This window comes from Paenibacillus sp. PastM-3 (assembly GCF_029893965.1).
Classification (GTDB): domain Bacteria; phylum Bacillota; class Bacilli; order Paenibacillales; family Paenibacillaceae; genus Paenibacillus_AQ.
In genome coordinates this window covers 1-57,671 of the sequence record NZ_JARXXP010000002.1, presented here as the reverse complement: position 1 = coordinate 57,671, position 57,671 = coordinate 1, and the positions used below count along the sequence as shown (strand labels likewise).

Below are 57,671 nucleotides of genomic sequence, written 5' to 3'. Positions count from 1 at the left end.
ATGCTGGAGCCGGTGCTGCAGCCGCAGTCACAGGAGGATCTCAAGCAGATTACGGTGATGACCTCCGGAGGGCCGCAGCTGCTCTCGGCTGTAGCTTCGCTTGAGGTAACGGAGCAGCCTGCGATGCTCTACCATAAGGACGGCAAGCCTTATGTGCGGATTACCGCAGAGGTGGATGCGAAGAAGGTATCGGCAATCGGGGCAGAGATCAAGAAGCAGACGGATGGTATAGCCCTGCCGGAAGGCGTAACCCTGTTTGCCGGGGGAGCCTCTGCTGATCAAGCCGGCGACTTCGGCGACCTTGGGATAACAGCTCTGATCTCGATCGGTCTGGTGTACCTGATCATGGTGCTGACCTTCAAGACACTGCGTGCCCCGCTTGCGATCATGTTCTCGCTGCCGCTGGCGGCAATCGGAGCCATTGTGGCCTTAATCATCTCGGGCATAACGCCTGACTTTACCGCATTGTTTGGTGCCTTGATGCTGATCGGTATTGTAGTCACTAATGCGGTTGTGCTGATAGACCGGATCAAGCAGAATGAAGAGCATATGACCATCCGTGCAGCCATTCTTGAAGCGGCGGGCACACGGATGCGCCCGATTCTGATGACGGCGATTGCCACCGTCTGCGCCATGCTGCCGCTGCTGTTCGGACATTCCGAGCAGGGCAGCATCGTCTCACAGAGCCTGGCGATTGTCGTAATCGGCGGCCTGACCGCAGCAACCGTTCTGACGCTGCTGGTTGTACCGGCGGTATATGAGCTGCTGTATTTCCGCAGATCGGCCAAGGAGCGGAAGGAGGCCGTGAAAGTAACGGTATCATAATAAAACTTTAACTAAATCAATATACGGAAATTATACTAAGCCAAGACTGTTGCGGTCTTGGTTTTTTCTTTCAAATACAGGTTGATGATAACGTCAGTATCTGCTCTTTCCCTATGTACCATATCCTTCGGTCAACAATATGACACCAATCACGGGTGTCTATGTTTCAGACCTTGTAGGTGATACCGTTTATATGAGAGGCGCTACATCAGGAAGTTTAAATTCAGGAATATTAACGACTTTGGGAAATGCCAATATCGCAGCAGGAACCTATTCAGTGTATTCTCCGATATGGACAGTATACAACGATCTTAATTTAAGCGGACTGTATCTTGTTCAGTAGCTAAACTTTTCATGATTTTCTTATAATTTCTTTAATGTCAAGAAGGAGATACCCTTTGACTATAAGTGAAGGATATCTTCTTCTTTTTAGACTTATTAGAGTTCTATTGTGGTATTAGCAGTCAATTCTTCTGAAGTTATTAATGTTTTTTCTGAAACATCATAAAGAATGAATTTAACTTGAATATAATAAATTGCATCTTGACTATTTTTATAATCCCACGTCTCATTGAAATAAATATTATCGCTGTTCTTAAATTCACGTTCAACCAGTTCTTGGGTATGGATTTTGTTCTCAGAGAAATTTTTAACCACTTTGTTATTTGCATCTGTGATCACTATCTCATATTTATGCGAACTTTGGCCGATCCACAAATCCTTTCCAGATACATTCTGTAAGCCAATTTGAATATGGACAAGGCCCCTTTCTTTTTTTAGTAATATGAATGACTTGAATTTTTTTTGAAGGGGTACGCTATCCTTTGGAACAGGTGTAGGTTCTGACTTCTTGATAGTAACTGGTTGGCTGTTAGATATTATTTTTGCTGATAAGGAATTTCCTGAGTCAGTATTTAAAAAGACTATTACTAAAAAAATATTAACCAGCTTGTATTCCTCATTTTTATCACCTCACATGTTTGACGGCTCAAAGCCTGATATTGTTTCGTTTTTACCTCAATATTCCGTTAATTCTTGCTTTGGAGAAAGGTGAGCAACTGTATCGGTATCAGTATATTGCACCCTGCTTAATTCCCCGTACTCTCATAACGCGACAGCCCGAAACGGAAGATACCGTACGCCGCTGCCATGCTCCCCAGTGCGGCTACCGGGGCCAGCATCCACCAGCCGGACCAGCCGCTTTTGCCGAAAATATAAGTAGCCGGGTAGAAGCTGATAAAAGCATACGGCAGCACGCTGGAGACAAATACACGGATCGCCTGCGGAAAAAGCGACAGCGGGTACTTGGCCAGATCGGCCAGGTTATGGACCATCAGCGGAAAGGCGTTGCCGGCATTCTTGATCCAGAAGGCGGCTGAATTGGCTGCCAGATTGATTGATACGCGGATAATCACCGCCGTTATCAGGAGCAGGAGGATAATGGCGATTTTACCTGGAGTCCAGTTCACATTGCCATGGACCAGCGACTGCCAGATGATGACTCCGCCGATCAGCAGGTTGCCGAGGCCATTAATCCCGATCCCTGTGCAGAAGACCTGCAGCACAACAGGCACCGGACGCAGCAGGTAGCGGTCCATTTCGCCCAGATTAACCAGCCGGCTCATCCGCCAGGTGCCTTCAAAGAAAAGTGAGCCGACGCCCTCCGTCACAAAAATCATCGCATACATAAACGTCACTTCCCAAAACGCCCAGCCGTTGATGTCAGGAATCCGGTCATAGATTACCCAGAGGAACACAAAGCCGAGCACCTGGGTTAACGCGGCGGAACACATTAATATGTAGAAATCCTTATTATATTCGAGGATAGCTTTGAGTTGCTGTACATATAGCCGCCTGTACAGATAGAACATCCGTGATACCCGCACCGGTCCTCACTCCTTTCATTCTAACCTCCATGAATCGTTACCTGGCGGACTGCCCAGTTCCACATCGCCTTGCCGGCGAACCAGAGGGCGATCCCCCAAAACGCCTGCAAAGCGATCAGCTTCAGACTTTCGGCCGTACCGGCCTGCTGCAGAAAGATCATCGTCGGCGTATGGATGATGCTCTGAAACGGCAGCCACAGGGCCAGACGCTCCAGCCAGTCCGGGAAAAAGGCCAGCGGCACAAGCGCACCGGACAGCAGGTTAGTGACGGCAATCCGTGTCCAGACGATGCCCATCGAGCCGGTTGACCAGAAGCAGAGCAATGCCGCCAGATACACCACACCAAACTTAACCAGGATGGCGCAGAGCAGGCTTACGACAAACAGCACATAGACAAGCGGCGAATGCGGCAGGGTAATGCCGGACAGGAAGGAAGCAAAAAGCGTCAGCAGAACTGCGCTCATCCCGCCCTCCAGCAGACTGGCTCCCAGCGTCTCCGAGAATCGGGCGCTCTGGAAATCAAGCGGCTTCAGCAGATCCATCGCTACGCTGCCGTCCAGGATTTTACCGGAGATGGATGTCTCGGAATACCAGGAGAGCACAGAGTTGGCCAGAAAGGTGACCAGCAGGTAGGTCTTCATCTGATCCCAGGTGAATCCGCCCACCTCGCTGCGGCCGCTGTAAATGCCCTGCCACAAAAAGTAGATCGCCAGCAGGTTCACGGTATTAGCCAAAAAGCCAATCACATAGGAGGTCCGGTAGGCCAGCACATTTTGCAGGGAGCGGTTCGCGATGCTTCTGTATTTTTTTAGTGAAATGGCAGACATGGCTGTGAGGGTCCTCCTTTCTTATTTGGCCTGCTGATTGAGGTCGAGATTGCCGTCATATACAGCCTTGATCACCTGCTCAATGTTGGCATCCTCCATCCGGAAGTCAATCACCTCGCCATGGCGCATCACCCGGCTGACCACATCGCTTGCGGTATATTCATACCGGTCAAAAGCAATCGAGAATTCCTGATCATTCTGCAGCGTAAGCCTGATTCCGGGGGTCCGGTTCAGCTCTGCGAACAGCTCCGGCATTGGCGAGCCAACCTGAAAGAAAATAACCCGGCTGCGGGCAAACCGCGACTTCACCTCGCTCAGGCTGCCGTCATAAATAATCATGCCGTGGTCGATGATAATCAGCCGTTTGCACAGATCCTCAATGTCACCGAGATCATGGGTGGTGAGCATGACGGTGGTCTGCTGCTCCTGATTGATTTTTTTGATGAATTCGCGGATCTTCTGCTTCACGGACACATCAAGCCCGATCGTCGGCTCGTCGAGATAGACAATGGGCGGGTTATGTAAGAGGGCTGCAGCCAGATCGGCGCGCATGCGCTGCCCCAGCGAGAGCTTCCGGGCGGATAAGTGAATGAATTCATTCATGCCCAGGAGCTCAATAAACTGCTCCAGATTATTCCGGTAGACCGGATCAGGGATCTGATAAATATCCTTCAGCAGCGAAAAGGATTCGACAATCGGGATGTCCCACCACAGCTGGGTGCGCTGGCCGAAGACGGCGCCGATTCTTGCGGCATTCTCCATTCTTTTTTTATACGGATTGATACCGTTTACAGAAATGCTGCCCCCGGACGGCTTCAGGATGCCGCTCAGCATCTTGATTGTTGTAGACTTCCCGGCACCGTTCGGTCCCACGTAGGCGACAGTTTCACCGGTTTCGATGCTGAGATCCAGCGGGTGAACAGCCACTTTTGTAATGCTTCTGGGGGTGACGAGATGCTTGAACGCGCCTTTCAGACCCGGCTCTTTCACAGCCTGCACAAAGGACTTGGTCAGTCCCCGGGCTTCTATAATACTCACAGTGATTCCTCCTTCATTCCAAATAGTGCTGCAAAAACGACATTCTATTAAATATAGCATTTGCCTGGTGTCGAAAACTGGCGGAATAGATCAGAAACTGAAAAATAGTTTTTTACGTACTATAATAATTAGAATAGGGTGCGACTGGGGGGATTGTTTTGAGTACCTACGAAAAGACCAGAGCCTGGTGCCGGCCTGCCGACTTGCCGGAAGAAAGGCTTGAATTATTCCGTCAAAGGTTAAGCGGAGGCCTGACCAGGAAGGGTTCAGAAATGAAGCCGGAGGAACAGATCTACCATGAGGCCATGATTGCTTCCATCCGCAGCGAGATGAAAGGGATCAGAGATCTGATCACTATTCCGTATGCTGTGTTTCTTACAGATCAAAACGGAGTCATTCTGGAGCTGGTCTGTTCCTCGCCGGAGCTGCGGGAGGAGCTGGTCCGGACGGAGTTCGGTACAGGAGTCAGCCTATGCAGACAGCAATCTGGGATGAATGCGGTCTCACTGGCGATGGAGATGAGCTGCATCGGCGTGGTACGCGGTGAGGAGCATTCAGACCCGAAGTTCGCAGACTGGAATTGCATCTGCGCACCGGTGCAGTCGGAAGGCCGTATTTATGGCTATGTAGATGTTTCTTTTCATAAAAAGGAGCAGATTGAGTTCGCCATTCCGTTCGTGCAGCAGATTGCACAGAATATTACCGGGAAGTGGATGGAGCGCAATCCGGCAATCCGTGAATACCGGCTGGAGTCCAGGCTGCAGCATTATAAGTTGAGTGCGCGTGAGCAGGATGTAGCCCGGCAGTGGCTGCTGGAGCGTAGCGCGCTGCACATTTCAAATGAGCTGGGGATCAGCGAAGGTACGGTCAGAAACGTGCTGAAGAATATTTATAGCAAAATGAGGGTGAGCGACAGATTGCAGTTTATTAGGAAGCTTACGGGCGATATAGATTGAAGTGTGATCTAAATGTTTATATCAAGTTCAATCTACATAGGTAAGTGGGATGGCAGATAAAACGGCCCGGATATGTAAATATCCGGGCCGGCTTTGATTGTGTTACAGGCATAATCGGGTTAACCGCAAGAACAGTTCAATACCGGCTTACGCGCAGCCTGGGTTTCATCCAGACGGCTGATTTCGGTCGTGTGCGGAGCATTGATGACGATCTCCGGCGTCTCCTGGGCTTCCTTGACGATCTGGATCATCGTTTCGATGAAGCCGTCGAGTGTTTCCTTGCTTTCGGTCTCGGTCGGCTCGATCATCATGCACTCTTCGACGGTGAGCGGGAAGTAGACAGTAGGCGGGTGGTAGCCGAAATCGAGCAGCCGCTTGGCTACGTCCAGCGTACGCACCCCGTATTGTTTGAGGTTGCAGCCCGACATGACGAACTCATGCTTGCAGACGCCCGGATACGGGATTTCAAAATACGGCGCCAGCCGGTGCATCATATAGTTGGCGTTCAGCACGGCGTTCTCGGATACCTCGCGCAGTCCGTCCGGTCCGTAAGTGCGGATATACGCATAAGCACGGACGAGAATGCCGAAGTTGCCGTAAAAAGCTTTGACCCGGCCGATGGATTCCGGCCCGCCGTAGTTCAGCGAGTAGCTGCTGTCTTCGTTCTGCACTACTGTAGGCTGCGGAAGGAACGGAATCAGGATCGACTTCACGCCGACAGGTCCGGCTCCAGGGCCGCCGCCGCCGTGCGGGGTGCTCATGGTTTTGTGCAGATTCAAGTGCACAACGTCGAAGCCCATGTCGCCCGGACGGGTAATGCCCATGATGGCATTGGAGTTCGCGCCATCGTAATACAGCAGGCCGCCTGCTTCGTGAACAATCTCGGCGATCTCGACAATCTGTGTCTCGAACAGGCCGAGCGTGCTCGGGTTAGTCAGCATCAGTGCAGCCGTGTCGCTGCCGACTGCAGCCTTCAGGGCTGCCAGGTCAACCATGCCTTTGGCGTTGGACGGAATCGTTACGGTTTCAAGGCCGGCAGCTGCGGCGCTGGCCGGGTTAGTGCCGTGCGAGGAGTCTGGCACAATAACCTTCGTACGCTTCTCGCCGCGGCTCTCATGGTAGGCGCGGATCATCATCAGGCCGGTCCATTCCCCGTGGGCGCCGGCAGCAGGCTGGAGAGAGACGGCATCCATGCCGGTCAGGGCGGCCAGATCTTTTTGCAAAGTATACATTAATTCAAGGGCACCCTGAATGCTCTCTTCCGGCTGGTACGGATGAATCTTGGCCAGACCCGGGAAGCGGGCAACATCCTCATTAATCTTCGGATTGTATTTCATTGTACAGGAGCCGAGCGGATAGAAGCCGTTATCGACACCAAAGTTGCGGCGGGAAAGGGCAGTGTAGTGGCGGATGACATCGACTTCAGATACTTCCGGCAAAAGCACAGGCTCGCTGCGCAGCAGTCCGGCCGGAATCAGTGAATCAATGGCTTCATCCTCAGGAACATCGCACACAGGCAGGGAATAGGCTGAGCGGCCGGGACGGCTAAGCTCAAAAATCAGACTTTGTTCCGGTTTCATAAACAGCCCTCCAGTACACTTGCGAATTGATCAATCTCCGACTTGCTTCTTTTCTCTGTGACGGCAACCAGCATATGTCCGGCCAGCTCGGGATAATCACGGCCGAGATCGTAACCGCCGAGGTAGCCCTCCTTAACAAGCTTCGAATTGATTTCACTGACACTGCTTCCCTCAGGAAGCTTCAGTACGAATTCATTGAAGAACGGAGCGGTGAATGCCGGAGCAGCGCCTGTAAGCTTTCCAAGTTTGCCGGCAGCATAATGGCTCTTGCGGATATTCAGCTCGCCGACCTCACGCATGCCCTCTTTTCCCATAACGGACAGGTAGACGGAAGCGCAGAGCGCCAGCAGCGCCTGGTTGGAGCAGATGTTGGAGGTCGCTTTTTCACGGCGGATATGCTGTTCACGGGCCTGAAGAGTAAGAACAAAGCCGCGTTTACCGTTACGGTCAACAGTCTGGCCGACAATCCGGCCCGGCATGCGGCGCATCAGCGGCTCCGCTACAGCAAAGAATCCGCAGGTAGGACCGCCAAGCGAAGCCGGAATGCCCAGCGGCTGTGCGTCACCGACAACGATGTCGGCTCCGAGCTTGCCCGGTGTTTCCAGAACGCCCAGTGCCAGCGGGTTGGCGCTGACAACGAGCAATCCTTTGACCGCATGGATCAGCGGTTCGATTGCACCGAGATCTTCGATCGCTCCGAAGAAGTTCGGCGACTGCACCAGTACAGCTGCAGTATCGGCGTCGATTGCATCGGCCAGCTTGGCTTGATCGGTTACGCCGTCTTTATAATCAATTTCCACAACTTCAAGTCCCCAGGCGCCGGCCGATGTAGCCAGTACTTGGCGGGCTTCGGGATGGACGGTGCGGGAAACGATCAGCTTTTTACGTTTTGTAGCACCTGCTGCCAGAACAGCTGCTTCTGCGAAGGCAGTAGCGCCGTCGTACATGCTGGCGTTGGCCACCTTCATGCCGGTAAGCTCACAAATGTAGGATTGAAACTCGAAAATCGCCTGCAGCTCGCCCTGGCTGATCTCCGGCTGATACGGGGTATAAGCGGTATAGAACTCTGAGCGGGAGATCACATGGTTGATAACAACCGGGATATGGTGATCATAGATTCCGGCCCCCAGGAAGCTGGCGTGGGTATCAAAATTGGCATTCCGGTCGGCCAGCTCTTTCATATGGCGGAGCAGCGCGTATTCATCCAGCGCCTCCGACATCGGCATGGTGCCCTGGTAACGGACAGACTGCGGAATATCGATAAACAGCTCCTCCATGGACTGAATCCCGACAGTCTCCATCATCTCCTGGCGGTCCTGCTCAGTCATGGGCAGATAGCGGTGCTTCATTGCGCCTTCACTCCTTGGCTCTTTTTATAAAACGGTGCTTTGACTACAGCGGCCTTCAGCTGCTTGCCGCGAATCTCCACATAAATCTCTGTGCCGATTTCGCTGTAGGCTGCATCGATCAGTGCAAGCCCCAGATTCCGCTTCAGCGTCGGGGACTGGGTTCCGGTTGTTACTTCGCCGATCTTTACACCGTCTGCGTATACGGGGTAGTGGGAACGCGGAATGCCGCGGTCAATCATCTCAAGTCCGACCAGACGGCGGGGTAGGCCGGCTTCTTTCTGTTTCACCAGCGCATCCTTGCCGATGAAGTCGGCTTTGTCCAGCTTGACGAAGAACTGCACGCCCGCTTCCAGCGGGGTGATCTCTGCTGACAGCTCCTGGCCGTACAGCGGCAGCTTCGCCTCGAAGCGGAGTGTGTCGCGCGCTCCGAGACCGGCCGGTGTCAAGCCGTGTGGAGCACCGGCTGCAAGCAGACCGTTCCACAAAGCGGCGGCCGTGTCCACCGGGGCGTACAGCTCAAAGCCGTCTTCGCCGGTGTAGCCGGTACGGGAGAGCAGGACTTCTACGCCGCAGACCTCGGCTTTTTCGATGAAGTGGAAAGGCTTAAGCCCAGCAACATTTGCCGAGGTAACTTCACGGAGAATCGTTTCTGCCAGCGGCCCTTGCAGTGCCAGCAGCAGCGTATCATCAGAGACATTCTTCAGGCTCACTCCGCTGAATTCAGCAGTTAAATGTTCCTGCAGCCACTGGAAATCCTTATCAATGTTGGAGGCATTGACGACAAGCATGTAGCGCTCCTCACCAAGGCGGTAGACAAGCAGGTCATCAACGACCCCGCAGTTCGGATACAGCATAAGGGTGTACTGTGCCGCACCGTCAGCCAGCCGGCTGACATCGTTCGTCGTCATCTTTTGCAGAAAAGCCTCTGAGCCGCTCCCGCTGACCATGAATTCCCCCATATGCGATACATCGAATAGTCCCGCCTGCTGGCGGACCGCTTCATGCTCCTTGACGATCCCTGTAAACTGCACCGGCAGCTCCCAGCCGCCGAAATCGATGCATCTGGCCTCCGCATAAGCGGAATAAAGGCTGTAAAAAGGCGTTCTCTTCAAAGCATCCATGTGCTCACTCCCCTGATCTGATTACACACAAGCCAAAGCGGCTGTTCCGTGCCCGTCCGGGCCGGCACCTGTCTAAAATGACAACAAAAAAAGGACAGAACGGTCGCTGAAATACGCACTTAACGTGCATAAATAGCGTTCCGCTCTGTCCTTTGTACCTGAGAGTTACCCCGCCCGGAGCTATTTCGGCAGGTTTCCCCGTTGGTGATCAGCGCGCTGCGGTGCAGGGACTGATGCTCTCCAGAGATGCGTCCGGCACAGGTCCTTTTGCCTGAGAGATTCACCCGCCCGGGGCTTACTCCTTCGGCGCTGTCTTCGGGAGACAGTCTCTCCCTATGCCATCATTCGCAAACCATATATTATTCCTGAACAATCATTATCTGAAGCGGCGCTAAGTAGCGCCGTGCAAATCTGCTGTCTCCATTAAACCGGGTATTGGGCCGCGCGTCAACAAAAAACCGTCAAAAAAACGACAAAATTAAATTTCCTGTCAGTTATATTGACATTGCGCAAGCCGTTATTTTAGTCTATAACTACATTTACAATACCAAATTCGGAAATGAGGCGGCTTGAAATGAGTGAAGTGTTAGACAACCTGCGGTACAGTGAAGAGCACGAATGGGCTCAGCAGGGTGAAGGACGCGTAGTACGGGTCGGGATTACAGATCATGCACAGCACTTGCTCGGGGATATCGTGTTTGTGGAGTTTCCTGAAGTAGGAGCTGCAGTTTCGGCCGGTGACAGTGTGGGCAGCATTGAGTCTGTAAAGACAGTTTCCGAATTATATTCACCCGTTTCGGGAAAGGTTACCCGGATCAACGATGCGCTGGAAGCAAGTCCCGAGCTGCTTAATGACGAACCTTACAGCGGGGGCTGGATTTTTGAGCTTGAGCTTGACGTTGAGTACAGCGAAGCTGTAGCCGGACTGCTGGATGCGGCTGCTTACCGCGAACTGATTGGGGAATAACCGGTATACAATTTGTGCAAATAAAAAACAGGTGCCCCTGCCTTCGCCTGAAGGAGGAGTACCTGTAGTATAGCAGGCGGGATCAGGTGCGGTTTAATCATGCTGCACAGATTCCGTCTCTTTGTGCTGCCTGCGCAGCTGTCATTAATAAAGGTTCGGGAAGTTGTTAAGCTCAGGGTAAAGATGTGGAGCGATCCTCCATAAAAGCGGCAGCAGACCCATGCCAATTAGTGCAAATGAAAAGAGGAGGAGCAGGAGCCTGATTTCAAGCTCTCTGTCCGCAAAATTTGGCGGTGTTACATTCTGCTGATCGCTTGGATGTAACGAATCGGTTATTCCTCTTCCTGCAGCTGCCTGAGCACAATCAGCTCAACCCGGCGGTTCCTCTGGCGCCCTTCGGCGGTAGCATTGTCATAGGCGGGCCGGGTGTCGGCATATCCCGCATACTGAAAGGTTCCGGGATCAAGCCCTTCGCTGTCCAGGAAAAAACGCAGAACCGAAAGTGCGCGTGCCCCCGAAAGATCCCAGTTGTCGTTATACTGCGAGCCGGCGGATACAGGTGTATTATCAGTATGGCCCTCGATGCTGATGGATGCGCCAATCCCGCTGAACAGCCCCGAAAGCTGTCGGAGCGCTGGAAAAGCAGGCGGCTTCAGCTCAGCCCGGCCGACATCGAACAAAAAGCGGTCGCTGAGTGTAATGGCAATGCCTTGCGGCTTGTCCGCCACAAAGATCTGGTCGCCGAGATTATTGTCCTCAACATAAGCTGTTATTACATCCATGAGCGCATTTAGCTTGGCTTCCTGCTCGCGGAAAGCAAGCTCGCGCGCTGACGGCGGCTCATTGCCATCCTGTTCTTCTGCGGAAGGTGCTTCACCTGTACCGCTGCCCGTATTGCCAGTCCCTCCGTTTCCGGAATCACTTGGCCCATTCCCGCCTCCATCGTTTGGCCCTCCTGCGGAAGGAGGGTCCTGGATTCCATTCTCTCCGTCCAGTATACCGCTTCCTCCATCAAGTACAGGGTTCCCGCTCCGGAACGTTTCGGACAGAGAGCCTGTTACAATCCTGTATTTCTCGGTATCCAGACTGCTCATCGCATACATAACGACGAAAAAAATCAGCAGCAGCGTAATCAGATCCGCATAGGTAATCATCCAGCGGTCCCGGGGCTCATGCTGTCCATCCGCTTTGCGGGTGCGCCGGTTCCTCTGCTTCATGACAGGCCTCTGAAGGATCTCTCTATATTGGGTGAATCTGCGATAAAGGAGCTCAGCTTCTTGCGCACCAGATGCGGCGGATCCCCGTTCTGCAGGGACAGTATGCCGACCAGCAGCATCTCCATGCTGCTTAGCTCTGCACTGGCGCGGGATTTGATTTTTGAGGCGATGGGTAAAAAGATTAGATTGGCGCTGGCTACACCGTACAGTGTCGCTGTAAAAGCGACAGCGATGGATGAACCAAGACCTGACGGTTCGGAAAGGTTACTGAGCACATGAATAAGTCCCATGACGGTTCCGATAATCCCCATGGTCGGGGCGTACCCGCCTGCAGCTTCAAAAATTTTGGCATAGCCTTCATATTTCAGCTCTTTGGCGTCCATATCCAGCTCCAGAATCTGGCGTACCTGGTCCGGATCGGTGCCGTCGACGATAAGCAGCAGCCCTTCACGGGTAAACGGATCGGGATGCTCCTCCGCCTGCTTTTCCAGTGCAAGAACACCGCCCCTCCGTGTAATGGCTGCCATCGAGATCAGCTCCTGGGCCTTGTGTAGATTGGTATCAGGCTGTCTGCCAAAAGCCAGGCGCAGCGCAGCGGGAACAGAGCGCAGTCTGGAGGCGGGAAAGCTGATCAGCACCGCAGCCAGCGTGCCTACAAATACAATAAGGGCGGCGTTTGGCTGAAGCAGTCCCGACAGGTTGCCGCCTTCCCAGAAAAAACCGCCGATAAGCGCGGCCAGTCCGGCCAGGAGGCCGATAATTGAGGTGATATCCATAGGATCAGTCTCCTTAGATTTCTATATAATATGGTTTGCATCCATGTAGGCAACACTGTATAATAAACGGGAACACGCATTCTTATCTTCCATATTTTTAAACGGTATGGGATTAACACAAACAGACAACAATTATAGTATATTAATATATTTTAGACGATAGAGGGGAGACGGGCAAATGAGTGATATTGTCGTCAGTACGAAGACTTTTAAACTGGAGTCCGAGTATACACCCCAGGGCGATCAGCCTCATGCCATAGAAGAATTAGTGAACGGCATCCGGCAGGGTAAGAAACACCAGACGCTGCTGGGAGCAACGGGTACAGGCAAGACCTTTACCATTGCACAAATGATTTCCAAGCTTAACCGTCCTACACTGGTTATTGCGCATAACAAGACGCTTGCCGCACAGCTGGCCAGTGAATTCAAGGAGTTTTTTCCAAGCAATTCCGTCGATTACTTCGTCAGCTACTACGATTATTATCAGCCTGAAGCCTACATTCCCTCCTCCGACACCTACATCGAGAAAGATTCCAGCATTAATGAAGAGATAGATAAGCTGCGCCACTCCGCAACGAGCTCACTGTTTGAACGGCGTGATGTTATTATTGTGGCGAGCGTATCGTGTATTTACGGTCTCGGATCGCCGCAGGAATACGGCAGCCTTCTGCTCTCTTTACGTGTCGGTATGGAGAAGCCGCGCAACCAGATTTTGAGCCGGCTGGTGGATATCCAGTATCAGCGCAATGATATGAACTTTGTGCGCGGTACCTTCCGCGTACGCGGTGATGTGGTCGAAATCTTCCCGGCTTCCCAGGGGGAGCATGCGATCCGGGTGGAGCTGTTCGGTGATGAGATTGAGCGGATTACCGAAATTGATGTGCTGACCGGAGAGTTGATCGGCGAGCGTGATCACATTGCGATTTTTCCGGCCTCTCACTTTGTTACCCAGGAAGAGACGATGCGAGTCGCCCTGGTCAATATTGAGCGGGAGCTGGAGGAGCGTCTGGCCGTTCTGCGGGATGCAGGCAAGCTGCTGGAGGCCCAGCGCCTGGAACAGCGGACACGCTACGATATTGAGATGATGAAGGAGGTCGGCTTCTGCTCCGGGATCGAGAACTATTCGGGGCCGCTGACCTTCCGTGAACCGGGAGCGACTCCGTACACGCTGCTGGATTACTTCCCGGACGACATGCTGATTGTAATTGATGAGTCCCATGTTACGCTGCCGCAGATCCGGGCCATGTATAACGGTGACCGGGCGCGTAAGACAGTGCTTGTTGAGCACGGCTTCCGCCTGCCGTCCGCGCTGGACAACCGGCCACTGCAGTTTGAAGAATTTGAAGACAAGGTGAACCAGATTGTGTACGTCTCGGCAACGCCGGGACCCTACGAGATGGAGCACTGCGAAACAATGGTACAGCAGATCATCCGGCCTACCGGCCTGCTCGATCCTATTATCGAGGTCCGGCCGACGGAAGGACAGATCGATGATCTGATCAATGAGATCCGTGAACGTGTGGCACGGGACGAACGGGTATTAGTGACCACGCTGACCAAGAAGATGTCGGAGGATCTGACTGATTACTTCAAGGAAATCGGGATCAAGGTCCGATATATGCACTCCGACATCAAGACGCTCGAACGGATGGCCATCCTGCGCGATCTCCGGCTCGGTACGTTCCATGTCCTTGTGGGTATTAACTTGTTAAGAGAAGGTCTTGACCTTCCCGAAGTATCCCTGGTTGCTATTCTTGACGCTGATAAGGAGGGCTTCCTCCGTTCGGAGCGTTCCCTGATCCAGACAATCGGTCGTGCGGCCCGTAACTCGGGCGGCCGGGTCATTATGTACGGGGACCGTATTACCGATTCGATGGAGAAGGCCATCAGTGAAACCGAGCGCCGCCGGGCCATCCAGATCGCTTATAACGAGAAGCACGGCATTACACCAACGACAATTAACAAGAAGATCCGTGAAATCATCGAAGCCACTAAGGTGGCCGAGTCCAAAGCCGAGTATCTCACTGGCGTGGGCGGCAAGCTGAGCAAGAAAGACAAGCAGAGCCTGATGCAGCGTCTGGAGGCCGAGATGAAGGACGCCGCCAAGAACCTGCAATTCGAGCGCGCCGCCGAGCTGCGCGACGCATTGCTGGAGCTGCGCGCCGAGTAAGGTCACACCACGTATTCAACAGAACGGCTCTTTCCCGGCCGTTCTTTTTAGATAAGCGGAACACATTATTGCTAATGCTCTATGTATTTGCGCATCCCGAAGGGACAGCTCCGCAGTTAAAGCTCTTGCGCATCCCGAAGGGACAGCTCCGCAGTTAAGGAACTTGCGCATCCCGGAGGGACAGCTCCGCAGTTAAAGCTCTTGGCGCATTCCGGAGGAACAGCCCCGCAGTTGGGCACTTGCGCATCCCGAAGGGACAGCTCTGCAGTTAAAGCTCTTGGCGCATTCCGAAGGAACAGCCCCCGGAGCGCCGAAGTTCCAGCGGTCCCGCAGGGACAAGCGATCCCAGCACCACAGTAACTAAGTCCAACCAACCCGGCTCCCTCGCCAAACCTTGCGGGTGTCCAGAGGGTGCAACCCTTGGGGCCCTCCCTTGGCTAAGGGAGGGTTTGGGAGGGATCGAAAATGTTTTCCCAAAATATTTCCGCATTTAAAATTGGAGGTTTTACCGTTGGCGAACGAAAACATCATAATCAAAGGCGCGCGAGCGCACAATCTCAAGAACATCGACGTAACGATCCCGCGGGACCGCTTCGTTGTGCTGACGGGACTTAGCGGCTCCGGCAAATCCTCGCTGGCGTTCGATACGATCTATGCTGAAGGGCAGCGGCGTTACGTGGAGTCTCTTTCCGCGTATGCCCGCCAGTTCCTCGGCCAGATGGAGAAGCCGGATGTCGATTCCATCGACGGCCTGTCCCCGGCAATTTCAATTGACCAGAAGACAACCAGCCGCAACCCGCGCTCAACGGTGGGGACGGTAACCGAAATTTACGATTATCTGCGCCTGCTGTTCGCCCGGATTGGCCACCCGCATTGCCCGGATCACGGCATCGAGATTACCTCGCAGACAGTAGAGCAGATGGTGGACCGGATTATGCAATATCCCGAGAAGACCCGGCTGCAAATCCTGGCCCCGGTCATTTCCGGCCGCAAAGGCGAGCATAAAGGATTGTTCAGCGACATCTCTAAGCAAGGTTTCGTCCGCGTACGCGTGGATGGGGAATTGCGTGAGGTTACCGAAGAGATCGAGCTGGAAAAAAACAAAAAACACACTATAGAAGTTGTAGTTGACCGTATCGTCATTAAGGATGATGTGCAGACCCGGCTGACGGATTCCCTCGAAACAGCGCTCAAGCTGTCCGGCGGCCAGATTCTGGTCGATATTATCGGCCAGGAGGAGCTGCTGTTCAGTTCGAATTTTGCCTGCCCGGTGTGCGGCTTCAGCATCGAGGAGCTGGCTCCGCGGATGTTCTCCTTCAACAGTCCTTTCGGGGCTTGCCCTGAATGTGACGGACTTGGAGTAAACATGGTTGTCGACCCGGACCTGCTGATTCCTGACCCGGAGAAGTCGGTGGAGGACGGTGCTTTTCTGGCCTGGACAGGCAGCACCTCCAACTACTACCCGCAGTTTCTGAAATCGGTCTGTGAGCATTTCAAGATTCCCCAGAACGTGCCGGTGAGCACGCTGACGCCGGATCAGATGAACAAGCTGCTGTACGGAACAGGCAGCGAGAAGATCCGCTTCCGGTATGAAAATGATTTTGGCCAGAAGAAGGATGCGCTTGTCGCCTTCGAAGGCATTATTCCTAATCTCGAACGGAGATACCGGGATACAGCTTCGGAAGGAATCCGCGAGTTTATCGAAGGCTTTATGAGCGCCAAGCCTTGTCATGTATGTAAAGGGAAACGCCTGAAGAAGGAAATCCTTGCTGTAACCATCAACAACCGGAATGTGGCGGATGTTACAGACCTGTCCATCGGGGACTGCCAGGAGTTCTTCGGAAACCTTGTACTGAATGAAAAAGAAACAGCCATCGCCCACCTGATCCTTAAGGAAATCAGCAGCCGGCTTGGCTTCCTGGTTAATGTCGGTCTGAACTATCTGACGCTCAGCCGTGCGGCCGGTTCACTCTCCGGGGGGGAAGCGCAGCGGATCAGGCTGGCAACCCAGATCGGCTCCAGTCTGATGGGCGTCCTGTACATTCTGGATGAGCCGAGCATCGGCCTGCATCAGCGTGATAATGACCGGCTGATCTCCACTTTAGCCCATATGCGTGATCTCGGAAATACACTGATTGTAGTTGAGCATGACGAGGATACGATGATGGCTGCGGATTATATCATCGACATCGGCCCCGGCGCGGGAATTCATGGCGGCAGCGTAATTGCCCAGGGTACGCCGCAGGAGATTATGAACGATCCGAATTCGCTCACCGGAGAATATCTCAGCGGGCGCAAGTTCATTCCGGTAACCTCCAAGCGGCGGGCCACGGATGACCGATGGATCGAAATCCGCGGCGCTAAAGAGAACAACCTGAAGAACGTTAATGTGAAGATCCCGCTGGGCGTCTTTACCGCGGTTACCGGGGTCTCCGGCTCCGGGAAGTCCTCACTGGTGAACGAAATTCTGTATAAGAGCCTTGCCCGTCAGCTGAACAGAGCCGTGAAGGTGCGTCCGGGTCTGCATAAGGAAATCCGCGGCCTCGAGAATCTGGATAAGGTGATCGAGATCGACCAGTCGCCGATTGGGCGCACTCCGAGATCCAACCCGGCTACTTATACCGGCGTATTCGATGATATCCGCGACCTGTTCTCGAAGACCAACGAGGCTAAGGTTCGCGGCTTCCAGAAGGGCCGTTTCAGCTTCAACGTGAAGGGCGGCCGCTGTGAGGCCTGCCGCGGAGACGGGATTATCAAGATTGAAATGCACTTCCTGCCGGATGTGTACGTGCCTTGCGAAGTATGCAAAGGCAAACGGTACAACCGGGAAACGCTGGAGGTCAAATATAAAGGCAAGAGCATTGCCGATGTACTGGAAATGACAGTAGAGGATGCGACCGAGTTCTTCAAAAACATACCGAAAATCCACCGCAAAATGCAGACCCTGCTGGATGTCGGCCTCGGTTATATCAACATCGGCCAGCCTGGGACGACCCTGTCCGGCGGCGAAGCGCAGCGTGTGAAGCTGGCTTCCGAGCTGTACCGCCGCAGCACAGGCAAGACGCTCTACATTCTGGATGAGCCGACAACCGGTCTGCATGTGGACGATATCGGCCGCTTGCTGGAGGTATTACACCGCCTGGTGGATTCCGGCGAATCCGTACTGGTCATCGAGCATAACCTCGACGTCATCAAGACGGCAGACTATATCATTGATATGGGGCCGGAAGGCGGCAGCGGCGGCGGAACAGTACTGGCAACAGGCACGCCGGAGAAGCTGATCACCGTCGAGGAGTCCTATACCGGCAGATACCTGAAGCCGATTCTGATCCGTGATACCGAGCGGACGGAGGCAATGCAGCTTCAGGAGTCTGAGACGACGGTATAGAGCGGAGCAGCGGTTTTCTTTTGCAGATGAATTACGTTGTACCGGCGAGATAAGATAGGCTGTAACTCAGAACGCTGCAGGCGGGTATCCGTTTGTGGCGTTCAATTAAGAAAATCACATTTATCACTGGAAAATAGCGCCGAATAATAATTTTTTACAACAATTACAGCTTTTTTAGCGATTTTCTATTGCGCCGGGCAATTGGTAGCGATAACATAAGGGTAGATATGGATTAGATGAACCTGCTTGTCAACCCTTTTGAGGAGGTAATGCCATGCTGCTGGCAGAAGCTGCTGTACAAGAACCGTCTAAATTTCATACCTTTGATCTCTTTATGATTGCCTTTACCATTCTGATTCTTATTGGTGTCATCCGTCTGCTCCGCGCTCCCCAGAAGAATAAATTTGCGATCGCTTTTGGTGTAGTCAGCCTGCTCGTGTTTGTCGTTTCGGATTATGCGATGATTATGAACTGGCTGAGTTGAGATTAGCAATACAGCACTCGATGGTGTTTGGTCAAACTTCAACTTTTGCAAAAGCCTAAGACTCCTTTTAACGCTGCCGGCGTGGATAAAGGTGTCTTTTTAATATTTCCGGCTTGAATCAGCTCTGATTCTTCCAAGATAAATGTTGGTAAACGGATGGCGAACAGATGTGATATTTGATACAATTAATAAGTTAAAGGTTTGGAAATGACCCGCAAAACAGCGGTTTGGGAGGATATAAATGAACGAGCAAGGAATACGCAGAGAAGACGTGGAGCTGCTGGCTCCGGCCGGTGACTGGGATTGTATGCGTGCAGCAGTGGCGAACGGTGCGGATGCGGTCTTTTTTGGCGTAGAGAAGTTTAATGCACGGGCGAGAGCCAACAACTTCCGCATGGACGAGCTGCCGGAGATTATGGCGTTTCTTCATAGCTATGGAGTGAAGGGCTTTTTGACGTTTAATATACTGGTGTTTGAAAATGAGCTGGCGGATGCCAAGGAACTGATCGACGCTTGTATTGATGCAGGTGTGGATGCAGTAATTGTGCAGGATTTGGGGCTGGTGCGGATGATCCGCGAGATTTCTCCGGACTTCCCGATTCATGGTTCTACACAAATGACGATCACTTCCCCGGAAGCGGTAGAATTTACAAAGCCTTGGGGTATGGAACGTGTGGTGCTTGGACGTGAAAATAACCTGAAGCAGATCAAGACCATCGGGGATCAAGCCCGCCTGCCGATGGAAGTATTCGTGCACGGTGCGCTGTGCGTCTCCTATTCGGGTCAGTGCCTGACCTCAGAAATGTGGGGCGGCCGGTCTGCGAACCGTGGTGAATGTGCCCAGGCTTGTCGTCTGCCATATGATCTGATGGTGGATGGCGTTGTTCAGCCGATGGGTGATGTGACCTATCTGCTGTCTCCCAAGGATCTGGCGGCGATCGATTTGATGCCTGAGCTGATTGAGGCGGGCGTAACCTCCTTCAAAATCGAAGGCCGGCTCAAGACCCCGGAATATGTGGCGAACGTAGTCAGTAAATACCGCAAGGCGATCGACCGGTATTTTGAAGGCAACTGGTCGCCGACTTCCAAGGAGGATATGCGGGAGCTGCAGCAGAGCTTTTCCCGCGGCTTTACGCACGGGTTCCTCGAAGGAACGAATAATAAGAAGCTGGTGGACGGGACTTTTCCAAAAAGCCGCGGCGTGTACATGGGCACAGTCGAGCAGATTCTGCGCGATGGCGTAGTCTGCCGCATCCATGCTCCGCTCAAACGCGGAGACGGCATTGTATTTGACGCCGGCGATCCGACCAAGAAGGAAGAAGGCGGACGCGTCTATGACCTGCGCCGCAAAGGCGTGAAGCTTGAGGGCGAAGCCGGTGAAGGCTGGATCGTCGATATCGTGCCCGGCCGTAACGATGTGGATCTGCGCAGACTGCATGTCGGTGACCGCATCTGGAAGACGAATGATCCGGCGCTCGACAAATCGCTGCGCCAGTCCTATGAAACCGAGAAGCCGTACCGCGTCTTCCCGGTACATGTGAAGGTCGAGGGCCGCGCAGGCGAGCCGCTGGCCACCTGGTGGACCGACGTTCAGAAGAACGTTACGGTCCGCGTGGATTCGGAGCTGCTGCTGGAGCCCGCGCAGAAGCGCCCGATGGACACCGCCCTGCTGGAAGAACAATTCGGCCGCCTTGGCGGGACCGTGTTCCAGCTTGAGGCGCTTCGGTCGCATCTGGAAGGCGACGTGATCGTGCCTATGCGCGAGCTGAACAGCATCCGCCGCCAGGCGGTGGAGCTGCTTGCCGGCGAGCGCCCGAAGCCGCCCGTCTACGTGAAACGGGCGGTAGAGGTTTACGGCGACGCTGCCCGCAGGGGCGACGCCGCTCCGCGCGGTGAAGCGGAGCTTACCGCGCTGTGCCGCAGCCTGCCGCAGGTGCAGGCTGCGCTCGAAGCCGGCGTAAAGAACATCTACGCCGACTTCGAGTTCATCAAGCAGTTCCCGGCAGCGGTAGACGCTGTACGGGCTGCGGGAGCCAGCATCGCGCTGGCCACGCCGCGCATCCATATGCCGGGCGAGAACGGCTACCACGCCAATATCCTGCGGCTGCAGCCGGATGCCGTGCTGGTACGCAATACAGGCGCGTTGTACTACTATCTCAAGCACCGGATGGAGCACCCGGATGCACAGCATCCTCGCCTAATCGGTGACTTCTCGCTGAACATCGCCAACCACAAAGCGGTTGACCTGTTCCTCGAAGCCGGTCTGGATACAGTAACACCTTCCTATGACCTGAACATTCAGCAGATGGTCGACCTGCTTGGACGCAGTGATACCTCGCGTATGGAGGTCGTGATTCATCAGCATCTGCCGATGTTCCACACCGAGCATTGTGTATACTGTACCTTTATGAGTGAAGGCACAAACTACACGAACTGCGGCCGCCCTTGCGAAGAGCAGCGCGCTTCTCTGCAGGACCGGATCGGCATGTCCCATCCTGTCCGTGTGGACGAAGGCTGCCGCAACACGGTATATAATGCAGTGGAGCAGTCCGGTGCAGAATATCTGAATAATTTCCGTGACCTGGGTGTATCCTCCTTCCGGGTGGAGTTCCTGGAAGAAACGCCGGAACAGGTGGCAGAGGTCATCAGCCTTTACACACGTGCCCTGCGCGGTGAAATCTCCGGTACCCAGGTCTGGAAGAGCCTTAAGGCGACTAATCAGCTTGGTGTAACACGCGGACAGCTGGTTAACGCCAAGTAAGTCTAATTATTATATAGAGCCAGGACCGCTCAAGGGCAGCTATGCCAGAACTTGAGCGCCTCCTGGCTCTTTTTGTATAAACCGCCTTAATTCCTAGCATATAACAATATAACTGCCAAAAACCTCCGTGAACTGCTATAATGAAATTTATTATGCCAGCTTCACGAGAATTGTAGCGGCGCTAAAGAACTGAAACAGAAGGAGCTATGTCATGAAAATCCGTAAAGCGATTATTCCCGCAGCTGGTCTGGGTACCCGCTTCTTGCCTGCAACCAAAGCAATGCCCAAAGAAATGCTGCCGATTGTAGATAAGCCGACGATCCAATATATTGTCGAAGAAGCCGTTGCTTCCGGGATTGAGGATATCATCATTGTAACGGGCAAGGGCAAGCGGGCAATTGAAGACCATTTTGACAATTCGTTTGAGCTGGAGTTTAACCTGGCGGAGAAGCAGAAGTGGGAGCTGCTGGAGTCTGTACGCAAGTCTTCGGAGATGGCTGACATCCATTACATCCGTCAAAAAGAGCCGCGTGGCCTCGGACACGCGATCTGGTGCGCCCGCAAGTTCATCGGCAACGAACCGTTTGCCGTGTTGCTCGGTGACGATATCGTCGAAGCGGATAAACCGTGTTTGAAGCAGATGATCGAAGTCTACGAAGAATATAAGTCTTCCATTGTCGGGGTGCAGCCTGTACCGTGGGAAGAAGTATCCCGTTACGGTCTTGTAGACGGCACTCAGCTGGCAGACCGTGTCTACAAAGCTAACCGGCTGGTTGAAAAGCCTAAGCGTGAAGACGCGCCGTCCAATCTGGCAATCCTGGGACGTTATATCCTGACTCCGCGCATTTTTGATATGCTGGGCGAACAGCAGGTCGGCGTAGGCGGCGAAATCCAGCTTACAGATGCGATTGCACGCTTGAGTGACGTGGAGCGGATTATTGCCTATGACTTCGAAGGCAGACGGCATGACGTCGGTGAGAAGATGGGTTTTATCCAGACAACTATTCATTATGCGCTGCAGCATGAGGAGCTTAAGGATGGTTTGCTGGACTATCTCAAAGAGATTATTGATAGTGAGGCGGCTAAGGCTGCTAATTCTGTAAAGAAATAATACAATCATTTATAAATACAGGTTACACAAAAAAGGGACAAGCTGTATTATCAGCCTTGTCCCTTTTTTGTGTGTATCCGTATTAGAACTGCATTGCAGCGATCGAATCAATTGCCGCTGCTTCCGCTGCATCAGCAGCAATCAGCAAGTCATATACGGCCTGATCTTGTCCGCCGCTGCGTTTCAGCGCAGCCAGGTACCAACGGGCGATTTCGCGGTTAGTAGTATCTGCGTAATCTTCGCTAAGACCTAATTTGAGAGTTGCAGCCGCAAGCTCATCATCCCCGGACATCAGCTGCAGCTTTCCGGCATTCAGTGCGATGCTAGGTGTAACGGAGAAAGGACGCCCCTGAAGCTGTTCAGGCGGCAGTGTCTTTAAATGCTCTACTCCATCAACCACATGCTTATAGGCCTCGAGACCGGCAGTAATATATTCTTGCTTCTTGGCATCATCCTTCTGTTCATGAGCTGTGTAGCCCAAGGAGGCCGAACGGCCAATAATAGCATCGTACCAGTCAATATCCCAGTAGAACTTATAAGCATTATCCCGGTATACAGTAAAAGCGAGATCGCCTTGCCCTTTCAGCTCGTAGATACTGGCAAGCTGCTTCAGCATATCCTTATTGTAAGGCTCATCTTCAAGCGCACGATTTACATATGAGTAAGCTTCATCAAGAAATTGAGTATCCTGGGTCTGGTTAAAGACCTGCTGATCCATAGAGGAAAGGTAAATTACCGATTCAGGATGGTACGGCCGTTTGTCCAGTGCCTTTACCAGCGGTGCTTTGATCTCTTCATAGGACTGACTGACACCGACAAGATTCTTTGCTTTCATTGCTGAAGTGCTGGAACTCAGATAGTTAATAGAAAGGAAGAGAAGAAAGACAGTCCCTACGGCTAATGCCGCCAAATAACCAATCCGGAGCCCGGCCTTGTTCCAGTTGCTGCGCAGTACCTTATTGTCCATTGAAACTCCCATGCCAGCCAGACTCAGGAAGACCAGAATGCCCATGAATGCATAACTTAAATTGAAGTCCAGTAAGCTGTGAACCAGAATGGACAGTGCAATAATGTAGAAGAAGTAACCATTAGTAAAGTCATCCTTGTCGCGCTTTAGATAGCCGCGGATAAATTTGTAGAAAACATAGCCGATAAAACCTATAAACACGATGAAACCGATAATCCCGACTTCAATCAGATACTGCAGAAAGAAGTTATGGGCCTGGCGGCTGGTATAAGGGTTATTCTGATACTGCTCATAAAGGGATGCCCAACCGCCGCCGCCGGCTCCAATGATGGGATAGTCTTTAACAACCTTCATAGCATCCTTATAAAAAGTGAACCGTTCCAGTACACTGTGCTGCTTAAAGTTAATGTTCTCCAGCCGGGTTTCAATGTTCGCAGGCAGAATGCTGCGTACGCTTGTCCCTATTAACAGGAAAGCGACAATTCCCACGAGAACGAGTGAGCCTAGCGGAAGCCAGAGACCGGTTCCTTTACGCGAACCCCAAGCGCCGAGCTTGTGCTCCAGCCAAGGTGCTACATAACGTTGTATAACCCATCCGAGTGCCGCTACTACGAGAGAAGCGACAATCAGGTAAGCCCAGCCTTTGAGGGCAGCTCCGGAAGTGAAAGCCGTATTCAGCTCCGTTCCCAGAGTGGTCAGCGGGTTGGTTACCGCCAGTGCGGCGATACCGGCAATGGCCAGATGAATAATCCAGAGGATCTGCTGAGCCGGTTTGAGCAGGATCAGCAGCAGGATGAATACAACCGGCAGCATAACAAGTCCGCCGCGGGACAAAGTCAGCAGCAGGGAAACAATGATCGGTACCAGCATAAAACCGTGAGTCAGTGTCCCGTACCACTTTTTAGAGCGGATAAGGGCGAACACTGCGACAAACAGAAAAGCCATCAGAAAAGCCGCATAAGTATTCGCATATTGGAAAACAGAGGTCAGGCGCAGACCGTTAGAGTCGGTCATTACAGCATCCAAATATTTACCACCGCGTACGGTATTAGAGAACCATCCGACCAGGCTCCCGGCAAATTTCGCGCCGCCCAGCCAGTTAATCAGTCCAAATATCACAATAAAATAGGAAATGGCAAGAACCGCATTCTGTATGACAACATTTAGTTGCTTTTGCTTGAGTAAATATAACGCTATAATGAATATTGCGATGTACATGCTCTGTATGAGCAGCAGATTCATCGCCATATAATGCGAAGCAGCGCCAAAGAGCGACAACGCATACGTTATAGGAAGCAGGAGAGCTGCTACTACAATTAAGTCGCGCTGATCCTCAAGCTTGAACTTTGTAAAGTACACTCCCATCCAGAGCAGCAGCAGCAAACTGCTAAGCAGGGAAGCTATGTAGATTGGTTTTTCAAAGTCCAGCTGCTGTCCGTTAAACAAGCCGACCTGGAACGGGGTCCAGATCAAGAACAAAATTAAAGCTACAGCCAACGCCCACACCGGGCTGGATATCTTTTCAACATTTCTCGACTGAGCTGCATTTTTACCGTATACTGGTTTCGACACGTTATAATCTCCTTTTCCTGTAGGTACGACAATATTTTAGCATATGGTTTATACTAGGGCCACTTTATTCAGTTATGTAAATGATTTACTTTACTTAGAAACATTATGGGGGCTTTATAAATGGATTTCAATGAAAGTTTGGAAATAGGATATGAGTAGTGCTAAATCTTTTCTCTTTAAAAAATTGTATAAATCAGCAGTTAAGTTTAAACCGGTTGCAATCCGCATGTTTCCTTTTGAGACTAGACAGCGTATTAAACAGAAGTTATTAAAAGTGGCATTTCCTATTGACAAGAATGATAAGACATCTTGTATCACAGGAGAATTGTCCGGTGTAAATTTAGTGGGTTACTCAAGGGCAGAAATGGGTATTGGTGAGTCCTGCAGAATTGCTGCTAAAAGTATGGAAGCTGTTGATATACCGTTTGGAATTATTAATTTTATTGGGACTAATTCAGCAAGTATGAATGATGATTCCTGGATTCATAAAGAAATAAACGAGCCACAGTTTAACTTGAATATATTTCATATAAATGCCGAACAGATGATTGAAGTATACGCACATTATGGAAATTCGATATTTAAGGATCGCTATAACATTGGTTTCTGGCACTGGGAGCTTCCCGATTTTCCTGATGAATGGCAAGAAAGCTTTAATTTGGTGGATGAAATCTGGGCACCATCAACTTTTGTTGTGGATTCAATCGCCCAAAAAAGCCCTGTTCCTGTTGTGAAAATACCGCATAGTATTAAGGTTTCAATTTCAGATCAAAGGGACCGGAGCTATTTTAATTTGCCGGAAGATGCTTTTCTGTTTTTGAGTATGTATGATTTGAAAAGTTATCAGGCCAGGAAAAATCCTCAGGCTTCGATAATAGCGTTTCAGCTGGCCTTTAAACCAGAGGATAAATCTGTAGGTTTAGTTATAAAGGTTAACAGTGCTGGACAAGGATCGAAAGAGCTGGATGAATTGCATCAGCTCATTGGTACATATACCAATATCTATCTGGTGGATAAAACCTTATCGAGAAATGATACGAATGCATTATTATCTGTTATAGACAGTTATGTATCTCTTCATCGAAGTGAGGGTTTTGGACTTGGACTTGCAGAAGCTATGTATTTAGGAAAGCCGGTGATAGGGACAAACTGGTCATCCAATATTGATTTTATGGACTTTAATACTTCTTGTCTGGTTAATTATTCGTTGGTAAAACTTAACGAGAATCATGGACCATATAAGGAATATCAATATTGGGCAGAGCCAGATGTGGAGCATGCAAGCACATATATGCGTACACTTTTTGACGATAAGAACTTTTATAAACAAATTTCGTCTAATGGTGAAGAACATATAAAGAAATATTATTCACCACAAGCTGTCGGTGATATCATTCAACGGAGGTTGAAATACATCTCTATGTGGAAATTTGGAGGATTGAAATGACTATTACATGTGTGATCATGGCTGGAGGTAAAGGGGAACGTTTTTGGCCGAAAAGCCGGACAAACCTTCCCAAGCAATTTTTGAATATTTCAGGGAACAAATCGATGATTCAGCAGTCAATTGCGCGGCTTGAAAAACTCATTGATATCGGTCAGATTTTTGTTGTTACCAATGAGCTTTATGCTGAACTCATTAAGGCGCAGATACCAAACTTGCCAAATGAGAATATTATTATTGAACCTGTGGGCAGAAATACAGCGCCTTGTATTGGACTAGCCTCAATCATCATTGAAGACCGGTTTCCTGACAGTACCATGATTGTAATTCCTTCAGACCACATCATTGAAAATGAAGAGGGATTTGTAAAGATTCTTGAAACTGCTGTCGAGGTTGCTCAAGAAAACAGTAATTTGGTTACCTTGGGGATTCAACCGACTTACCCGGAAACTGGTTACGGGTATATTGAAAGCACGAATGAAATTCAGTCTATTAATGGGCTGTCTGTCCATAAAGTAAATAAGTTTGTAGAAAAACCGGATTTGGGGACTGCCCAGTCTTATCTTGAATCTGGAAACTTTTTTTGGAACAGTGGTATTTTTGTGTGGAAAATTGAAACTATTAGAAGTTACATACAAAAGTTGATGCCTGAAATGCACGATATTTTAGAAACAATGAGAACAGTTCTAAACTCACCTGAACGGGATACGATTATTCGAACAGAATTTTTGAAGATGCCAGACCAATCTATTGATTACGGGATAATGGAAAAGGTCAATAATATATATGTTATTCCTTGTGTATTCGGTTGGGATGATGTTGGAAGCTGGACAGCATTGGACCGTATTAGTGAACTTGATGAAAATGGGAACGTAATTAAGGGGAATATTCTGAATCTGGACACCAAGCACTGCATTATAGAGAGTAACGGAAAACTGATTGCGACATTAGGTATTGAAAATCTAATAATTGTGGACACAGAGGACGTTACTCTTATCTGCACTAAAGATAAAGCACAAGAAGTGAAATTGCTGCTCAAAGAACTTCGTATGCAAAAGCTTGAACAATACTTGTAAGTTGCTTAAACTTAATATTTACTTTATTAATCTATATAACCGTAGAGGGGAATTTTGAAAATGACAAAGCGTGCACTAATTACAGGTATTACAGGACAAGATGGTTCATATTTAGCAGAACTTTTGCTAGCTAAAGGATATAAAGTATTTGGACTACGCCGTAGAACAAGTATGCCTATTATGGAAAATATTGAACATCTCAAAAATGAGATTGAGTTTATTGATGGGGACTTGCTTGATCTCGGTTCGCTAATTAATGCTGTACGGGTTTCTGATCCGGATGAGGTATATAACCTGGCTGCTCAATCCTTTGTGGCAACCTCATGGATTCAGCCTGTAGCAACTGGACAAAGCACAGGCATTGGTGTTACTAATATGCTGGAAGCTGTACGTTTGACAAAACCTGAAGCTAGATTCTATCAGGCATCAAGCAGTGAGATGTTCGGTAAAGTAGTAGAGACACCACAAAAAGAAACAACTCCATTCTATCCGCGTAGTCCATACGGTGTTGCTAAAGTCTACGGACACTGGATCACTGTTAATTACAGAGAGAGTTATAACATGTATGCTTGCTCAGGTATTTTATTCAACCATGAATCTCCACGTCGTGGTATTGAATTCGTGACACGCAAAGTAACTGATGCTGTTGCCAAAATTAAATTGGGTTTGCAAACAGAGCTTCGTATGGGTAATCTCGACGCAAAAAGAGACTGGGGTTTCGCAGGTGATTATGTCAAAGCTATGTGGCTGATGCTTCAGCAGGATAAAGCGGATGATTATGTTATTTCTACCGGTGAAACTCATACTATTGAGGAATTAGTCGAGATTGCTTTTAGCCATGTGGGACTTAACTGGAGAGATTACGTTGTAATTGACCAGAAGTTTGTTAGACCGGCTGAGGTAGACTTGTTGCTTGGTGATTGTACAAAAGCAAAGAAGGAACTTGGATGGGAACTCGAGGTTGGATTCGAGCAATTAGTTAAAATGATGGTTGATAGTGATATGGAATTGATAAGCAAAAAAATTGGTGCTAAGGCATGAAAAAAGTACTTGTTACTGGTGCTGGGGGATTTGTAGGGACTCATTTAGTGAACTACTTACAAACCCAAGAGTGCGAGGTGTGGGGCGGATATAAGGACATATACGAACCAGATAGTATGCCATACAAACTAGTTTTGGATATAACTAATCAGGAATCGGTTGATAATGTTATTAAACATATTAAACCTGATATTATTTTTCATCTGGCTGCTATAAGCAACGTTCCGTTTTCATGGGAGTATCCAAAAACGACTTTTGAAGTGAATCAATTGGGAACACTTAATCTCTTGAATTCATTATTGAATTTTAGTCCGGATACTTTACTGATAAATATAGGCTCATCTGAAGAATATGGAATACCATCTCAAATCCCTACGGATGAAAATCATTTACTAACTCCCATAACGCCTTATGGGAGTAGTAAATTAATATCAGGTTTAACGGTAATGCAATATTTTAAAAAATATGGACTGAAATCCATCCATGTTCGGGCATTTAATCATATAGGACCAGGCCAACCAACAGGGTTCGTAACCGCGGATTTTGCGAAGCAAATCATAGGCATAGAACGAGGAGTTTTAAATGCCAATATAAATGTAGGTAATTTAGAAGCCAAACGGGACTTTCTGGATGTTCGTGATGTAGTGCGGGCGTATTGGGAAATAGCTCAAAGAGGTATGGTGGGCGAAGTGTACAACGTTTGTTCAGGGAATGCAATAAGTATTTCAGATATTCTTAGTAAGTTAATTGCCTTCAGTCATGTTAATGCTGTTGTTAATGTGGACAATCAGAAATATAGAAAAATTGATGTCCCAATAATTGAAGGCAATAACAAGAAGCTTGTACAAGATACTGGTTGGTATCCTCTTTATTCATTAGATGATTCATTAAAAGATATTCTTAGCTATTGGAGAAATCAAGAGTAGGGAGCAGTTCTTATGATATTATTTAGGCAGATTTATGGTTACAGAGAAATGTTGAAAAATCTGGTTGTTAGAGATTTGAGAACTAGATATAAAGAATCTGTGTTAGGCTTTTTATGGACTTTAATCAATCCATTACTTATGTTGCTTATTTACTCTATTGTATTCAAAACTATTATGAGAATGGATATAGAGAATTATAGCATTTTTTTATTTGCGGGACTCTTACCTTGGCAATATCACCAAACAGTCGTTTCCTCTAATACTTCTATTATTATCAATAACAATGGACTAATTAAAAAGGTGTATTTTCCTGCAGAAATATTGCCGTTAAGCTCAACTATTGCGGGGGCCATAAACTTTTTGTTAAGTTTACTTGTTCTATTAGTCTCAATGATTGTTGTTGGAGTTCCTTTCTCGCTTAACATCATATTTTTACCATTATTACTTTTTTTGCAAATGATCTTTATATTTGGGTTGAGTCTGATTCTCTCCTCACTCAATGTCTTTTTCAGGGATCTTGAGCACATTGTAGGCATACTAATGATGGCATGGTTTTACATGACCCCTGTTTTCTATCCGCTATCTATGGTTCCTGAAAAATTCCAGGCGATTTTTGCTCTGAACCCTATGACACCTTTAGAGCAAGCCTACCGACAAATTTTTTATTATGGAAAACCTCCAGAGATGCATACTCTGGGATCATTTTTTGTCTATTCAGTAATCTTTTTGATTGTTGGTCTTCTATTATTTAATAACCTGAAAAAGAAATTTGCTGAAGAATTGTAAATTGAAAGGATACAATACTATGGAAGTTATAAAGATAAAAGATTTAAGTAAGTCTTTTAAACTTTATCAAGACAAACCAAATACATTAAAAGAACGTGCTCTTCGGACAAATAAAAATACCCATAGATCTCTTGATATTTTAAAAAACATTAATTTATCTATAAATAAAGGCGAGATGGTTGCACTTATAGGCCATAATGGATCTGGAAAAAGTACCTTGCTGAAATTATTAACCAAGATAATTTATCCAAATAAAGGCGACATAAAAATAGAAGGTCGCGTCTCAAGTTTGTTGGAACTGGGAGCGGGTTTTCATCCGGACTTTACTGGTATGGAAAATATTTTTATGAATGCTTCTATTTTTGGGCTGACAAAGAAAGAAATAGAACTCAAAGTTGATGATATTATTTCATTCTCTGAGTTAGAAGAGTTTATTCATAATCCTGTTCGGACGTATTCATCAGGAATGTACATGCGTTTAGCCTTTGCGGTAGCTATAAATATTGAACCGGATATTTTACTTGTTGATGAAGTTCTGGCTGTGGGCGATGCGTCCTTTCAGAGAAAGTGTTTGAACCGAATTAAAGAACTTAAAAATGCGGGAAAGACAATAGTGTTAGTAACTCATGACCATGGTGTTGTAGAACGTATGTGTGACAGAGCGATCTGGCTTCATAATGGGGAAGTGAAAAATGATGGTCACCCTAAAGATGTAGTTAATGAGTATTTACGGTATTTAGCTGATCGGGATCAAGAAAAGGAGTCAAAACAGATACAAAGCCAAACGCACTCAGAAGAAGAGTTGGCTGAAAATATAGTGGAAGAAGAGAGTGCTTCCAGTCACAGTGTGGATATGAAACGATGGGGTACAAAAGAAGTTAAGATAATGAAGATGGCAGTGGTAAGTGAAGATGTCTCAAACCACATATATTCAGAAAGTGGACTAAAGTTAATTATCGATTATACATCCAATCTAGTAGATATGAGCTCAGTCGTATTTGGTATTGCGATTCATACTCTAGATAAGGTTAGAGTATATGGTACAAATACACAAATAGAATCCATATCGAGAAAAAAGATATCGAGAAAAGGTAGAGTAGAATTATATTTCCCGCAATTAAATTTAATTGAAGGTGACTATAGTATAGATATTGCTGTTCATGATGAAACAGGGAAAATGTTTGATTATATCACCGATGCTGTGAATATTAGGGTGTTATCTGAGGTGCATGATGTAGGTTACTGCAGGATCCCACATAAATGGACTTTTACGGAGGGTGAAGGGAATTGAAAAATTTTTTTGAACTAAACACAAGCTTTCAAGTGGATGAAATAATGCAAACAATTGAGAGCAACAAAAAAAATAGAACCCCACTTATTGTAGCATCAAGTGTACAAGAAGAAGATCCGTATATGGATCTTTTTTGGAAGCATAAGGAAGTTAGCGAGAATAGTAATCCTATTCCCATTCCCGAAAATACACAATTTAAGTTTTTGAAAAAATTGATTGGGAAACTAATCAGAACCTATACAAGAAAACAAGTTCATTTTAATCTTTCGACTACATCCTTCTTGGAACTTACAATTAAACATTTCAAGCAAGTTAATCAAAGGCAAAAAGATATAGCACAAGAAATTAAGGGGAACCTGGAAAGAGATATTAAAGGGAACATAGATAACGCCAATAAAGCAAATGAAGCTAAACTTGAATTAAGATTAAAGAGTTTAGAAGAAGTGCTGATGAAGAAATACGAATTGGAATTGAGCAGATTAGAAAAAAAGGTGGATTCGTATATAGAATCAATCAATAACGAATTGACTGAAGTTAAAAAAGCCCAAGCCGAAAAAAGTGGTAATCTTTCTGAATGGTTATCAGCACTTGAGGGTAACATTGGCGATTCTAATAAATGGATCGGATTGATTGATGGCCGCTTAAAGAATGTTGAAGGCTATCAGGAAAGAACGCGTAAGGAAATTTTTGCAGAACTTAAAAATAGTAATGTTAGCACATTTTCCGAAAAAGAAAATAAAACGGTAGAACCTAAAATAATTAATGAAGAAAAAGTCTCTGGAATGATTGCAGAAGGTAATGTTAAGGTAAATCTGGGTAGCGGAAGTTTAGTTAAACCGGATTACATCAATATTGATATGAGACCATTAGAAGGAGTAGATATAGTCTCCGACGTAAGAAATGTTCCTCTAGATGATGAAAGTGTCGACGAATTGTATCTTGCCCATGTTATTGAGCATTTTTCAGAAATTGACATGGAAAAGTTTATTCTTCCCTACTGGCATAAGCTTTTGAAAGTGAATGGTAAAATAAGGATTGTTTGTCCTAACTGGGAAGCTATGCTGTCTGGTTATTCGGAAGGAACGATATCTTTTGAAGTCCTTAAAGAAATTACTTTTGGATCTCAAGAATATGAAGGTAACCAGCACTATAATATGTTTTCTCCAGCTTCATTAGTAGAAATGATGAGAAAAATCGGATTTACAGAAATTACAATAATTAGCGAATCGCGCCAGAATGGTTTATGCCTAGAAATGGAGATTGAGGGAGTGCGTTAATGGAATCTAGAGTTTATCAAATCATTGAAGCGTTAGACTATGGAGATGCTGTTAGCACCCATTGTATTGAATTGAAAAACATTCTGTCCGGGGCTGAGATTGTAAATGATATTTTTTCGAAATATGTTAATGAAAAAATGGAAAATTTCCGTAAGCCTATAAGCGAACTAAAGGTTAGCAAGCAAGATGTGCTTATTTTTCATTATTCCGGCAAATCAAGTCTTATTAATACTATAAAGGCTCTAAATTGCAAAAAAATATTAATATATCATAACATTACACCTCATCATTATTTTGAAGGAATGGAGCCTCATTATACTCATTGTTTAGAGGGCAGAAAACAACTCTCTCAATTAAGAGGTATGTTTGATTTATATTTAGGCGATTCAGAATATAATGTGCAGGAATTAGATGAAATAGGCTGCAGCCCTACGGGAGTACTGCCTATTGTAGTTGATATGGCTATAAAAAATAATAAAAAAGTACGTACAAAAAACGAACAAGATGAAATAAAGTTTATATTTGTAGGAAGAGTTGCACCGAACAAAAAACATGAGGACATCATCAGAATCTTTGAATATTATCATACCTATATTAATCCCAACTCAAAATTGTATCTTGTAGGTAATTATAATGACTATTCGCTATATTATAATCAATTAATGATGCTTGTCCAAACAATGGTGAGTAAGAATAGTATACAGTTTACAGGCAAAATCTCTGAAGGAGAATTAGATTATCATTATCGGACAGCAGATATCTTTTTATCAATGAGCGAACATGAAGGATTTTGTGTGCCTTTGTTAGAGAGTATGTCGTATGGTGTTCCTACTTTTGCATTTGATGCAGGTGCTATAAGAACAACCCTTGGTAAGGCTGGGGTATTGATCACTTCTAAAGATTATGATTATATCGGTGAGTTGATTCATCTTATATTAAATAATCAAGCATTACGTGAGGAGATAATCAACAATCAGTATGATTGGATTAACAATTTTAGTATAGAGGCAACAGAAGATGCTCTATTAAAGTATATAGATAAGGTGAGAATATGAAGCTAAATAATTTCAGGTTTTCAATTGTGATTTGTACTTATAATAGAGATGAATATTTGGAGCGAACGCTTGAAAGTCTAAATAATTTGTATTATGACGATTTTGAAGTAATAGTCGTTAATGGTCCCTCAACAGATAGAACAGATGAAATCTTAGAAAAATATAAGAATAAAATTAAACTGGGCAAAAACAACGTTGCTAATCTATCCATCTCCAGAAATATTGGCATTAAACTCTCAAGTGGAGATATTGTAGCGTTTTTAGATGATGATGCGATTCCAGAGCCTAACTGGTTAGATCAGATTCAAGAATTGTATGATTCCAATGGATTCGTAGGTGGTGTTGGAGGGCGGGTATATGGCCCTGGAGGAGACCATTTTCAATTCCATAATGGGATCATTAATGTATGGGGAGAAGCAACTGCCAAATGTGATCAGCCTGGTCAATATACTGAGAAAAATGGTAATTATTATAACATTTTAATGGGGGTAAACAGTACTTTTCTCAGAAAAGCTTTAGTTAATATTGGCGGGTTTGATGAATATTATGAATATTATCATGATGAAAGTGATGTATGCGTTAGATTAATTAACTCAGGTCATCCTATATATCATCATCAAGAGGCATTTGTACATCATGAATTTGCAAAGTCTCACATAAGGAAGTCTATTTATAATCTTAATTGGTATCCTATTGTGAAAAACACTGTATATTTTGGTGTTAAAAATTCTAAAGGTATTCATAACTTGGCTAAAAGAATTTCAATGCCTTTTTTTACAAGCTACAAAAGGCTGCTGGAATTTAAGCATTGGTTAAAAAATGGGGATATAACAAAAAAAGAATATCGTAGTTTCCGGAAAATGTGGATATCAGGTGCCTACAGAGGATTTATTGATGGGTTCTTTTCTGCTCGAAAGACTAATAATAATCTTGAGGGTGAATTTAAATTTTGTTTATTTGAGAAGAAAAGTGGGGTTTCTGTTGAGAATAAACAACCACAAGTTATCGGGGATTTGTTTGGTATCTGTCTTTTAAGTAGATATTATCCGCCCTATGGTAAAGGTGGGGTGGCTACTTATACTAAAAGCCTTGCAGAGGGGTTAGTAAAAAGAGGACATCCTGTTTATGTAATCACAAGTGGCCTGCCTACTGATCAAGTAGAGATTAATGGTGTCAAATTGATTGACATTAATATTGCTCAAAACATTGACCTATATGATTATATATCCAAGGATAAGATGAATGTTACTAAAACTAATCTGGATTACTCTTCAAGAGTAGCTTCTATAGTGGGTTACTTATATGATAACAACATGATTAAAGTGTTAGAGACTCCATTATGGGATTATGAAGGGTTGGCTTCTACTCGAATAGATGGTCTCAAAACCTTTGTCAGACTCGAAACCCCTCTTAAAATTGCTGCAAAAACGCAAGAATGGAAATGGAATAAAGATCTTGAATTATCCTCTCAACTGGAAAAACAGCTTATACAAGGTGTAGATGAAGTCATTACTATTTCTAATGATGTTCAAAATAATATTGGAGATTTGTATGACATAGACTGGAATAATCTAAATGTTAGCCTTGTCCCTCTGGGAATAGATGATGTTTTTTTGCCGGAAATTCAATCTGAATTTGTGGGTAGTGAAAATGAGTTAACTATATTATTTTTAGGAAGATTAGAGAGAAGAAAAGGAATTGATATATTATTAGAGGCCGCTAAAGAAATAACTAGTATTAATAAAGATGTTAAGTTTATATTAGCGGGTAATAACAACATACCTTTTTATAATGAAACAACTATAAAAGACTCTTTTGTTAAAGAGAACCCTACTCTTTCTGAACAAATAGTTTTTTTGGGTGAAATTTCGGATGAAGAAAAGTTAAAACTATTAAGTAATTGTGATGTTTTTGTTGCACCTTCCAGATACGAGTCGTTTGGTTTAGTGTTTTTGGAAGCAATGCAACTTGGAAAGCCTGTAATAGGTACTTACGTTGGCGGTATCAAGGAAATTGTGGATGATGGAGTTAACGGGCTATTAGTAGAGTCTGAGAAGCCACAACTGCTTAAAGAAGCTTTATTGAGGCTTATAGGTGATTCTGCACTGAGAAAGTCTATGGGTTTAAAAGCTCGTGAAAAATATGTTAAAGATTTTCAGACAGACTCAATGATAGATCGGACACTAGAATGTTACCGGAAACAATTTGCTAATTAATTTTAGGTGGGGGTTTGTATTATTGTGAAAGGCATTATCCTAGCCGGTGGCACAGGCTCCCGCTTGTACCCTTTAACGAAAGTAACAAATAAACACCTACTCCCTGTAGGTAAATATCCGATGATCTTTCACGCCATCTTTAAACTCAAGCAAGCGGGTATAGAGGATATACTGGTGGTTACAGGCAAAGAGCATATGGGCGATGTGGTGAACTTGCTGGGCAGCGGCAGCTCCTTGAATGTATCGTTTACGTACAAGGTACAGGATGAAGCTGGGGGAATTGCCCAGGCACTGGGATTGGCAGAACAGTTTGTAGGTTCTGATCAATGTGTCGTGATTCTTGGCGATAATGTGTTTGATGAGGATATCTCACAATATGTCAGAAATTTTGAGGCCCAGGGAGAAGGCGCCAAGATTCTTATTCAAAAAGTCTCCGATCCACAGCGCTTCGGCGTGCCTGAGTTGCAAGATAACAGAATTATCTCCATTGAAGAAAAACCTGAAACTCCTAAGAGCAATTTTGCCGTAACCGGCATATATATGTTTGACAGTAATGTTTTTAATATTATTAAAACACTCACACCATCAAACCGCGGCGAGCTTGAAATCACAGATGTAAACAATGCATATATTAAAAAAAGTCAGTTAACGTATGATGTTTTAGGCGGCTGGTGGACGGATGCCGGCACCCATGCTTCGCTTGCACGAGCTAATGAATTGGCCAAGGATATCCTTTTTGATGAAATCTTCGGTAAATTAAAACTATAAAAATCAGGAGGAGTTCAAGTATGAAAGTCACTCCTTTAAAACTTCAAGGTGCAAGCCTGCTCGAACCGGTGGTCCATGGCGACAACCGGGGTTTTTTTATGGAGAGCTACAATGAAGAGGTCATGGAAAAGGCAGGGGTAAACTTTCAGTTTATCCAGGACAATCAATCGCTTTCCGCAGAGGTTGGGGTACTCAGGGGTCTACATTACCAGTTGAACCCGAAAGCTCAGACTAAGCTGATTCGTGTCCTTTCCGGTGTTATTTATGATGTAATCGTGGATGTCCGCCGCAGCTCGCCTACCTTTGGGCAGTGGGTGGGTGTCATACTGAGTGAATATAACAAGCGTCAGCTACTGGTGCCCAAGGGTTTTGCCCATGGGTTCTGTACTCTTGTTCCGAGCACCCAAGTCCTGTATAAAGTGGACGAATACTATTCCCCAGAGAACGACCGCGGCATACTATGGAATGATCCGGCGCTCGGGATAGACTGGCCGGTTTCGAGCCCTATATTATCTGACAAGGATCAGAGACATCCATTGCTTAAAGATGCTGAACTGAACTTCGATTAATGTATCTCTATTTATATAACTTAAAGGTGGTCTAACAATGAAACTCCTCGTAACCGGCGGAGCCGGCTTTATCGGCAGCAACTTTGTAATATACATGCTGCAGCAGCACCCGGATTACCAAATCATCAATGTGGACGCGCTGACGTACGCAGGAAACCTTGAAAATTTGAAATCAGTCGAAGGAAACCCGAACTACACGTTTGTTAAGGCAGACATTACGGATGTTGCGGCGATGGATGCGCTGATTGGCCAGGGTGTGGATGTAGTGGTCAATTTTGCGGCGGAGTCGCATGTGGACCGGAGTATTCTGGAGCCGGACGTTTTTGTGAAGACGAATGTATTGGGCACACAGGTGCTGTTGGATGCAGCCAAAAAATACAGCGTAACGAAGTTTGTCCAGGTATCCACGGATGAGGTGTACGGAACGCTGGGAGCTACAGGTTTGTTTACTGAGGAAACTCCGCTTACTCCAAACAGTCCTTACTCAGCTAGTAAAGCTGGCGGGGATCTGCTGGTGCGTGCTTACCATGAGACCTTCGGATTGCCGGTTAACATTACCCGCTGTTCGAACAACTATGGCCCTTACCAGTTCCCGGAGAAGCTGATTCCGCTGATGATCTCCCGTGCGCTGAACGATGGCGCGCTGCCGATTTACGGCGATGGGCTCAATATCCGTGACTGGCTGTATGTGGAAGACCATTGCAGCGCGATTGATCTGGTTATCCATAATGGTGTTATTGGCGAGGTCTATAACATCGGCGGTAACAATGAGCGGACTAACATGCATATTGTGAAGACGATTCTGGAGGAGCTGGGTAAGCCGGAATCCCTGATTACTTATGTTCAGGACCGTCCGGGACATGACCGCAGATACGGAATTGATCCTACTAAGATTACTAATGAGCTTGGCTGGAAGCCGAAGCATACATTCGAGACCGGAATTAAGGAAACGATCCAGTGGTATTTGAATAATAAAGAATGGTGGACCCGCATCCAGTCCGGGGAATACCAGAAATATGCCGCGCTTCAGTACGGCAGCCGTCTGGGGGATTCCCTATAATGTCTACGCTGAAGGTGCTTGTTACCGGATCTGCGGGACAGCTAGGCCAGGATCTCGTACTGCTGCTGCAAAATCAGGGCTATGAGGTACTGGGCTGCGACCGCCAGGAGATGGATATCACGAATCTGGAGCAGTGTGTGGAAGTGATCGGCGGCTTCGGCCCGGATGCCGTCATTCACTGTGCTGCCCATACAGCAGTAGATGCGGCAGAGACTGATATTGATGCAGCCTATCTGATTAATGCTACCGGAAGCCGGAATGTGGCAGTAGCCGCTGAAAAAGCCGGTGCGAAGCTGGTGTACATTAGTACTGATTATGTTTTTGACGGGAATGGCACCAGGCCGTATCACGAGTACGATAATACCGATCCGAAGAGTATTTACGGCAAGTCCAAGCGGGCCGGGGAGATACTGGTTCAATCCTTGTCGTCGAAGTTCTTCATTGTCCGCACCTCCTGGGTGTATGGCAAATATGGCAATAACTTTGTGAAAACCATGCTGAAGCTCGGCCAGGAAAAGCCGCTGCTGCAGGTTGTTGATGATCAGAAAGGTTCTCCAACCTACACTGTGGATCTGGCCAATTTCCTGCTTGAATTGATCCAGACAGAGAAATACGGCGTATATCATGCTTCCAACTCCGAAGCTTGTACATGGTATGAATTCACGCAGGCGATCTTCGCAGAAGCTGAAGATATTCTCGGGCTTAAATTCACAGCCAGGCTTGAGCCATGCGGTACAGAACAGTTCCCGCGCCCGGCGCCGCGCCCGCGCTATTCTGTGATGGAGCATCTGTCCATCCGGACGAACGGGTTCCAGGATATCCGGCCTTGGCGTGAAGGGCTGAGAGACTTCTTGTTTGAAATGAAGGAATAGCAATCATATATGATAATATAATTTCAAAGCTCTCGGACCGTTTACAGCGGTTTGGGAGTTTTTTAGTTGCAGCTACAAATAGCAGACATCCCCCGTTTTCGTTATAATGGTGGAGTGCTGGTTGGAAATGCAAGATTTCTAATGAATTCAAGATTCGGGGTAGTTATATCATGAAGAACATCAAAACAGTCAGTGTACATATCGTTACCTATAACAGTGCAGATGATATTACAGAATGCCTCACCGCAGTGCTTGCCCAGGATTATCCTATAGATAGCATTGTTGTAGTGGATAATGCTTCCGGAGATGGCTCGGCTGCCAAGACAGCTGAATTTTACCGCAGTGTAAATCTGCCCAAGTCCAAGCCCGAGCTCATCCTCATCGAAAATAAAGCCAACACCGGCTTTGCCCCCGCCCATAACCAGGCTATATCTGCCACGGAGACCGATTATGTACTGGTGTTGAATCCGGATCTGGTGCTGGCTGCAGACTATGTATCCAGGCTCGTTACGCAAATGGAGAACAACCCGCTAATCGGCAGTGCGACAGGTAAACTGCTGCTTAAAGCAGACCCTTCCCTGGTTGACAGCACAGGACTGCGGATGAATAAGGCACGGCGGGCTTTTGACCGTGGAGCTGGAGAGCCGGCAGAGAATTGGACGGAATCAGGTACCGTATTCGGTGTATCCGGAGCAGCAGCAATGTATTCCCGTTGGATGATTGAGGATATCAGCGTTGACGGTGAGTTTTTTGACGGAGATTTCTTTGCGTACAAAGAGGATGTTGATGTTGCGTGGCGGGCTCAGTTGCTTGGCTGGCAGGCCTACTTTGATGCGGAAGCAACCGGTTACCATGAACGGGGCTGGAAGACAGCCGGACGGAGCGGCAAATCGATGTTTATCCGCAGAATTTCTTATATTAACCGCTATAAGATGATCTATAAAAATGAGCCTTCCCGCACTCTGCCGCTGACCCTGATCCGTGCTCTGCCGTATGAGCTTGCCGCACATGCGTATATGCTGCTCAAAGAGCCGGGGCTGATTAAAGCCTGGGCATCATTCCGGGCACAACGGACCGAGCTGAAACGTAAACGCCGTTATATACAGGAGAAGGCAGCCTGCAAGAGAAATTAGCAGATTAGCGGCCAATAAAGGGTTAAAATCTGGAATATTAGGATCATCTATGTAAAAACCTCCCTAACCGGCGACTGCCTATCAGGGAGGTTTTTATGTTATAATGTTGTCGATAGATTACTATATTTGTCAGGAGCGTAGTGAAGTGAATGTAGATGTAAGTATTTTAATTCTCAATTACAACACCTGCCGCCTGACGATGGACTGTATCAGGTCGGTGTATGAGTCGGATACGAACTTTTCCTATGAGATCATTTTAATAGATAATAATTCGCATGATAATTCAGTTGAGAAGATTAGCAGGGAATTTCCGGGTGTAACGCTGATTGCGAACAAGGAGAATGTGGGCTTTGCGCGTGGCAACAACCAGGGGATGGAAGTCGCATCCGGACGTTATGTGCTGCTGCTGAATTCGGATACGGTAATTCGCAGGGATACGCTGGAGACGATGGTTTCTTTTATGGACACCCGTCCTGATCTGGGGGCTTCGGGCTGCAAGGTGATTCTGCCGGATGGCTCGCTCGACAAGGCCTGCAAGAGAGGGTTCCCGACACCTGCGGCCTCCTTTTATTATGCGTTTGGCTTCAGCAGGCTGTTCCCGGACAAACCCAGGTTCAACGGTTACCAGCTGGGGTACCTTAGCCCGGATGAGGCGTATCCCGTTGATTGCCTTGTCGGGGCGTTCATGCTGGTCCGGCGGGAAACGATTGATAGAGTAGGCGGGCTGGATGAGGCGTTTTTTATGTACGGTGAGGACCTGGACTGGTGCTACCGGATAAAAGAAGCAGGCTGGGGGATTTACTATTATCCGCAGACTTCTATTATTCATCTGAAGGGCGGAAGCGCCCGCCGCAGACCGTTCAAGATTGTGTATGAGTTTCACAGAGCAATGATCTTATTCCACCGCAAGCATTATAGCAGGCAGTATAGCAGTATAATTAACGGAACGGTTTATGCCGGAGTCGCTTTCAAGTTTCTGCTGTCCCTTGCTGTTAATGCCCTGAGGGCACCGCGTCCGGTATCCACTCCGGCACAGAGTCTTACAGCTTCCGCTGAAGCGGGGCAACAGATTGAATCGAAGGCCGAGGTGAGATTATGATCCGCCGTAATCAGAAGTTTTTGACCCAGCTGTATATGGTTGCTGACTTTCTGGTAATCCAGCTGTCCTTTCTGGCAGCCTGGTGGCTGAAGTTCCGCAGCGGCTGGCTGGAGTCCTATAATACGCTCCCGGTGGAATCGTATGCTTATTGGAGCATCATGTACGGTGCCATTTCTGTCCTGATCGGGATTGTGCTCTCCCTTTATCTGCCGAAGCGCAAGAAGCGTTTTGTCGACGAATTTCTGAAAATCTTTCAAGTACATGTGATGGCCATCTTCATCCTGCTTGGCGTGATGTTCTTCCTGAAGGAAATTGACGTTTCCCGCCAATATCTGGCTATTTATATGGGCTTTAATATTCTGTCCATTATGCTGTACCGCTATGTGCTGAAGACAATGCTGAAATCCTTGCGCGAAAAAGGCTACAACCGCCAGTTCGTGCTGATTATCGGCGCAGGCTCGCTGGGCAAAAGATTTTACAATAACCTGATTCAGTACCCGGAGCTCGGCTATGAAGCAATCGGTTTTCTGGATGACTTCCATAAGTGGGACGGGATCGAGGAACAGCGCTACAAACCGATTCTTGGAACGGTGGATGAGCTGTCCGGGGTTCTGGATATGCTGCCGGTGGATGAGGTCATTCTGGCGCTGCCGCTGGATGCCCACTCTAAATATCCTGCCATTATTGCCGCCTGCGAAAAGGCAGGTGTGCGGACGCTGATCATCCCTGATTTCTTCGACTACCTGCCGGCACGGCCGTACTTCGATAATTTTGCCGGAATGCCGATGATTAACGTGCGCGATATTCCGCTGGATATGGCCGGTAACCGGCTGGCCAAACGGTCGTTTGATATTGTTTTCTCGCTGTTCGCCATCCTTATGCTGTCTCCGGTTATGCTGATTGTGGCACTGGGTGTGCGGCTTACATCGCCGGGGCCGGTCATCTTTAAGCAGGAGCGGGTGGGGCTTAACCGCCGCAATTTTATGATGTATAAATTCCGTTCAATGAAGATGCAGACAGATGCTGAAGTGGACACAGGCTGGAGCACAAAAGATGATCCGCGCCGCACCCGGTTCGGGACGTTTATCCGCAGAACAAGCCTGGATGAGCTTCCGCAGTTTTTTAACGTGCTGTTCGGCCAGATGAGTGTAGTGGGCCCGCGCCCGGAGCGTCCGTATTATGTGGAGCAGTTCCGTGACGAGATTCCCAAGTATATGGTCAAGCATCATGTGCGTCCGGGGATTACCGGGTGGGCACAGAGCAACGGTCTGCGCGGGGATACCTCGATCGAGGACCGGATCAAGCATGACATCTTTTATATCGAGAACTGGTCGCTGCTGTTCGATATCCGCATTATTTTCCGGACGATCCGCAACGGCTTCAAAAATGCCTATTAATTAATTTTATAACGATTCCATAGAAACGGTTGCCATCCTTGCTATAAGGCCACAGCCGTTTTTGCTTTTTCTACTCTGATTAATGCAAAGGAACCCTACTACATGGATAAAAGAAAATGGACCGCATATCTCATTATGGCTGCCGCCCTCAGCCTGCTGCTTGTGATTACATTATGGCCCCAGAAGGAGGAGCCGGCTGCCGGTTTTACTGCTCATAAGGTTATCGCCCATGCGATGGGCGGAATTAATAATCATACGTATACGAATACACTGGATGCTTTTGTTGCCAACTACGAGCAGGGTACACGCGTGTTTGAAGCGGATCTGCTGCTCACTACCGATGATAAGCTGGTTGCCCGCCATGAATGGACCGGAAACATGAGCAGGCTGCTCGGTCAGCTGGATGTGCTTCCGGCCGCCAGGCAGGGTGTCGTGCTCAGCTACGAGGAAGTGATGGACAGCCCGATCCTGACGCTCTATTCTCCACTCGATATCGACAAAATTATGGATCTGCTGGTTGCTTATCCGGATGCCTACATTGTGACCGATACGAAGGAGCTTGAGCCGGAGCTCGTAACCAGGCAGTTTGAACACATCGTTGAAGCGGCTAACCGTAAGGACCCTGCGCTGCTCTCGCGGATTGTGCCTCAGATCTACAGCCGTGATATGCTTGATGTGGTGAGGAAGGTCTATGCGTTTCCGGAAGTGATCTTTACGCTATATCAGTCTTACGACAGCGACGAACAAGTAGTTGACTTTGCCCGGGAGACCGGTGTGGAGATTACGATGCCGGTAACTAGAGCGACCAAGAGTTTCGTCCGTAAGCTCAAGCAAGCTGGAGCACGCGTCTATGTGCATACTGTTAATGATGAGGATGAGATCACGAAGCTGTCCCGGATGGGCGTAGACGGGTTTTATACGGATTTTGTCTCTGAGGAGGATCTAGGCCGTATGCGGGGTGTACGCTGAAAAAGCGGATGAGTCTATATTGAGGGAGATAGAGGTATAAATTCCAGCCGTATTTTTACCAAATCAGCTTGGTGAACAGACAGTTATATACTATAATTAAAAAGCGAAAAAACGTTCGTATTTTTGAAGGGTAAGGATGGACAACGGATGAATGAAATGCGGCAAATGATACAGCCGTGGCGGCATGTATTCAAGCTGGACCCGGACCGCGAGCTCGGGGATAGGGAACTGGATGCCATTTGCCGGTCCGGAACCGATGCAATCCTGGTAGGAGGCTCTACCGGAGTGACCTATGAGAATACCACCGGGCTGCTCTCAAGGCTGCGGAGCTATGAGCTTCCCTGTGCGCTGGAGGTCTCCGAGCTTGAGGCGGCTGTCCCGGGTTTTGATGTATACATGATTCCCATGGTGCTGAATACGCCGGACACGGACTGGATTCTTGGTCATCACCGCAGAGCCATAGAGCGCTTTGGCAGTCTGATCCCGTGGGAAATGGTGCTGACGGAAGGATACATTGTATTAAATGAAGACTCCTCTGTGGCCCGGCTGACAAACGCAGACAGCAGGTTAAGCGGCCGTGCCGCCGCTGCGTATGCGGAGATTGCAGACAAGCTGATGGGACTTCCGGTCGTTTACCTTGAATACAGCGGAATGTTCGGCAATATGGACGTTGTCCGGGAAGTGAGAGAGTCGGTAGAGCACAGCCAGCTTTTTTATGGCGGCGGTATTACCGGCGTAGCTGAGGCTGAACAGGCAGCAGCTCTTAGCGATACTGTCGTTGTCGGCAATATTATATACCGTGATGTACGGCAGGCGCTGCTTACTGTGCAGGCGGTTAAGAAGACGTTGAAAACAACTATTTGAAAGGAGCATGCCACCCATGCAACTTATTAACATACAGGATGCCGTAAGCCGGCTCAATCCACCGCAGCGTAAGGCTGTAGAAACGACCGAAGGGCCGCTTTTGATTATGGCCGGAGCGGGCAGCGGCAAGACCCGTGTGCTTACCCACCGGATTGCCTGGCTGATCGCGAACCGTATGGCACCGCCATGGGCGATTCTGGCGATTACCTTTACGAATAAGGCGGCCCGCGAGATGCAGGAGCGTGTCTCCAAGCTGGTCGGCGATGAGGGCCGGGATATCTGGGTATCTACCTTCCACTCCATGTGCGTGCGGATTCTGCGCAAGGATATTGAACGGATCGGCTTCACCTCGAATTTTTCCATTCTTGATTCTTCCGACCAGCTCTCCGTTATCCGCAACTGTATGAAGGATCTGAACATCGACACCAAGAAGTTTGAGCCGAAGGCGGTACAGGCGGCAATCAGTACGGCGAAGAATGAATTGGTAACACCAGCGCAGTATGAGCAGAAGATCGGCGATTATTTTGAAGGCCTTGTGGCAAAAGTATACACCAAATACCAGCAGCGGCTCAGAAGCAACAACTCGCTGGATTTCGATGACCTCATTATGAAGACGATCCAGCTGTTCAAGGAAGTGCCGGAGGTGCTGGATTTCTACCAGAAGAAATTCAAGTATATCCATGTCGATGAGTATCAGGATACGAACCGCGCGCAGTACATGCTCTGCCGGATGCTGGCCGACAGCCATCACCGGATCTGCGTAGTCGGCGACAGCGACCAGTCGATTTACCGCTGGCGCGGAGCGGATATTACGAACATTCTGAATTTTGAAGAGGACTATCCGGAAGCAACCACCATTCTGCTGGAGCAGAACTACCGCTCGACCTCGAACATTCTGAATGCGGCCAACGGCGTTATCGCCTTGAATACAGGCCGTAAACCGAAGAAGCTGTGGACGGACTCGGATGAGGGTGCCAAGATCAAAGTGTTCCGCGGCGATACCGAGCATGACGAAGGATATTTTATCACCGGAGAGATCAGCAAGAATGTTAAGCAGGGACAGGCGTACCAGAATCATGCCATTCTGTACCGTACCAATGCCCAGTCCCGTGTAATAGAAGAAATTTTGATTAAATCCGACATTCCTTATCAGATCGTGGGCGGGATCAAGTTCTACGACCGTAAAGAAATTAAGGATATCCTTGCGTATCTGCGGCTCTTATCCAACCCGGATGACGATATCAGCCTGGCGCGGATTATCAATGTACCTAAGCGCGGACTCGGGGATACTACCATTGGCAAGCTGGCTGTGGCGGCGGCAGAACGCAATGTCTCGATTTTCCGGGTGCTGCAGACCGTGGATGATCTCGGCTTTGCCGGCCGGACGCGCAATGCGCTGGTTGAATTCTATGACATGATCGAAGCGCTGCATCGGATGGTGGAGTTCCTGTCGGTGACCGAGCTTACCGAGAAAATATTGGAGCTGTCCCAGTACCGGCTGGAGCTGCAGAATGAGAATACACTGGAATCCCGCGCCCGGCTGGAGAATATTGACGAGTTCCTGTCCGTGACGATGGAGTTCGAGAAGAATAATGAAGACAAGTCGCTGGTCTCCTTCCTGACGGATCTGGCGCTGATTGCCGATATCGACAGCATGAACAACGATGAAGAGGACCGCAGCGATGCGGTTGTGCTGATGACGATGCACAGCGCCAAGGGTCTGGAATTCCCGACGGTATTCATCATCGGCATGGAGGAGGGCGTATTCCCGCACAGCCGTGCCTTCCAGGACAATGATGAACTGGAAGAGGAACGCCGGCTGGCGTATGTAGGCATTACGCGCGCAGAGAAGCAGCTGTTCCTCAGCTGTGCAAGAATGCGCACGCTGTTCGGGCGGACGACGGCGAACCCGCCGTCCCGCTTCCTGGAGGAGATTCCGGAGGAGCTGAAGGAGGACACCGTCCGTGAATCGGACCGCTTCCGGCGCGGAGGCGCGGAGGTAGGCGGTGCCTATGGCGGCCGCGGCTTCGGCGGCGGCGGCCGGGGGAACTTCGGCGGCCGCGCCACAGGCGGCGCCGGCACTTCGCCGGCTGGCGGACAAAGCGCCAGCCTGGGCGGCAGTACCGCGTCCGCTGTCCCGGGGACAGGACGCGTGAGCGTAACGACCGGCAGCGGCGCGCAGCGCGCTACGGGAGGGGCTGCGGCGGCGGCCGGCGAATTCAAGGCCGGCGACAAGGTGGCCCACGGCAAATGGGGCACCGGCACCATTGTGTCCGTGAAGGGCACCGGCAACGATACGGAGCTGCAGATTGCTTTTCCGGCGCCGGTTGGCGTGAAGCGGCTGCTCGCCGGATTTGCGCCGATTACCAAAGTTGAGTAACCGGCAGGGTTAGCGCAAGCGATTATGGAAAATAAAGAGATGTAGAAGTGTCGTTCTCTTGCTAGATACAATCCTTATAACGGAGGGATACGCCCGGATGGACGTTATGCATACCATGGAAGAGCTTGTTGCTGAGCTGAATAAGTACAATTATCACTATTACACCCTGGATGCCCCGTTAGTCAGCGACAAGGAGTACGATGTGCTCTACGATAAGCTGGTTCAGCTTGAAGCAGAGAGCGGTATGGTGCTCCCCGACTCTCCGACCCAGCGGGTTGGAGGCGAGCTGCTGAAGGGCTTCACCCCGCACCGGCACCTTGCCCCCCTGTGGAGCCTGGATAAGGCACAGAATATCGAACAGCTGCGGAGCTGGAATGCCCGTGTGCTGAAGCTGGTGAATGACTATAACACCAAAAATCCGGACAACCCGCTGCCTGAGCCCTGCTATGCGGTGGAGCTGAAATTTGACGGCCTGACCCTTAATCTCACTTATCAGGACGGCAGGCTTGTACAGGCTGCGACCCGGGGTAACGGGGTAACCGGTGAAGGGATCCTTGCCCAGGTCAAGACGATCAAGTCGGTGCCGCTCACTATTCCGTTTAAGGAAGGGCTGATCGAAGTCCAGGGTGAGGGGATTATGAATTTGTCCGTACTGGCTGATTATAATACACGAGCAGCCGAGCCGCTGAAGAATGCGCGCAACGGGGCTGCAGGTGCACTGCGCAATTTGAATCCGAAGACGACTGCCGAACGCAGGCTGAACGCTTTCTTTTATAACGTGGGTTATGCCGAAGGGGTACAGTTTGCCGATCATCAGCAGATGATGGATTTTCTGCGGACCAACCGGTTTAAGGTGAATCCTTATCTTACCTATTTCGATAAATTTGATGACGTTACGGAGCAGCTGGCGGAGATTGAAGAGAAGCGTGCCGGTCTGGATTACCTCATTGACGGTGCAGTTATCAAGGTGACGGACTTCCGGATCCGCGAAGCATTGGGCTACACGGATAAGTTCCCGCGCTGGGCGGTAGCTTACAAGTTCGAGGCGGAAGAAACGACCACCATTCTGGAATCGGTCAGCTGGAATGTGGGACGCACCGGCAAGGTGACTCCTCTGGCCCGCGTCGAAGCCGTAGAGCTTGCTGGCGTTACCGTGCAGAACTGCACCCTTAATAATATTGGTGACATCGAACGCAAAAATCTCAAGCATGCGCTGGGAACCCGCGTCTTCATCCGCCGCTCCAATGATGTCATTCCGGAAATTCTCGGCAAGGTAACGGAGGAGAGCGACGGCGGGGAGATTATTTTCCCTGAGAACTGTCCTGCCTGCGGCTTCCCGCTGGAAATGCGCGGAGCGCATTTATTCTGCAACAACAAGCTGGACTGCAAGCCGCAGATTGTCAGCCGGATCACTCATTTCGCCTCCCGGGATGCGATGGACATCGAGACCTTCAGCGAAAAAACCGCCGGCCAGCTGCATGAAGAGCTGAATGTGCGTGAGCCTGCAGACTTGTATGAGCTGACCTTTGAGCAGCTGGTCAAGCTGGACCGCTTTGGCGAGAAGAAGGCCGATAATCTGCTCAAAGCGCTTGAGGAGAGCAAGGGCCGGGATCTCGCTTCCTTCCTTTACGCGCTGGGCATTCCGAACACAGGCAAGGCAACCACCCGGATGCTGGCCGATCATTACCGCAGCCTGGAGGCTGTTATGAACGCAACCGCCGAAGAGCTGTCCGGTCTGCCGGATATCGGCGGAATCGTGGCGGAGAGCATCGTGAGCTTCTTCGCGGATCCTTTTGTAGTGGTGAGTATTAACCGTATGCTGGAGCTGGGTGTGCAGGCCAAAGCGCCTGAAGCGCCGCGCCAGGTCAGTACCAATTCCTTCTTCAGCGGCAAGACGGTTGTCCTGACCGGTTCCCTGCAGAAGCTGACCCGCGAGGAGGCAGCCGAGCGGCTGGAGGCACTGGGAGCCAAGGTGTCCGGCAGCGTATCCAAGAAGACAGATCTGGTTATTGCCGGCGAAAAGGCAGGCAGCAAGCTGGCCAAAGCCCAGCAGCTCGGCATTCAGGTCATCGAGGATGAAGAAGAGCTGATCCGTCTGCTGGAGCTGTAAGCGGCTTTAAACCAACCGGAAAAATAGCAGAATCATAGAGTCCTGTAATCCCGCTGTTTGGCAGGGGATGCAGGGCTCTTTTTATTTTTTACAAACCGTACCTTTCCCTGCAAGAAAAGCAATAATAAATATATGAACAATTGATAATTTAATACAACCGATTACTTATTTTGACAAGTAGTTAACCTTTCCAAGCTAAGCTATTTGTAAGAATCCCATAAGGAGGAAGGGTATACAATGAACAAGCTGATGAAGGGCATCATTTTTGGAGGATTGGCAGCAGCTGTGGTTTCAGGGGCAACACTTGCCGGAGCAGCGCAGGGTACAACGAAGGCAGGGGCAGCGGTAAACGCTAAGTCCAAAAATCTGATTGTGCTGATTGGTGACGGGATGGGCCCGGCCCAGATTTCCGCTGCAAGATATTTTCAGCAGTACACCAAGGGTGTCAGTCATCTGAATATCGATCCTTATTACGTAGGACAGGCTACTACATATGCAGACCGCGGTGAAGACGGCGGGAAGATTGTATCCGGTATCGTTACGGACTCCGCTTCAGCCGGTACTGCCTTTGCCACAGGACACAAAACCTACAACGCAGGCATCAGCGTATCCAATGAAGATGTATCCAAGCCCTTTGCCTCCATCATTGAAGCTGCTGAAAGTACGGGGAAAGCAACAGGGCTCGTAACTACGGCGCGTATTACCCACGCTACACCAGCCGTTTATGCCTCTCATGTCCGCAACCGCGATAATGAAGCGGCAATTGCCTCGCAGTATCTGGAGAGCGGTGTGGATGTGCTGATGGGCGGCGGAAAGCAGTTTTTTGTAACGAAGGAAGAGAAGGGCAAGCGTACGGACAAGAGCCTTATCCCTGACTTTAAAGCCAAGGGCTACACTGTGGTTGAGAATGCTTCTGCTTTAAACGCGCTCACCTCCAAAGATACCAAGGTGCTCGGCCTGTTCGGCAGCTCCCATGTTGCTTATGTCCCGGACCGGACGGCAGAAACACCGAGTCTTGCAGCCATGACCTCCAAGGCGCTGAATATTTTATCTGCCGATAAAGACGGCTTTGTCATGATGATTGAAGGCGGACGTATTGACCATGCCGGCCATGCCAACGATTTGCCGACGCTCGTCCAGGAGGCGCTCGACTTCGACGCCGCATTCAAGACAGCGATTGATTTTGCCAAGAAAAACGGTAACACCTCCGTCGTAGTCACAGCGGACCATGAGACAGGCGGCCTGTCCCTTTCACGCGATAACATTTATGAAATCAATATTGATCTGTGGAATAAGCAGAAGCATTCCTCCGAAAGCCTGGCGGCGGCTCTTGAAGCGGCGCAGACACCGGAAGAAATCCGCAGTATTGTAACATCAAATACCTGGATTACGGATCTTACCGATGAAGAGGTTACCCAGATTATGAACGGGGACGGCTCCTCGTACAAACGCGAAGGTGCGTACAACGCGGTCATTTCCAAACGCCTGCTCGTCGGCTGGTCCGGTCACGGGCACTCGGCGGTAGATGTCGGAGTCTGGGCATACGGGCCGATTGCGGACAAGGTGAAAGGACAGGTAGACAATACGCAGATTGCCACAGCAGGTGCGGGTATTCTGGGTCTGGACCTCAACAAGCGTTCTGCTGAGCTGCAGTCCAAATATCTGTATCCTAAGTTTAAAATCAGCCGTGACAACGAAGTGCTCTACCCGGCCGAAGCATTGGCCAAAGCGCTTGGAGGAACGTACAAAGGAGATGCTTCTGCCGCGAAGCTGGCGCTGAAGAACAATACCATTGAGGTCAGCCTGACAGGCAAGACGGCCAAGCTTAACGGCAAGACAGCGGCATATACAGTAGATGTGGATAATGGAGTGCTGTACCTCCCGCTCATAGCATTCAATCAGCTGACAGGCACAACCCTGAAATGGGATGCCTTGTCCGAACGGCTTGTCCTGAGATAGGAGTGTGACCGGGTGCTTCAGATTCAGGAGGTAAAAAAACAGTTCAAGGTTGACGGAAGACCGGTGCCGATTCTGGATATCCCTGAGTGGAATGTGGAAAAAGGAGAGCGTGTAGCGATTACCGGACCCAGCGGGTCCGGTAAAAGCACGCTTTTGCACCTGGTCAGCGGAATCCTGCGGGCTGATAGCGGCAGCATTATAGTGGACGGCCAGCCGCTTCACGAGCTGGCGGAGGCCAAACGGGATGCTTTCCGTGCTTCCCGCATCGGTTATGTGCTGCAGGACTTTCATCTGATTCCGTCTCTGACGGCACGGCAGAATATTGAGATTGCGATGACCGCAAGGGTCACGTCCAAGGAGCGCAGACGCGTTGTGGACGGCTGGCTGGAGCAGGTGGGATTGGCTGACCGCAGCCAGCACCGGCCATCCCAGCTGTCGCGCGGGCAGCAGCAGCGGATTGCCATCGTGCGGGCCCTGGTGAATCAGCCTCCGCTTTTGCTGGCCGATGAGCCCACGGGGAGCTTGGACTGGGAGAGCGCGGATGAAATATCCGCTCTTTTGCTTAAGCTCAGCATTGCCCACGGACATACGCTGATCGTTGTCACTCATGACCTCAATATGGCGGGGCGGTTTCCGCATTGCCTGAATATACAGGATGTGAACACCGTCCGCCGGGAAGCAATGCCGCTGCAGCGGCACAGTCCTGGGATAAGGGAGGAAGCAACAGTATGAGCCTGTTCAGACTGACGCTGCGCAACGTGCTGCACCGGCGTTTCCTGTCTCTGCTCACCGTCTGCGCTGTTGCCGTAACCGTGGCTTTTATTGTACTGCTTACCTTGTCCCGTGAAAGTGTGGAACAGGGGGCCAAAAAGGGCTATGGCCCTTTTGACCTTGTCATCGGAGCGGCGGGCAGTGAAACTCAGCTGGTGCTCAATACCTTTTACCATATCGGCGCCCCTACCGGAAATATTCCGCTTGCCGCTTTGGATCAGGCCAGACAGGATCAGTCTGTGGCTGAAGCGTATGCGATGACAACGGGAGACAACTATAAGGGGTTTCCGATCGTAGGGCTGGAGTCGGGGTACTTCTTTACAAGATACGGCGGTGCCAGATTGCAGGAAGGCTCTATGTATGCCCATACCGGTGAAACCATTGTCGGTTCATATGTTGCCAAGTCGCTGGGGCTGAAGGTAGGAGACACCTTTTCGGGAGCGCATGGACTTGTACAGGAGGAAGACCTTGAATCTGCGGAAGCTGAGCACGGTGAAGAGCATGGAGAAGAGCACGCCCACGGCAGCTTCCGCTACACCGTAACCGGTATCCTTCCTGAGCTCCATACCCCGGATGACCGTGCCGTATTTACAACGGTAGACTACGCTTGGGCTGTGCACGGACTTGCGCCAGAAGACAGGGAGATTACCGCAGTATTGGTTAAGCCGGCAAGTCTGCTTGGAGCCCACAACCTGAAGCAGGAGCTTGATGGTTCTAACGGAATCCAGGCAGTATACACAAGCAAGGCCGTATCCGATGTATTGAATGCAGTGGATCAAGGCTCCAGGCTGCTCAGTGTGCTGACGGCGATTTGTGTGCTGCTGGCCGGGATTTCGATCTTGTTATCGCTGATGGCTGCAGCCGGTGAACGTACCAAGGATGTCGGACTATTGCGTCTTCTGGGTAAATCAAGGGGGTACGTATGGCTGACCTTGACCTGTGAAGGCCTGCTGGTTACGGCCACCGGGCTGATCGCCGGCCTGCTGCTCGGTCATCTTGGCGCTTACCTGCTGAAGGATGCGCTGTTCGCACAGGCGGGCATCCAGATTCAGCCTTACCACTGGACACCGGAGCACTGGCTGATTGCTTTAGGCGCTATTGCCATTGGTCTGCTGTCCTCGCTCGGTCCGGCGTTCCGGATGTACCGGATGCATCCGCTTGCGCTGTTCAAATCATAGGAGGTACACCCAATTGATACGATTACAGAAAAAGCTGGTTCCTGCGCTAGTAGCAGCGCTGGGCATGCTGCTGCTCCAGGCATGCGGGCAGAATACGGCGGCTGAAGGCGAGGGGGAATCCTTTGCTGCGGTAGCGGAAGCTCCGGCTCAATCAGGCTTACCGGTAGACGCACCAGCGAGTCCGGTTGTGCAGATGCAAGCTGCAACACCGGAAGCCTCAGCTGCGCCTCCGGCAGAACGGCGATCTGCTACAGCTCTGCCGGCCGTGAGCAGCTCCGCTGCTGACAGCAAGTCCGGTGGCGAGGAAGTCCGGCAGAAGGAATCGGCAGCACCGTCCGCAGAACCAGCCGGTGCTTCAGCGGACGGGCAGAGCGGCAAGCCCGGAGCAGCTGCAGCTGACAACACCGCACCGGGGACACCCGAGCCGGCGGTTCGCCCGTCTTCGGCTGCAGCTGCTGCACCGAAGCCCGTCCGGGAACCCGGCGGCTCAATTCCTGTTACACCAGCACCTGCACCTGCGAAGCAGTCAAAGAGTACTGGTGCTGGCGGGAGCGGTATTGTGAATAATAGCGGCGGCGTGGAGCAGCCAGGTCATTCTGCACCAGTTCCAGCAGCAAGCCCTTCTCAGGCAGCAGCGGCTATTCCAGCAGAAGGCGCTCATACAGGGCTTGCCTCCATTGACTGGAACGGTTTTTTTGATGGCAGCGATCAGACGCGGCCCTCAGAGCACTTCTGGGACCTTAGCGGCAGCAAGGTCAAAATAAAGGGCTTTATGGGCGAGGTCCTTTCCTTTGAAAAAAACTGGTTTCTGCTCATCCCCGAGCCGGGAGCAGAATGTCCTTTCGATAATGGGGATGAAACCTACTGGAACAAAATCATGATTGTTTTTGTGCCTGGAGGCGACAAGCTCCGTTATACTTCCGGACCCCTTGAAATAACGGGGCGTCTGGATGTGGGCATCAAGATTGACGAATCAGGCTACAAAACCATGTTCCGGCTGTACGACGCCTCCTTCAAGAGTCTTTGAGTCAATGGAAGTGTTCCGGAAAACCTAAAAGCCTCTGTTCCCTTTACAGGGAGCAGAGGCTACTTGCGTCCGGTCTATAATCCTTGCGTCATACCCGTTTGGCACCCGGCAGCCAGGCGTCCTTATCGTATCCGCGCTGTTCCCAGTATCCAACGTGATCTTCGGCAATTAATTCAATCCGGTTGAGCCATTTAACCGATTTGTAGGCGTACATCTGCGGAGTCACCAGACGTACCGGTCCCCCGAGCTGATTCGGAATTGGCAAGCCATCATGCATTACTGCTACCATTACATCTTCCATGCGGGCCTGCGGCAATGTCAGGGAATCAGTGTAGACGCCGTCGCCGGAATACAGCTTGACCATTACAGCTTCATTTTTTACTTCTGCCATATCCAGCAGCTTGGATAGAGGGAGGCCCTCCCATGTGTTTTTATATACAGACCAGCCGGTCACACAGTGAAAATCACTGACCTGCACCTCGCGCTGCAGCTTAACGAACTCTTCCCAGGTCCAGGTGAACGGTTTATCGACCAGTCCATCGATGGTAAAGGACCAGTTCGAGTTATCGAATGCCGGAATATCGGTTACCGTGTAGATCCGGAAGCTGCCCTCTGCACCGCCGCCGATGGGCGGAGAAGAATCGGCCAGCGGCACGGGATCGGGAATAAGGGTGTTGGCGTTATCGGCCGCATAATCTGCAGTGCCGGGCAGCTGGAGGGACTTGCCGATCCACCGGACAAAGGTCGGGCCAACAGTAACGGCCAGGCCTGCACCGACCGCAAGCTTGATGAAGCCGCGCCGCGTGTATACAGGCTGGGGAGTACTGCCGGCTGCGGGATGCTTTATATCCGCTATAGCGCCGGAGTCAACAGGATTCCCTGTTTCTGCAACAACCGAACGTTTCCGGGGCTCCTTGAGCCATTTCACCCGCGTAATGGAGTGATAGATGATGACAGGCAGTCCAACCCAGGTAAGCAGGTCATGGATCCAAAGCGCCGCATTCGCCGCTCTTGGCCCGGCAAGCCGGAACTGCCATAGCACAATCCCAGATGCAAGCCAGCCGATAAGGAGGATAAGTACAAAGATAACATTTGCCTTTTGTGCCGTCTTTCCGTCCAGCCTTTTCCAGTGCTTGGCGGCAAGCAGCAGATAATAGATAACCGGAATAAGCAGCGTCAGCCCGAGGACAATGTGTGCCCATTTCAGCCATACTCTGCCCTCCCCCAACACCTCGCGCCAAAAACCGCCTACCAGCAGCAATCCGCTCACAGCCAGAAACAGTACAAGCCAGGCGTTCCACCGGTGAATCGAAACAAGCTTCTTGCCGTATCCTTTCCGGATGTTAGCCAGCATCTTTCTCAATGGATATTCCTCCTTCACCCTTCGAAGCTACCAGTTAGTTCAAGTTTGAATTAATTAATTGTACCGCAAAAAAACGCCGTTGAATAATCTGTCGTATATGTTGCGCCGCACATTCGAAAATCCGGGAAAAGGGATTAAAAAGCCCAGCCTGCTCTTGTCCGGAGAAGGTTGGGCAATTTAGAAGAATTAAATTTTGAAGGCGAAAAGTTATTCAGCGGCCCATTGCTCCAGCTTCTTGTCACCGGGAAGCAGGAGTGCGACCAGTCCGAGCAGCGGCAGGAAGCCGCAGGCTACAAACACAGTGGTAATATCGGTGTGATCTATCAGTTTCCCGATGACTAAAGAGCCGATACCGCCTAGACCAAAAGCCAGCCCGGTAATCAGACCTGAAACGGTACCGATATTCCCCGGATACAGCATCTGTGCGTAGACAACGGTTACCGAAAAGCTGGACAGGAGTACAAATCCGGAGATAATCAGCAGCACAGCTGCCCAAAAAGCATTGGCGAACGGAAGAATAAGGGCGAGCGGCACTGTACCTACCATAGAAAGGAGAATGAGATTACGCCTTCCGAAACGGTCAGCAAGCGGTCCGCCAAAGAAAGTGCCGACAGCTCCAGCAGCCAGATACAAAAAGATATATATTTGGGCGCTATCAAGCTTCATGCCGTAATGATCCATTAAATAGAAAGCATAGTATCCCCCGATCGAAGCCCCGTACCAGGAGCGTACGAAAACGAGAAAGACCAGAATAACGGTGGTCATAAATACTGCTTTCCGGCGTGCAGGGTCAATGGCGCCTGTTGAGGATTTCTTGCGGAACGTATACCCGGCATTCAGCATTCCGCGGTACCACCGGGCGACATAAGTCTGAATGACAATCCCGGCGGCGGCAAAAAGAGTGAACCCGAGCGCTCCGATCTGCCCGAAAGGAATGAACACCCCGTAGTTCAGCAGAGGACCCAGAGCCTGCCCCGCATTTCCGCCGACCTGAAAGATCGACTGTGAGAGACCTTTACGCTGTCCTGCCGCCATATGCGCCACTCTCATACCCTCAGGGTGGAAAGCGGCAGATCCCAGTCCAACAAATATAATAGAGATGATCACCAGAGGATAGCTGTCAGCAAAGGCCAGAAGAAAAACCCCTGCAAATGTACAGCACATGCCGAGCGGCAGCAGAATGGGTCTCGGTTTACGGTCAGCAGCAAACCCGATCACCGGCTGAATCAGGGATGAGGTAATATTCAAGGCAAAGGCAAGCCAGCCGATCTGGGTGAAGGACAGCAGCAGATTATCCTTGAGCGTAGGGAACAGCGCCGGGATTACTGCCTGAATGGAATCGTTAAATAGATGAACAAAGCTGATGGCCAGCAGAATCCTGTATATTGTGGCCTGCTGCTGATTACGTTGCTCCTTGGTCTCAAGAGCAGATGCAGGAATGCCCTGCCTGACGTTAGTATTCATTGAAACTCCTTTCCATACGAATATAATAAGAGGATTTCTGCAGAAGCAGTACAGGTTCTATTGTAGCCACTCTTATGGCATCCTGGGAATCAAATTATGCAGAGCAGCTGATGTAAATGAGTTTAAAAGTTATTTTGCGAAAAAAGCTTGCGTTCATTTGATCGGCATGATATATTATCTCTTGTGCTTATGAGACATCGACGCCAAGTAAACGGGCTTAGAAAAAATAAGTTGACAAGAAATAAAGAAATATGATATGATCTAATTCCGGTTGCAAAAACGAAAGTTGAATGCCGGAAGCAAGTTCTTTGAAAACTGAACAAATGGAACGCGTTAATTTTTATAAGATTCATTAAATGAATCGTCAGTTTCAAAATGAGCGAATCGCTCTTTTCAATACTTTATTGGAGAGTTTGATCCTGGCTCAGGACGAACGCTGGCGGCGTGCCTAATACATGCAAGTCGAGCGGAGTTTATCCTTCGGGATAAGCTTAGCGGCGGACGGGTGAGTAACACGTAGGCAACCTGCCCCTTAGCCTGGGATAACTACCGGAAACGGTAGCTAATACCGGATAATCCCT

General features: G+C 49.2%; 44 protein-coding genes, 1 rRNA gene and 1 riboswitch (1 of these 46 running past the window's edge). Of the genes, 33 read left to right on the top strand and 12 right to left on the bottom strand.

Translation table 11 applies throughout. The features are described 5' to 3' along the window. Positions 1-825, top strand: the final stretch of a protein-coding gene (locus M2108_RS04150; protein ID WP_277468260.1) for an efflux RND transporter permease subunit. It extends 2,178 nt beyond the left edge of the window; only the last 825 of its 3,003 coding nucleotides appear in the window; its start codon lies off the left edge, out of view; the stop codon is at positions 823-825. Positions 826-1,263: 438 nt separating this feature from the next. On the opposite strand, the gene M2108_RS04145 is transcribed toward M2108_RS04150, so the two are convergent. The 4 genes from M2108_RS04145 to M2108_RS04130 form a co-directional block, all read right to left on the bottom strand. Next, positions 1,264-1,578: a BsuPI-related putative proteinase inhibitor gene (locus M2108_RS04145; protein WP_277468332.1), complete on the bottom strand. Its 315-nt coding sequence runs from the start codon at positions 1,576-1,578 to the stop codon at positions 1,264-1,266. Between the two features lie 335 nt (positions 1,579-1,913). Next, positions 1,914-2,711, bottom strand: coding sequence for an ABC transporter permease (locus tag M2108_RS04140; RefSeq protein ID WP_277468261.1), 798 nt, complete (start codon positions 2,709-2,711; stop codon positions 1,914-1,916). A gap of 20 nt (positions 2,712-2,731) precedes the next feature. Next, positions 2,732-3,538, bottom strand: a complete 807-nt coding sequence (locus tag M2108_RS04135; RefSeq protein ID WP_277468262.1) for an ABC transporter permease — start codon at positions 3,536-3,538, stop codon at positions 2,732-2,734. Positions 3,539-3,559: 21 nt separating this feature from the next. Next, complete coding sequence (locus tag M2108_RS04130; protein ID WP_277468263.1) at positions 3,560-4,576, bottom strand: ABC transporter ATP-binding protein; 1,017 nt, start codon at positions 4,574-4,576, stop codon at positions 3,560-3,562. Between the two features lie 158 nt (positions 4,577-4,734). Here M2108_RS04130 and M2108_RS04125 point away from each other — a divergent pair, with 158 nt between their 5' ends. Continuing rightward, positions 4,735-5,532, top strand: a complete 798-nt coding sequence (locus tag M2108_RS04125; protein WP_277468264.1) for a LuxR C-terminal-related transcriptional regulator — start codon at positions 4,735-4,737, stop codon at positions 5,530-5,532. A gap of 119 nt (positions 5,533-5,651) precedes the next feature. Here the strand turns inward: M2108_RS04125 and gcvPB are convergent, their stop codons facing one another. From gcvPB to gcvT, 3 genes are read right to left on the bottom strand one after another with little or no spacing between them, the layout of a single operon-like run. After that, positions 5,652-7,112, bottom strand: coding sequence for an aminomethyl-transferring glycine dehydrogenase subunit GcvPB (gene gcvPB / locus M2108_RS04120; RefSeq protein ID WP_277468265.1), 1,461 nt, complete (start codon positions 7,110-7,112; stop codon positions 5,652-5,654). Further along, positions 7,109-8,461: an aminomethyl-transferring glycine dehydrogenase subunit GcvPA gene (gcvPA, locus tag M2108_RS04115; RefSeq protein ID WP_277468266.1), complete on the bottom strand. Its 1,353-nt coding sequence runs from the start codon at positions 8,459-8,461 to the stop codon at positions 7,109-7,111. The genes gcvPB and gcvPA overlap by 4 nt, the downstream gene beginning before the upstream one ends. Next, on the bottom strand, positions 8,458-9,582 hold the full coding sequence (gene gcvT / locus M2108_RS04110) for a glycine cleavage system aminomethyltransferase GcvT (RefSeq protein WP_277468267.1): 1,125 nt from the start codon (positions 9,580-9,582) through the stop codon (positions 8,458-8,460). Before gcvT ends, gcvPA begins: the two co-directional genes overlap by 4 nt. 249 nt (positions 9,583-9,831) lie before the next feature. Next, positions 9,832-9,927, bottom strand: a riboswitch (glycine riboswitch). Positions 9,928-10,156: 229 nt separating this feature from the next. Between gcvT and gcvH the strand changes: the two genes are divergently transcribed. Next, on the top strand, positions 10,157-10,549 hold the full coding sequence (gcvH, locus tag M2108_RS04105) for a glycine cleavage system protein GcvH (protein ID WP_277468268.1): 393 nt from the start codon (positions 10,157-10,159) through the stop codon (positions 10,547-10,549). Positions 10,550-10,881: 332 nt separating this feature from the next. On the opposite strand, the gene M2108_RS04100 is transcribed toward gcvH, so the two are convergent. Together M2108_RS04100 and M2108_RS04095 are read right to left on the bottom strand one after the other, a co-directional pair. Then, positions 10,882-11,766, bottom strand: a complete 885-nt coding sequence (locus M2108_RS04100) for an OmpA/MotB family protein (RefSeq protein ID WP_277468269.1) — start codon at positions 11,764-11,766, stop codon at positions 10,882-10,884. Further along, positions 11,763-12,542, bottom strand: a complete 780-nt coding sequence (locus M2108_RS04095) for a flagellar motor protein (protein WP_277468270.1) — start codon at positions 12,540-12,542, stop codon at positions 11,763-11,765. The genes M2108_RS04100 and M2108_RS04095 overlap by 4 nt, the downstream gene beginning before the upstream one ends. A gap of 178 nt (positions 12,543-12,720) precedes the next feature. Here M2108_RS04095 and uvrB point away from each other — a divergent pair, with 178 nt between their 5' ends. The 5 genes from uvrB to galU all read left to right on the top strand — a co-directional run bounded on the left by uvrB (position 12,721) and on the right by galU (position 22,456). Further along, entirely contained in the window at positions 12,721-14,712 is a 1,992-nt protein-coding gene (gene uvrB, locus M2108_RS04090) for an excinuclease ABC subunit UvrB (RefSeq protein WP_277468271.1), read from the top strand. Positions 14,713-15,223: 511 nt separating this feature from the next. Continuing rightward, positions 15,224-18,100 (top strand): excinuclease ABC subunit UvrA, encoded by a 2,877-nt coding sequence (gene uvrA / locus M2108_RS04085; protein WP_277468272.1) that lies wholly within the window; start codon positions 15,224-15,226, stop codon positions 18,098-18,100. Positions 18,101-18,374: 274 nt separating this feature from the next. Next, positions 18,375-18,584 carry a hypothetical protein gene (locus M2108_RS04080; RefSeq protein WP_277468273.1) on the top strand — a complete coding sequence of 70 codons (210 nt, stop codon included), beginning with the start codon at positions 18,375-18,377 and terminating at the stop codon, positions 18,582-18,584. 241 nt (positions 18,585-18,825) lie between these two features. Continuing rightward, positions 18,826-21,345, top strand: coding sequence for a U32 family peptidase (locus M2108_RS04075; protein WP_277468274.1), 2,520 nt, complete (start codon positions 18,826-18,828; stop codon positions 21,343-21,345). A 211-nt stretch (positions 21,346-21,556) separates the two neighbouring features. Further along, on the top strand, positions 21,557-22,456 hold the full coding sequence (galU, locus tag M2108_RS04070) for a UTP--glucose-1-phosphate uridylyltransferase GalU (RefSeq protein ID WP_277468275.1): 900 nt from the start codon (positions 21,557-21,559) through the stop codon (positions 22,454-22,456). Positions 22,457-22,538: 82 nt separating this feature from the next. On the opposite strand, the gene M2108_RS04065 is transcribed toward galU, so the two are convergent. After that, the gene (locus M2108_RS04065; RefSeq protein WP_277468276.1) at positions 22,539-24,995 is read right to left on the bottom strand and encodes an O-antigen ligase family protein; all 2,457 of its coding nucleotides are present in this window, start codon (positions 24,993-24,995) and stop codon (positions 22,539-22,541) included. Between the two features lie 151 nt (positions 24,996-25,146). On the opposite strand from M2108_RS04065, the gene M2108_RS04060 reads away from it, so the two are divergent. The 24 genes from M2108_RS04060 (at position 25,147) to M2108_RS03945 (ending at position 54,263) form a co-directional block, all read left to right on the top strand. Then, the gene (locus M2108_RS04060) at positions 25,147-26,442 is read left to right on the top strand and encodes a glycosyltransferase (protein WP_277468277.1); all 1,296 of its coding nucleotides are present in this window, start codon (positions 25,147-25,149) and stop codon (positions 26,440-26,442) included. Beyond that, the gene (locus M2108_RS04055) at positions 26,439-27,515 is read left to right on the top strand and encodes a mannose-1-phosphate guanylyltransferase (protein WP_277468278.1); all 1,077 of its coding nucleotides are present in this window, start codon (positions 26,439-26,441) and stop codon (positions 27,513-27,515) included. Before M2108_RS04060 ends, M2108_RS04055 begins: the two co-directional genes overlap by 4 nt. 60 nt (positions 27,516-27,575) lie before the next feature. Beyond that, positions 27,576-28,556, top strand: a complete 981-nt coding sequence (gene gmd, locus M2108_RS04050) for a GDP-mannose 4,6-dehydratase (protein ID WP_277468279.1) — start codon at positions 27,576-27,578, stop codon at positions 28,554-28,556. Continuing rightward, positions 28,553-29,482, top strand: coding sequence for a GDP-mannose 4,6-dehydratase (locus tag M2108_RS04045; protein WP_277468280.1), 930 nt, complete (start codon positions 28,553-28,555; stop codon positions 29,480-29,482). Before gmd ends, M2108_RS04045 begins: the two co-directional genes overlap by 4 nt. A 12-nt stretch (positions 29,483-29,494) precedes the next feature. Continuing rightward, entirely contained in the window at positions 29,495-30,268 is a 774-nt protein-coding gene (locus tag M2108_RS04040) for an ABC transporter permease (RefSeq protein WP_277468281.1), read from the top strand. A 19-nt stretch (positions 30,269-30,287) separates the two neighbouring features. Continuing rightward, the gene (locus M2108_RS04035) at positions 30,288-31,559 is read left to right on the top strand and encodes an ABC transporter ATP-binding protein (protein ID WP_277468282.1); all 1,272 of its coding nucleotides are present in this window, start codon (positions 30,288-30,290) and stop codon (positions 31,557-31,559) included. Continuing rightward, the gene (locus M2108_RS04030; RefSeq protein WP_277468283.1) at positions 31,556-32,836 is read left to right on the top strand and encodes a class I SAM-dependent methyltransferase; all 1,281 of its coding nucleotides are present in this window, start codon (positions 31,556-31,558) and stop codon (positions 32,834-32,836) included. The genes M2108_RS04035 and M2108_RS04030 overlap by 4 nt, the downstream gene beginning before the upstream one ends. Then, positions 32,836-33,891 (top strand): glycosyltransferase family 4 protein, encoded by a 1,056-nt coding sequence (locus M2108_RS04025; protein WP_277468284.1) that lies wholly within the window; start codon positions 32,836-32,838, stop codon positions 33,889-33,891. Before M2108_RS04030 ends, M2108_RS04025 begins: the two co-directional genes overlap by 1 nt. Beyond that, entirely contained in the window at positions 33,888-36,107 is a 2,220-nt protein-coding gene (locus M2108_RS04020) for a glycosyltransferase (protein ID WP_277468285.1), read from the top strand. The genes M2108_RS04025 and M2108_RS04020 overlap by 4 nt, the downstream gene beginning before the upstream one ends. Before the next feature lie 24 nt (positions 36,108-36,131). After that, positions 36,132-36,875 carry a sugar phosphate nucleotidyltransferase gene (locus M2108_RS04015; protein WP_277468286.1) on the top strand — a complete coding sequence of 248 codons (744 nt, stop codon included), beginning with the start codon at positions 36,132-36,134 and terminating at the stop codon, positions 36,873-36,875. 20 nt (positions 36,876-36,895) lie between these two features. Next, the gene (rfbC, locus tag M2108_RS04010) at positions 36,896-37,444 is read left to right on the top strand and encodes a dTDP-4-dehydrorhamnose 3,5-epimerase (protein WP_277468287.1); all 549 of its coding nucleotides are present in this window, start codon (positions 36,896-36,898) and stop codon (positions 37,442-37,444) included. Positions 37,445-37,481: 37 nt separating this feature from the next. Beyond that, positions 37,482-38,504: a dTDP-glucose 4,6-dehydratase gene (rfbB, locus tag M2108_RS04005; protein WP_277468288.1), complete on the top strand. Its 1,023-nt coding sequence runs from the start codon at positions 37,482-37,484 to the stop codon at positions 38,502-38,504. Positions 38,505-38,512: 8 nt separating this feature from the next. After that, positions 38,513-39,376, top strand: coding sequence for a dTDP-4-dehydrorhamnose reductase (rfbD, locus tag M2108_RS04000; protein ID WP_277468333.1), 864 nt, complete (start codon positions 38,513-38,515; stop codon positions 39,374-39,376). 170 nt (positions 39,377-39,546) lie between these two features. Beyond that, on the top strand, positions 39,547-40,509 hold the full coding sequence (locus M2108_RS03995) for a glycosyltransferase family 2 protein (protein ID WP_277468289.1): 963 nt from the start codon (positions 39,547-39,549) through the stop codon (positions 40,507-40,509). Between the two features lie 145 nt (positions 40,510-40,654). Beyond that, complete coding sequence (locus M2108_RS03990; protein ID WP_277506096.1) at positions 40,655-41,608, top strand: glycosyltransferase family 2 protein; 954 nt, start codon at positions 40,655-40,657, stop codon at positions 41,606-41,608. Further along, positions 41,605-43,005 carry an undecaprenyl-phosphate glucose phosphotransferase gene (locus M2108_RS03985; RefSeq protein ID WP_277468291.1) on the top strand — a complete coding sequence of 467 codons (1,401 nt, stop codon included), beginning with the start codon at positions 41,605-41,607 and terminating at the stop codon, positions 43,003-43,005. Before M2108_RS03990 ends, M2108_RS03985 begins: the two co-directional genes overlap by 4 nt. A 102-nt stretch (positions 43,006-43,107) precedes the next feature. Beyond that, a complete protein-coding gene (locus M2108_RS03980) occupies positions 43,108-43,974 on the top strand; it encodes a phosphatidylinositol-specific phospholipase C/glycerophosphodiester phosphodiesterase family protein (protein WP_277468292.1) in 867 nt (288 codons plus the stop codon). Positions 43,975-44,130: 156 nt separating this feature from the next. Next, positions 44,131-44,838 carry a heptaprenylglyceryl phosphate synthase gene (gene pcrB / locus M2108_RS03975; RefSeq protein ID WP_277468334.1) on the top strand — a complete coding sequence of 236 codons (708 nt, stop codon included), beginning with the start codon at positions 44,131-44,133 and terminating at the stop codon, positions 44,836-44,838. 16 nt (positions 44,839-44,854) lie between these two features. Then, complete coding sequence (gene pcrA / locus M2108_RS03970) at positions 44,855-47,218, top strand: DNA helicase PcrA (RefSeq protein ID WP_277468293.1); 2,364 nt, start codon at positions 44,855-44,857, stop codon at positions 47,216-47,218. Between the two features lie 97 nt (positions 47,219-47,315). Beyond that, complete coding sequence (gene ligA / locus M2108_RS03965; RefSeq protein WP_277468294.1) at positions 47,316-49,328, top strand: NAD-dependent DNA ligase LigA; 2,013 nt, start codon at positions 47,316-47,318, stop codon at positions 49,326-49,328. A 237-nt stretch (positions 49,329-49,565) separates the two neighbouring features. After that, positions 49,566-51,287, top strand: a complete 1,722-nt coding sequence (locus tag M2108_RS03960; protein ID WP_277468295.1) for an alkaline phosphatase — start codon at positions 49,566-49,568, stop codon at positions 51,285-51,287. A 12-nt stretch (positions 51,288-51,299) separates the two neighbouring features. Continuing rightward, positions 51,300-52,019, top strand: a complete 720-nt coding sequence (locus M2108_RS03955) for an ABC transporter ATP-binding protein (RefSeq protein ID WP_277468296.1) — start codon at positions 51,300-51,302, stop codon at positions 52,017-52,019. Beyond that, positions 52,016-53,236, top strand: coding sequence for an ABC transporter permease (locus tag M2108_RS03950; RefSeq protein WP_277468297.1), 1,221 nt, complete (start codon positions 52,016-52,018; stop codon positions 53,234-53,236). Before M2108_RS03955 ends, M2108_RS03950 begins: the two co-directional genes overlap by 4 nt. A gap of 13 nt (positions 53,237-53,249) precedes the next feature. Further along, entirely contained in the window at positions 53,250-54,263 is a 1,014-nt protein-coding gene (locus M2108_RS03945) for a hypothetical protein (protein ID WP_277468298.1), read from the top strand. Positions 54,264-54,351: 88 nt separating this feature from the next. Here the strand turns inward: M2108_RS03945 and M2108_RS03940 are convergent, their stop codons facing one another. Continuing rightward, positions 54,352-55,626 carry a molybdopterin-dependent oxidoreductase gene (locus tag M2108_RS03940; protein WP_277468299.1) on the bottom strand — a complete coding sequence of 425 codons (1,275 nt, stop codon included), beginning with the start codon at positions 55,624-55,626 and terminating at the stop codon, positions 54,352-54,354. 207 nt (positions 55,627-55,833) lie between these two features. Next, the gene (locus M2108_RS03935; protein ID WP_277468300.1) at positions 55,834-57,090 is read right to left on the bottom strand and encodes an MFS transporter; all 1,257 of its coding nucleotides are present in this window, start codon (positions 57,088-57,090) and stop codon (positions 55,834-55,836) included. Between the two features lie 401 nt (positions 57,091-57,491). Between M2108_RS03935 and M2108_RS03930 the strand changes: the two genes are divergently transcribed. Further along, positions 57,492-57,671, top strand: a 16S ribosomal RNA gene (locus M2108_RS03930); the annotation flags it as partial.

Coding starts and splice junctions, on each gene's coding strand:
- M2108_RS04135 (WP_277468262.1), bottom strand. CDS start 3,538: ATGTCTGCCATTTCACTAAAAAAATACAGAAGCATCGCGAACCGCTCC.
- galU (WP_277468275.1), top strand. CDS start 21,557: ATGAAAATCCGTAAAGCGATTATTCCCGCAGCTGGTCTGGGTACCCGC.
- rfbB (WP_277468288.1), top strand. CDS start 37,482: ATGAAACTCCTCGTAACCGGCGGAGCCGGCTTTATCGGCAGCAACTTT.
- pcrB (WP_277468334.1), top strand. CDS start 44,131: ATGCGGCAAATGATACAGCCGTGGCGGCATGTATTCAAGCTGGACCCG.
- M2108_RS03995 (WP_277468289.1), top strand. CDS start 39,547: ATGAAGAACATCAAAACAGTCAGTGTACATATCGTTACCTATAACAGT.
- gmd (WP_277468279.1), top strand. CDS start 27,576: ATGACAAAGCGTGCACTAATTACAGGTATTACAGGACAAGATGGTTCA.
- M2108_RS04020 (WP_277468285.1), top strand. CDS start 33,888: ATGAAGCTAAATAATTTCAGGTTTTCAATTGTGATTTGTACTTATAAT.
- gcvPA (WP_277468266.1), bottom strand. CDS start 8,461: ATGAAGCACCGCTATCTGCCCATGACTGAGCAGGACCGCCAGGAGATG.
- M2108_RS04055 (WP_277468278.1), top strand. CDS start 26,439: ATGACTATTACATGTGTGATCATGGCTGGAGGTAAAGGGGAACGTTTT.
- M2108_RS04060 (WP_277468277.1), top strand. CDS start 25,147: ATGAGTAGTGCTAAATCTTTTCTCTTTAAAAAATTGTATAAATCAGCA.
- uvrB (WP_277468271.1), top strand. CDS start 12,721: ATGAGTGATATTGTCGTCAGTACGAAGACTTTTAAACTGGAGTCCGAG.
- M2108_RS04040 (WP_277468281.1), top strand. CDS start 29,495: ATGATATTATTTAGGCAGATTTATGGTTACAGAGAAATGTTGAAAAAT.
- M2108_RS03935 (WP_277468300.1), bottom strand. CDS start 57,090: ATGAATACTAACGTCAGGCAGGGCATTCCTGCATCTGCTCTTGAGACC.
- M2108_RS03980 (WP_277468292.1), top strand. CDS start 43,108: ATGGATAAAAGAAAATGGACCGCATATCTCATTATGGCTGCCGCCCTC.
- M2108_RS03985 (WP_277468291.1), top strand. CDS start 41,605: ATGATCCGCCGTAATCAGAAGTTTTTGACCCAGCTGTATATGGTTGCT.
- ligA (WP_277468294.1), top strand. CDS start 47,316: ATGGACGTTATGCATACCATGGAAGAGCTTGTTGCTGAGCTGAATAAG.
- M2108_RS04080 (WP_277468273.1), top strand. CDS start 18,375: ATGCTGCTGGCAGAAGCTGCTGTACAAGAACCGTCTAAATTTCATACC.
- rfbC (WP_277468287.1), top strand. CDS start 36,896: ATGAAAGTCACTCCTTTAAAACTTCAAGGTGCAAGCCTGCTCGAACCG.
- M2108_RS04045 (WP_277468280.1), top strand. CDS start 28,553: ATGAAAAAAGTACTTGTTACTGGTGCTGGGGGATTTGTAGGGACTCAT.
- M2108_RS03950 (WP_277468297.1), top strand. CDS start 52,016: ATGAGCCTGTTCAGACTGACGCTGCGCAACGTGCTGCACCGGCGTTTC.
- M2108_RS04100 (WP_277468269.1), bottom strand. CDS start 11,766: ATGAAGCAGAGGAACCGGCGCACCCGCAAAGCGGATGGACAGCATGAG.
- M2108_RS04095 (WP_277468270.1), bottom strand. CDS start 12,542: ATGGATATCACCTCAATTATCGGCCTCCTGGCCGGACTGGCCGCGCTT.
- M2108_RS04035 (WP_277468282.1), top strand. CDS start 30,288: ATGGAAGTTATAAAGATAAAAGATTTAAGTAAGTCTTTTAAACTTTAT.
- gcvT (WP_277468267.1), bottom strand. CDS start 9,582: ATGGATGCTTTGAAGAGAACGCCTTTTTACAGCCTTTATTCCGCTTAT.
- M2108_RS04025 (WP_277468284.1), top strand. CDS start 32,836: ATGGAATCTAGAGTTTATCAAATCATTGAAGCGTTAGACTATGGAGAT.
- gcvPB (WP_277468265.1), bottom strand. CDS start 7,112: ATGAAACCGGAACAAAGTCTGATTTTTGAGCTTAGCCGTCCCGGCCGC.
- M2108_RS03960 (WP_277468295.1), top strand. CDS start 49,566: ATGAACAAGCTGATGAAGGGCATCATTTTTGGAGGATTGGCAGCAGCT.
- M2108_RS04075 (WP_277468274.1), top strand. CDS start 18,826: ATGAACGAGCAAGGAATACGCAGAGAAGACGTGGAGCTGCTGGCTCCG.
- pcrA (WP_277468293.1), top strand. CDS start 44,855: ATGCAACTTATTAACATACAGGATGCCGTAAGCCGGCTCAATCCACCG.
- gcvH (WP_277468268.1), top strand. CDS start 10,157: ATGAGTGAAGTGTTAGACAACCTGCGGTACAGTGAAGAGCACGAATGG.